Here is a 43,238-nt window from a genome sequence, read left to right as displayed (position 1 = left end):
CCCCCTGCTGTCCCCCCTCTCCCAGAGGGAGGAGACGCCGGTTGTCCCCGGGGGGACAGGTGCCGCTAAGGGGGGGAAGGGGGGATCAGCAGCAGCAGGAAAGACGAAGAAGCCGCTGTCGATGACGAAAGAAGCAGTGAGGAAGCGTCGACTGAGAGGGAATCAAGCGAAGAGAAAAGAAGCTGCTGCTGAAAGCGCGCGCGAGGTGTCCCCCCCGCAGCATGTCCCCCTGTCCCCCGGGGACATGTCCCCCTCGATTGTCCCCCCGGGGGGCACGTCAGCAGCCGCCGCGAAGCCGCCCGCTGTCCGCAAGGCGTCGTGGAAGGAGCCCACCACGCCCAGCCCCGACAAGGAGTTCCTCGGCTGGTACGAGGAGGAGCGGCGGCGCTTCCACCCAAGCGCGGTGGACCCGCTGCCCCCGAAGCTGATGCCGCGGTGGTCGGACTGGTTTGCCCGCGCGCTCGCCCATCCGCTCATCGGCGGCGACGTCGAGAAGCTCCGCGAGACGTGCCGGCGCTGGTTCGCGGACCCGTGGGCGATCAATCTCCGGACTCGGTGCCCGGCCAGCGCATTCATCGCCGACCACATCTGGTCCCAGCACATCCCAGGACAGCACGAGGGCTCTGCACCTGCTCAGGCCCGAACCCCCGCTGATGCTCGGCGCCGAGCCGACCTCAGCGTGGGCCGCGGCGAGGACGGCGGCCTCGAGGAGTTGCCGGACACGCCCGAGGGCCGGGCCCTGGGCCAGGTCCTGGATGCGATGCGAGGCAGGAAGCTCCACTACGCGGCCGGGAAGCTCCCCGGCATGGTGGTGCCGGTGCGGCTGGATGATGCCGGGCTGCACCTGCGCCTCCGCGACAGGTACGCACGGACCTGGATCGCGGAGCACTCGTGGGACGTCGAGCTGATGGAGCACGCCAGGGCGCTCGGCTTCCGCGTCCACTTCCACGAGCCGGACCAGCAGCCCGCGGGAGCTGCGGCTGGGGTGCTCCAGTGACACGCCAGTGCTCCACCGTCACCGTGGCGGACGACGGCGCCACGCTGCCATGCATGGAGAGCGCTATCGAGGACGCCGACTTCTGCCAGCTCTGCGCGGAGACGGCCGTCCAGGAGGGGGACGTCTTCAGCCTCCGTTGCCCATGGTGCGGCACGTTCGGCGACTTCACCCACCTGGCTGCGGAGGATGCGACGTCGCTGGTCGAGCGGGTCGGCGATCTGGGGCGCAAGGTGGAGTGCGGCTCCTGTGGCTGCGAGTCCCATGTCCTGGAGGCGCGACTGCATCTGCGCATCCAGCGGGTGCTCATGCCCGAGGAGGAGGAAGCCGCGACATGAGCCTCCCGCTCCACAGTGGCGTCCCGCGCCGCACTTTTTGAACCTTTTTTCAGACGCGCTACCGGTTGCAGTCATGAACTGCACTGCACCCGAGGCCACAGAAGTCGCTGCGTGTGAGGTGCGGCTGACGCTGCCGTACCCACCGAGCGCGAACACGTACTGGAAGCCCTCGAAGGGGCGGGGCCTGGTGCCCTCCGACGAAGCGGAGCGCTACAAGGCGGCAGTCGCTCACGTGGCGGCGCGCGCGAAGGTGCAGCCGCTCTTCGGCCCCGTGCGCCTCACCGTCACGGTGTACCGCCCGAAGCGGATGGGGGACCTGGACAACACGCTTAAGGTGTTGAACGACGCCCTCAATGGCGTGGCCTGGCTGGACGACGAGCAGGTTGTCCACATCGACGCAACCCGCGACGACGATAAGCCCTCGCCGCGGGCGGAGGTGCTGGCCACGGCCGCCCGATTCGCCACGCCGGAGGAGGCCGCCGCGCATCGACGAGCGAAGGCTGAGCGTGCCGCGAAGGCCCGGCGGACCCGGAACAAGAACCGGGCGGCGAAAGCTCGCCTGCGCCTGCCGAAGTCGCTGGCCGACCTCGCCTCCGCTGCCTCCTACAAGCGAGGTGACCGGTGACCTGCGCCCTTCCTCCCCTCAACGACGAGCAGCAGGCGCTTTGCCTCCAATGGCAGCCCATGGCTTACAAGATTGCCTGGGCCTTCCTTCGCAAGTCCGCGCACCTGCGCCGGTACGAGGACGACGTCCTCGCCGAGGCGATGGTGGGGCTCGTAGAGGGCTGTCGGCGCTGGGAGCCCGAGCGGGGCAGCATCGCGAGCTGTGTCTCATGGTGGGTGGTCGCGCAGCTTCAAGCCTTCAAGCGGCGGGGCTCGCGTGGCGTCGCCCAGGTCCGGCGTAAGTCACACCTGCGCCAGTCTCCGCCGCCTGTGTGTCTGAGCCTGGATGCGGAGCTCAGCGACGACGGCTGCACGCTGTACGACCTGCTTCCTGGCCCGTTTACGGACCCGGCCCTGCAGCTCGACTGCACAACCCTGGCGGCTGGCGCGCAAGCAGAGCTCGCTCGTCGCAAGATGCGACGCTCTCAGCGGGAAACCCCGGCAGACGTGACGAGGGCGCGGCGCGATGCTGCCGTGTTCATCCGCTACTCCTTCCACGGCGCGACGCTTGATGCCCTCGCCCGTGAGCTGGAGATGACGCGCGAGGGCGTCCGTCAGTGCGTCCTCAAGATGCAGCCGCTCTTCGACGCATGGGCCTCCTCGCTGCGCGCTGAGGCTGTGTCCGGCCCGCGTCGTTCTGTCGTCCAGCACGGAGGAGCCTCGCGATGACGACCTGTGCCGTTCCGCTGCCCCCGCCTTCCGCGCCCACCCGGGCGGACACTCTCACCGAGCCTCCCTCCGCCGAGGAGGAGATGGAGTTGCTGCTGCACCTGCTGCGCGAGCTGCCCACGGCCTGCCGGGAGGCGAGGCGCGCGGAGTCCCGTCTCGCGGAGCTCGTTCGGCCGCACCTGGTGCGCGTCGCGCACTCGGTGGCCCGCGAGTGGGACGTGTCCGCCCATGACCTGGTCCAGGAGGGGCTCCTCGCCGTCTTCCACCGGCAGCGGCGCCACCCCTTCATGCCTGGCCTGGCCGGCGCTGGCCGGTCGGCCTTCCCCGCCCACGCGATGCGCCTGGGGCGCCAGGCGATGGTCCTCGCGGCCACGCGGGAGCGCTCGCCCGTCTACGTCACGGACCACGCCCGCAAGACCCTGCGCCGCGCGAAGAAGGCCGCTCGGGAGGCCGAGGTGTCCGTGGCGGACGCGCTCGCCGCGGAGGGCCTCGAGGCCGCCACCGCGCACGCCCTGGGCGATGGCACCGTGCACTCGGCCATGCCCGTGGAGGAGCTGCTGGGACTCGCCGACAGCCCAGAGGGCCGGGACCGCGGAGTACTCCAGGCACGGGCGATGATTGCCCTCCACGGCCTGCCACGGCTCCAGCGCCTGGTGGTGTCGGCGACCGTGGGCGTGGGCCAGCCGGGCTCCCGGGCCATGGCGGAGCGGACGCTGGCCGCGGAGTGGCGGCTGCCCGTCGCGAGGGTACGCAAGCTTCGAGCAGCTGGGCTGCGCAAGCTGCGCCAACTGCTGGAGGCGCCGCTGCCGTGCCCATGATTGTCGCGGCCAAGGCCGGCACCTGCACGGCCGCCGGGTGCGGCGCGCGCATCCGCAAGGGCGAGATGTGCTGGTTCGAGTCCGCCACCGGGACACGCCACCTGGAGCGGGCCTGCCGTGAGGCGCAAGCCGGTGCGCGGCCGAATCGGCGGGCGGCGACCTGCGCCAGGTGCCGTCGCCGCGTCCCTCCAGGGCAGGGGAGCCTCACCGTGACGGAGATTCGGCGCCGCAAGTCGTACATAGTGACATGCGCTCCCTCCTGCACTGAATGACAAGTACCTGCTGAGGGCGGGCTTGACCCCGTTGCCCCGCCAGGACTCCCGGTGCTAGGCCTGTTGTCTCACTCCGGGGGTGCCCTTGGTCCGCCAACTCCTTGCCGCCGTTGCCGCTCTGTCGTTCCTCACTGCGTGTGAGCCCGGGAACCAGGAGACGGGCAATCGTTCCGACACTGGAGGCATGGAGGGTGCTGGCCTTGGGGACGTACTCGTTGGTGCCAAGGGGGATACCCAGGCGGCTCCAGGTCCCGTCGACGTCGTCATCGAAAACACCGGTTCGGTGCCACGGCTAGCGCGCGTGAATGTGACCATCCTCGGCCCGTGGACCGGCGACAACAGAGTGAGCCGGGTGATGGGGACGTGGGAGACGATTCAGACCATTGAGCCGCACACAACGCTGACGTTCCCTGCGGTGGTGAATGCCGCTGGGGGTGCGCGGGTCGTGACGAACGCCCACACCCTGCGCGAGGTGGGCGGGCTCATCGAGTCGGGCGGGGGCTATGACTTTACGCCCTTCTCACCTGGTACGAAGTGCATCGCGACTTTCTCTGATGCGCAGGCGCCCAATGGAGCCCGGATGCACTGCACTGCCGCAGAGTGACTATCTCGCGCGGAAAGAGATTCCGTTCAGGCTGACCCATGTGGGCGAGCCTGATGCGAGCACGACTGTGCCACTCGGTGAGACCGTCACGCGCCCATACCCCGTTGCCGTGGCGACCCCGAAGTCGCGCGTGTAGGGCGGGTAGCATCCAGGGTAAAGCGTCAGGGCATCGCTTCCGACGGTGCCCCCGGTGATTCTGCCCTCAAGATGAACTCTCCCGCTGCTGTCTTTGTAGTGGGTGGCGGGGCCTCTTCCGTCCGATGTGTCGCTCTCCCAGTTCCCATGAAAGATAAACGGGGACCGAGCCCCTTCCTGCACGAGCTCCGCGAGGTCGATCTGCACGGAATCTACTTGGATGGTCCTCCCTGTCGCGCCCAGGACCGACTGTAGTCGGGCCCGCACGAACCGCGCGCCCTCAGGTGATTGCCCAGCGTATGCATGTCGCCGCCAGGGCTCGTTGCTGAACGTTGCGTGGAAGTAGGTCGCCGAGAGTGGGGCACCTACTGCATCCAGCCACTCAAGCGCATAGATGAGGAGTGCGGCGGCGCTCCCTTTGGCAAATATGTCGAGAGAGTAGCGGAGCCCCGGACGTACCGAGAATGCCTGTGAGACGACAACAGCATCACTGCCTTGGAATTGGAGTGCCTTGCTTCCGCTCACTGCGTCCGAGGTCACTACGACATCCACCCCCCATACACCTTCCTCAATTATCCAGTTATCAGGGGGGGTGGCAGGAGACGCTTGGGCTTCAAAATCGTAATTCAGGGGGGCAACGGCAAAGTTGACCATCGGCGTGATGAGCCGTGGCTCAACGTACCGCGGCGCCAACTCCACCTGCGCAGAGGCGGGCCCGACGTTGCCGTGCGCGTCGCGTCCGCGCACCACCGCGTAGTGCTTCGTGCCGGGCACCAGGTCGGCTACCTCGAAGCGCGTTGCGGACGCTGCGGCCTTGAGGGTGGCGTTGCTGGGCGCGAAGCCCGCCGAGGTTGAGAGGTGAAGCTCGAAGGAGTCCCACGCCGGCCCGGCGGCGGGCGGCTTGAAGCTGAGCGCGAAGCCGTTGACGGTGGAGGTGGGCGCCAGCTCGGTGGGCGCGTCGGGGCCCAGCATCTTGGCCTGGGGCTGGATGCTGCGCACGGCCGCCGATGCGTTGGTGGAGGGGACAGCCTCCCTGGCCATCCATTCGACGCGGGAGGTAGCCGGGCGGCCGCACAGCTTCACCGTCGTCTTCGCGACGCCCTCCGCGAAGGAGCAGTCCAGCCCGACGATGGCCAGCTCCTGGGCCTCGCTGAGGGAGACGCCGTCCGGCAGGACGCGCAGGACGTCGTGGATTTCGAGGTGCCAGAGGTACGGCACCTCGACTTCCACCTCCAGGGCCGAGTCCGAGAGGTCGGCAATCGCCACGTCCGCCAGGCGCTGGGCCTCCACGGCGGTGTTGATGTTGCTGGTGCTCGCCTCCGCCACCTGCATGAAGCGTCGCCCAACAGTGGCGATGCTCGTGGGGTTGAGGCTTATCACCGTCTTGCGCTTGGGCATGCCGGTGGCGTCGAGGTCGTTGCGGTCCCAGTACACCACCTCCACCGCGTTGCGGATGTGCTCCAGCGAGCGCCGCACCTGGCCGAGTTCTCCGTACTCGTCCGGGCCCACGGTCCACACGACAGACGCGCCGATGCGCTCCGGGCTCTGGAGGTAGAGGTACCAGCCGTGCCCCTCGCGCCAGCGCAGGCGCACCTCCCAGCCCAACTGCGCGGCCAGGGCGTTCAGGGCCTCGCCCACCGACTGCCGTTGCTGCGTGAAGCGGCCCAACTGCCACATGGGGTCCACGGGGCAGTAGAAGCCGGGGCCGAATCCGTTGGGGACGTTGTCGCTGATGATGGACACCATCACGTCCTGCACGGCGACGCCCACTGTGGCGTTGCCGTAGTTGCGCTCCAACTCGATGAAGCTGTCTTGGAACGCGCTCGACAGGTCGCGCCCACTGAAGGTGAGCTCCTCGGCGGCGGCGTCCACCTCGTCGATGCGCCCGATGAAAGCCTCGCGCCAGCCGCCAGGCGTGGGGGGCGTGCCCGGCGTGCACTGCACGTCGAGACGGAAGATGCGCCCTTCCTGCAGGAGCGGCTCAAGGAGCCCCGTAGGCCCGCGGTTCGCCGGGCTGGAGCCCACCAGCGGCGACAGTGAGACGACGCCGCCGGGCCCGTTGCGCCGGACGGTGACGGTGGCTTGTGCGACGGGGGTGTCCACGCTCTGGCTCACCGTGGCCCCCATCATCCAGTCGCGACCCAGGAAGCTGGCGAGGTCCACGGTGCTCGCGTCCGTCCGGTGCACGCGGACGCGCAGGTGCGTGCCGTAGTTGCCCGCGAGAAGGGTGGCCTGCTCCTGCTGGGAAAGCTGCCTCATGGTGACTCCATCAGGGAGTAGGTGAAGTCCTCGCCGCTGACGCGCGCGGTGCCCATCCACCACTCCAGGGCCTCGCCGCTGCCCGCGTCGCCCAGCACCAGGACGGGCCGGTGCAGGCCGGACCCGGTGGCTCGGTGGTGTGGCAGGGGACCAAAAGGGGCGCCTGCGTCGCGCCAGGGCGCCAGCCATTCGTCGGGGACGCGGTAGGGCAGCGCCACCAGGTCGCTCACCAACAGGGAGTCGTTGGAGGGGTTGAGGAAGCCACCGGCCACCCCGTGCAGGTGGTGCACCGAGAGCGCGCCGTTGTCGTCCACCTCGGCCAGCCCCGTGGTTCCGGGCAGCCGAAACGGCGCGGTGGCCGCGAACCACGGCGCCACCCACGAGTCGGGCACCGTGTACGGCAAGACGACCAGGTCATCCACCAACAGCGGGGCTCCGCTCACGTTGGGAATGCCGGGCCCTGTTGTTCCACGGCGGTTCAGGAGGTAGACGGCGCCATCGGGCAACTGCGTGTAGTTGCCGTTGGTCGCGATGAGGGCGCCCGCCGTGGCCGCATGGCTGCCCACCACACCGTCGCGGCTGAGCGGCAATCCTGCCCGGTGGATGTAGAGGTGCCAGGTGCCGTCCGTGGAGAGCCGCGCCCAATACGCCACCGTCCACTGGGTGCCGAGCTGTGTGGGCCACGTTGCCGAGGTCCACTCGCCGAACGTCGCGCATTGGCCATACCGTCCGGGCTCGCCGACACTCGCATCGACGTCGCTCGGCTGCAGGCCCCAGTTGCTCTCGAAGCCGGCGTCGAAGGACCACGTGTGCCCCAGGGCAGGGCTTGGCGCCGTCGCGTCCACGTACACTGTCCCATCCGAGCGCTGGACGTAGTGGTGCCACTGCGCGCCAGACCCGCCCCAGACGCGGGCCCAGTACGCGACCGTCCAGTCCTCGCCCAGTTGCGTGGCCCAGCTGACGGCGTGGCCGGCGCTCAACGCCAGCGCATATCCCTGGTACCGCCCGAGGTCCGGCAGCGCCAACGGTGAGCCGACAGTGGAGGGCCACAGGCCGCGGCTCGACAGCATGTTCCCGGCGAAGGCCCAGGAGTTGCCCTCGCCGTCGATGAGCGCGCGCAACGCCGCGGCGTCGGCGAGGGGCAGGGGCCCCGTGCCGGCCTCGTAAGTCATGAGCTTGCGCCGCACGCTCGAGCGCGCCATTCCGCTGAAGGCCCTGCGCTTCTCACCCAGCAACGTGGGGGAGTACCGGAGGGGGCTCCTGGTGGAGACGGGGATAGGAATCCCACTGAGGGCGAGGAAAGGGGGCATGGTCAAAGTCCCTCGGTGCGCCCGCTCCGGCGGAACGCTCGGCGTCGTGCCTCTTGGCGGACGAGGCGCGCACCGGCTTCAACGGCCTCGTCGAGGTCGTACCCGACGATGGTGACGGAGTAGGGCGCCGCGTCGGCGGTGGCGTTGCTGCTCTTCGAGTACTGCCTGCTTGGGTCGTTCGGCTGCTTCCAATCCGGCAACGGTTCTCCAGCACGGTTGCGCAGAATCCCGTCGTCCCCGGTCGGCGGGGCGTTTGTTCCACCGCCGGAGGGTGGAGGCGTGGGCGTCGGCGTCGGCGTGGGCTCCGTGGACGGGCCGTCCTGCGCGTCCTGTGACTGGTAGCGCCGGAACGCCACCTTCCAGGCGTTGGGCACGTTGGTGAGGGCGTCCGTGGCCTTCTGGAGCGCGGCCGTGTTCCGCAGCACCTCCGCCGTCTCCTTCGCCTTGGCCTCGGCCGAGTCCCAGGTGAGGTCGCGCAGGGCGTTCAGCGACTCGCCCATCGCGTCCGTGTCCACCTTCATCCGGTCGAGCGAGTTGGCGAAGTTCTTGAGGCTGTCGATTCCGAGCCACTCCACCGCTTTGGAGATTCCCCGGATGACCGCCTGCACGCCGCCGACGATGGTGTTCCATGCCTTCCCCAGCGCCTGGGCGACGGTGAGGACGATTGTGGCGATGAACTTCAACACGCCGAAGAGCTCCCGGAGCACGGGCCCGGCGATGCTGTTGATGGGCGCAACGATGGCCAGGAAGGCCTGGGCCAGCGCGGAGAGCAGCGGAGCCAGCCCCTGGAGAAGCTGCCCCAGCAGCACCAGCGGCGGCACGAGCGGCTCCACGAGTTCGCCGAGGGTGGTGAAGACAGGCGTCAGCGTGGACACCACCGCGTCGATGATGAGGGAAATGGCGCCCACCAGCGGCTGCAGCGGGACCAGGATGGCCCCGAGGGCGTTCGCGACGCTGCCGATGACGACGGACACCATCTCCATCAGTGTCTTGAACGCCTCGGACTGGAGCAGCAGCTCGCTGACGACGGCGCCGATGGCCCCCATGGGCCCGCCCGCCTGAAATCCGGCCGCGGCGGCGTTCACGAGGGTGGTGATTTCGCCCATCGCGCCTGCCACGCGGTTGAGCAGCTCGCGTTTCGCGGCGGCGATCGCCGCGCGGGCCTCGTCCATCCACCTGCGCATGTCCGCGGAGAGAGCGCGGAAGGAGGCCCGGCCCGCTTCGTTGGCCTCCAGGACGGCCTCTTTGAGCTCTTCGCGGGACTCCCGCTCCATTTCGAGGTTGAGCGCGGCCTCGTCCTTGTACTTCTGCACCTCCTTCTCGAACTGCGCGAAGGCGGCGGCGGCGGAGGACCCCTCGTAGTAGTCCGCGCCGGCCATTTCTCGGCGCATGGCCTCGCTTTCCTCGCGCTGGAGCTGGGCGAGGCTCTTCTCACGCCCGGACGCGCTGCCGTCGTCCGGTGTGCGGGTGTTCGCCTGTCCCGACGCGAGGCCCGGAATCATCGCCATGAGCGAGTCCAGCAGGCCAGTCAGCCCCAGGTCGTCGAGCATCTTCCGCGTACCAGCCAGGGACTTGCCGAAGCCCTCGGCAACACCCTTGCCGACGTCGGTGGCGATGTCCGCGACGGACGCGCCGAGGGAGGACAGTGACTCAGCGATGGCTTGGGCGCCCTCGGTGGCCATCGCCTGGAGGTAGGCGGCGCCCTTCTGCAGGTCCTTGAGCAAGTCCTTGCCGGTGACCTTCTGCGCGTCGTCCAGCGCCTTGGTCAATCGCCCCATCTGGAGCGTCTTCGGGAGCGCCTTGACGAAGGGGTCGAGCTTCTTCGCTGCCTCGCGAATCAGCCAAGCCATGGTTTCAAGGGATTGGCCCGCGATGGCGGTGACTGTGTCCGCCAGTCCCTTGAACGTGGACGTCAGGAGTTGCCAGACGCGCGACGCGACAGTGGAGATGCTGGTGAGGATGCTCATCACCGAGTCGCGGAGCCCGGTGCTGGTGTCCGTCCATGCGCCGTAGACGCTGCCGGCCAGCAGGGTGAGCCCGGCAACCGCGGCGGCTATGGCCGCTGCCGGCGCCGCCACGGCCGCCAGCGTGGGGCCGATGCTGGCGAGGAGGGTGGACTTCTGGAGTCCCCCCATCACCTTGAGCACGACGCCCACGGAGCCTGCGAGGCCCTCGATGACGCCCGCCATCTTCCCGATGGCACCCACAGCGAGCCCGACGCCAGCCACCCATACGGCCACGTCCGCGCTGCTCTTCTTCATCTCGGGGGAGAGGCGTTGGAACGTGACGACCAGGCGCTCGAAGAAGTCCGCCAGCTTGCGCACCACCGGGAGGAAGAGGTCTCCGATGTCCGCCGCGAGCGTGTACGCCAGCTCCTTGAGGCGTCCGACCTCGTCCTTTAGCTTGTCATTGCTCTGCATGGCCGCGGCCACGGCGCCAGCCATGCCCGCGGCCACGATGGCGCCGATGTTGCCGATGGGCTCGGCGGCCTTCTTGATTTCCTTGGCCATGTCCTCCGTCGCCTTGGCGAGTTGCTGGAGGGACTTGAGGGCCTCGCCGATGCTGGCCGTCACGGCGATGTACAGGTCGCCGACCTTCAAGCCTCCGCCGGACATGCGCTACCCCTTCGGTGTGCTGGGCCTCGGGCCCACGCGGTAGATGACGGAGCGGGTCGCCTGCTGGGCGGTGGGCCGCACCTGCGAAGGGGACGGCAGTGCAGCGCCTGCCGTGGCCTCCTTCTCCTTCTCTTTGATGCTCTCGGCTTCAAGCTGTCCGTAGGCGACCAGCCCGTAGAGCTCGTCGTCGTCCCACTCGCGGACGTCGTTGGGTCGTTGGCCCAACGCTTTCGCGGCGGCGAAGACGAGCAACTCTCGGGGGTCGCTCAGGAGTTTCCCCGGGCCTCCTCAACGGACTCCTTGAGGCCACCCATGAAGGCCTTCTGGGCGTCGGCCGTGACGTCCTCCAGCCAGGGCGCGCCGTAGATGGCGTCGATGTCGCCCGGGTCGGCCGGGTCGTAGAGGCGGAGCTTCGACTCCGGGTCGTACAGCACGCACGCGACCATGCGAGAGATTCCGCGGAGGTTGCCCCCCGTTGCATTGGCCTGGCTGACCTCCGTCGATTCGGCGTTGTTGGGCATCTCGTTTGCGTCCTCGATGAGCTTGAGGACGGCGACCCGCTCCTTGTGAGTGGGGCGACGCAGGTCCACCTTGTCGCCATCCAACTCGACGGTCTTCACCAGCTTCCGGGTCTTCTGAGCGAGGCGCTGCTTGAGGGTGAGTCCTTCCATGGTGCTTCCTCCTGGGGGACGACGGGTGATGGCTCACAGCGCGCTGGGCGCGCCCTGGCCGGTGAGGGTGGCGGAGACGGTGACGACGTCCGTGGAGGTGCGGCCCTCCTCGTAGGAGGTCACCTTCACGGGGTAGCGGTGGCCCTGGCTGCCGGGGGCCGCGGACTCGTCCTCGACGATGAGCAGCCACACCGTCTCGTGGTTGATGAAGGCGTTGCGCAGCAGGATGTGCGTCGGGTCGTTGCGCATCAGGTGGCCCGAGATCGGAATCTGGAAGCTCTTGGCCGTCGTCATGCTGCGCTTCCAGCCGTTGTCCTGGCCGAGGTAGCTGGATTCCACCGTGTCCGCCGTCATGTTGACCGGCGCGTCTGAGATTCCGTCCATCTTGTTGCTCGCGGACGGCGCTTCGGACGCCGTCGCGGCAAGGTGGATGGCGTGGATGTAAGCGATAACCGGGTCTGCCATTGGGCGGTGCTCCTATCGACGGGGGAACTGCTTCTGGAGGTACGTGGCCAGCACCTGCGCGACGCCCTTTCGAGCGACGGAGCGCGACTTCCGGAAGGCCTTCTTCAAAAAGTGCGGCGGGGGCCGGATGATTTGGTCCCCCCAGTGAAATCCCTCGTGAATGGGGCCCGCCGAGGGGTGCTCATACCCAGCGCTCCACGAGACGGAGAGGCGCTGCATGTTGTACGCGGGCCCGCTGATGAACCCGGTGTCGGCGAGCGGTTTCTCCGGCACGCCGTTGGCGTTGCGCCGGTGCTCGTCGCGCTCCTCCTCCGAGCGACGCGGGACGAGGAAGGTGGACAGGTCCAGCGTCCGGCGCACCGCATCGCGCAGCGGGAGGTCGAGCGCGCGCAGGACCTGCTGCGGCTGCTGACGCAGGCGCACGAGGGCAGGGGCTTTGAAGGACACCTTGACGGCCATGCCCCTGAGAAGGGGCGGCGCCTACGCGGTGTAGCGCGCCGTGAGGTTGAACACGAAGCGGGGGGCGCCCTCGCCGTCAGTGCCCATGAAGGTGGGCCCCGCCCCCTCGCAGCGCACGTCGATGAAGTCCGGCACCCGCGCCAGGTCCAGCGCGGACCAGCACCGCACAGCGAAGTCTCGAGTGCCCGTGTAGCTGCCCTTCGGCCCGCGCGTGATGACCTGCACGTCGGCTGCCATCACCCCTCGCTGCGTGCCGAGATAGAGCCCCGACTGACCTCCCGTGTGGCGGACACAAACGAAGCGCTGCGGCGCGCTGACGGGGAATGGCCCGGGGTAGAGGGTTGGCGGGTTGCTGGTGGTGGAGAGGTCCAGCCCTGCCGCCTCCAGGTACGCGGCCAGCTCGAGCTCAACGTCCCGGGGCGTCACAGGTAGACCTCGTAGTGGTCCACCGCGCCCATGAGGTTGTACTGCGTAGCGATGTGGAGGGGCTGCTTGCCCGCGTCCTCGTCGTCCGGGATCGTGCCCGGGGGGAACACCCTGTCATCCGTCCTGACCTCGACAGAGCAGCGCATGAGCCCCTCCGACAGCCGCTCGTCGCCGTCGGCAGTGATGACGCGCTTCATCGTGCCCTCGTAGCGGCAGCGGTGCGGCTCTGGCTCGGAGTACTCGTGCTCGCCCCGGGCGGTGGTGCGCACCAGCCGCTGCAGGTGGAACACCTGCCGGAAGGCATGGCCCATGAGCGCCATCAGCGTCTCCCCTTGCGGTAGGGCCCCAGCATCTGGAGCGTCGTGGTGGGGATGGCCGTGCGCCCGCCGTCCGGGCCGGCGAAGTACGACATGCTGGTGCCGCCGATGGACTCGGACGCGACGTCGCCCGGCTTGCCATCGCGGGAGACGGCCGCGGTGATGGCTTCCACCGCGGCAAGCTGGATGGCGGCAGGCAGGTCCACCTCCAGGCTGGTGTTCAACGCGCGCTGGCCCGGCGTCACCCAGCCCGCGTCGTAGGTGACAACCACCTCGCCCGTGTCCTGGGCCTCCATCGGCGTGGAGGACACCCCCGGCGACCAGGTGCCAGTGAAGGGCCATCGGTGCCGACGCGCCACCAGACGGCCCATCAGGGCCGACTCGAGCGCGTAGGCATCCGGCTCCAGCTCCACGCCGCGCACCTCCACGCGCACCACCCGGCGCACGGCACCGCCGCGCAGCCAGAGGTGCGGCGCGCCCGTGCCCGCCACCGTCTCCACCACCCCCAGCCGCTGGTGCAGGGGATAGCCCACGTAGGCCGCGAGGGCATCGGAGACGGCGGTGATGAACAGCCCGAGCCGCGCCGGCTCAACCGCGGCGCGCGCGGTGAGCGGGAGTAGTTCGGACGTCACGAGGTCTTGAGGTGCGGGCACGGGCGTTCACCTCACAGGGGCAGGCGCTGGCCGCCGCCGAGGACGAGCGTCGCCCCGGCGATGACGTCCGGGCTGGTGCCCCCGGTGAAGGCCACCGTCTCCACGACGCGCAGGAAGCGGTGCGTCCTCGTGATGTACTGGAGCGTGAAGTCCAACTCGACGCACGTGTCACCGGTAGTGATGGCGTCGGTGGAGAACTGATTTCCGTTGAGGTCGGTCAGCGGCACCCAGCCGTCCGTGCCGTCCTCGCTCGTCTCCAGGGCGTATGTGATGGAGGTCGCCGTGGGGGCGGCGCCGACGGCGCCGATGTTCGCCACCAGCGTCCCGGAGCCGTAGGCGGTGATGTCGATGCCGTCGCCGTTCCGGGTGCCGGCGGACTGGATGGAGGGTGGCAGCGCCTGGGTGTCTGCCTTGTAGCGGTAGCCGATATCGGTTCTGTCGGGATGCATGCGTACTCCGGTGAGAGGGTGGGAGGGGGAGGGCGCGTACCGACGAGCGCGGTGCTGGCACGCGCCCAGGGCGCGCGTCAGTAGGGGATCCCGGTCCGCTCGGCGAACGCCTTCTTGTAGCGGAGCAGGAAGTCCACGAGGGTGATGCCGCGCATGGTGATCATGTCCGCGGAGAAGTCGGTGCCGTTCTCGCCCATGGCCACCTCCAGCGGCGTGGCGATACCGAGGATGAGCTGCGTCGCGAGGCCGAATCCGAGGATGTCGTCGCCGGCCAGCGTCTCGGAGTAGAAGTAGGGGCGCCCGTTGATGGTCGGGGTCTCCGAGTCGCGCAGCTCGGGGAAGACCCAGCCCGCGTTGTCGCGCGTCTGCTTGAGTGCGTGGAACGTCTCCGTGTCGGAGTAGTAAAAGCCGCGGCTGGCGCGCACTCCTCCAGGAATGTTGGCCTTGGCGACGTCGGCCAGCAGCCCATCCGTGTCGGTAATCTTGTTGGCCGTCGTGTTACCCGCCGCGGGCTTGCTGTTGCCGACATCCATCTGCCCACGCACACCCTTGGGCTTGGCCACGCCGTCACCCTTGAGCCCGACGGTGTCAATCTCCAGGGCGATGGCGGCGGCCATGTCCTCACCAACGACAGCGGCGGCGTCGATGGTGCCGAGGCGGAGCAGGTCGTTGGACAGACGCCCAGTCGCCGAGAGCTTGTGCGCCTGGAGGACGAGGCGGCCTCCCTTCACCGTCGCCACCGGAGCGGGCTCACCCTCGCCGACCCAGTGCACCTTCACGCCCTCGTCAATGGTGCCCATCGTCAACTGGGCGCCATAGTCGGAGACGGTCCGGACGCCGGCAGCCATGAGGATGCTGTTGGGGCGGCAGAGCTCGACCAACTCGGAGGACACCGTCTCCCGTGCGAACGCACCGCCCTGGTCGAAGATGGAGAGGAACTGGCCGGCGGCCTTCGTCCTTTCCAGGAACGCACCCAGGCGCTTGTACTTGTCCTCCTTCGCGAGCCCGAAGTTGCCGGCCATGCCGAGGTATGCGGACTTGAGCCGGAGGCCCAGGGCCGCATACAGGCGCTTCTGACGGGTGTCCTGGGAGAGGTCGAGCTGCAGGTCCGTGCCGGTGATGGGGGCGTGAGCGGCGGGACGGGGCGTTCTTGCTCTTCATCTTGGTCTTGCTCATGGGGTCTCCATCGGAAGGCGGTGGCCTTGCACTTGGGGAGAAGGGGCGGCGGTTACTTGGCGCCGTAGAGCGCCGTCAGACCGAGCAGGTCGGCGTGCGACAGCGCCTTCGCCTGGGCCTGGGTGAAGCCGTGTCGATTCACGAGACGAGCGCGCAGCGCCTTCGCCTTCGCGGGAGGCAACTCTTCCTCCTCGTCGTCTTCCTCGTCGAGGTTCGCCTCTTCGTCGTCGTCCTCGCCGAGCTCCTTCTCCTCGTCGTCTTCCTCGTCGAGGTTCGCTTCCTCGTCTTCGTCCTCGCCGAGCTCCTTCTCCTCGTCGTCGTCCTCGCCGAGGTTCGCTTCCTCGTCTTCGTCCTCGCCGAGCTCCTTCTCCTCGTCGTCGTCCTCGCCGAGGTTCGCTTCCTCGTCTTCGTCCTCGCCGAGCTCCTTCTCCTCGTCGTCGTCCTCGCCGAGGTTCGCTTCCTCGTCTTCGTCCTCGCCGAGCTCCTTCTCCTCGTCGTCGTCCTCGCCGAGGTTCGCTTCCTCGTCTTCGTCCTCGCCGAGCTCCTTCTCCTCGTCGTCGTCCTCGCCGAGGTTCGCCTCTTCGTCTTCGTCCTCGCCGAGCTCCTTCTCCTCGTCGTCGTCCTCGCCGAGGTTCGCCTCTTCGTCTTCGTCCTCGCCGAGCTCCTTCTCCTCGTCGTCTTCCTCGTCGAGGTTCGCTTCCTCGTCTTCGCCCAGCGCCTTGAGGAGTCGCTTCAACTGGGCCTGAAGGTGCTCAATCCGGCGTGCCATCTGCTTGAGGAGCCCCCCCGCGGCGCCGTCAGTAGCGCGCGGCCTCCCGCCCGACCTGGCGGACCGCAACCGCACGGCGTCTTGGTTCGCCCCCATGTTGACGATGGACACCTCCGGCACCTCAACCAGGGGGTAGTCGTAGCCACCCTCCGCGTTGGGAACCGGCTCCTCCAAGGGGACGAGACGGATGCTGCATTGTTCCAGCGTGCGCGCTTTCACCTTCGCGCCGACCATCCGCGACGTCTCACAGGCACCGTCGAAGCTGGGCGTCATCAGCCACTGGTCGCCCTGGCGGTAGCAGCGCGCAACGCCGATGGCTGGATTCCAGTCGTCGTGGTTCCAGAGCAATGGGACGCGGAACTCCTCGCCGTCGGCCTTGATGGCGAGCACCCTGTCCTTGTGGCGGTCCAGGTTGGGGGAAGTGATGCGGAAGACCGGGGGGCCATCACCCTCGGCTGGCTCCATCGACATCAGCTTGAGGAAGGTTTTCATGCCCAGGAAGAAGGGGCGGCGCTACACGCGGCCCTCCTCGCCGGACCTGTCCCGCGGAGGCTTCGGCGTGGCGTTTGCGGCTGCGCTCTCGGCGTTGTTGCCGCCCGCGCCCTGGCCCGGCAGCGGCGCGGGCCGCTTGCCGGCCAGCTCGGGCAGGGCCTCGTAGCCCGCGACCTGCCGCATTTCGTTCCACTCGAAGCCCTCGGTGATGGGCGTCGTCATGGCGCGGAAGATGCGCTCGAATTCCTGCGGGCGCGGGTCCTCGTAGTCGAGGATGACGTCCCGGTCGATGAGCGGCACCAGGCAGTGCTGGAACCAGGAGAGGAGGAACTCCAGGCGAGGCGCCACCGCGTACTCGGCCAGGTGGTACTTGGCCGCCTCAGAGGTGCTGCGGTTGGAGCTGCTGGTGTCCCCCACCAACTCCGGGGGCACGTTGAAGACCTGCCGCACGTAGGCGCGCATGGACTTGGCGAGCTCGTCGGCCTGCAACTCGCGGTAGTTGATGGCCACCTGGGCGATGGTGACTCCCGCCGGCGCGAACCACAGCTTGCCCGCACTCGCCGGGCTGTTGAACTCGGCCTTGTATCGCTTCTCCAGGTCCTCGGCGGCTTCCTCTCCCTCGAAGTCCTCCCGCTTGGAGTCGATGCCGACGATGGCTGTGGGCATCCCGCCCCGCTCGAAGGTCGCCTTGGTGGCCTGGTCGATGGCCTCCATCGTGTCGAGCTGGTCTCCGAGTGCGACGCCACGTCCTGCGCCGCGCCCGAGCGGGTTCTCGGGGTCCAGGTGCTTGGGCCAGACCATGTGCTCGGAGGGCACCATCCCGTGGAATTGGTTGTAGTTGAGGGCGAAGTAGGGGTGGCCCGGCTGCGGCGTCTGGTGGATGCAGTGGGGCGGCACCACCTCCCAGCCCACAGGGCGGCCGTCCTCGCCGAGGCGGAGCCAGAGGAACGTCTCCCCGGACAGGTCCAGGTGAATCTGCATCAGCTTGCGCACCTCCCGGCCGGGGAACTGGGGGTGTGGCGACTCCAGCACCCGGAGCACCTCGTGCTGGGGGAGATCGACCAGCTCCCCCGTCCGGGTTGCCTCCTTCAGCGCCTTGCGGCGCTCGTGCCGGTTGAGCGACTTCCAGCGCGGGTCGTCCCAGCGCTTGCCCCCATTCGCGGCCACGGGCTTGTATGCCTTCCACTGGGGCGTCGCGACAGCGTCAGCGACGGTGTCCACCACCGCGCGGAGCCAGCCGTTCTCCCGGTACGCGACGAGCACTTCCCGGGTGCCGCGACGGGGGCTGAACGAGAAGACGGGGATGGCGTGGACGAGGGGGCCGCTGGTCGGGAGGAGTCCTAGGGCTTTCGCGACGCGGCGGAGGAAAGAGGCCATGCCCTCCGAGAAGGGGCGGACGGCGCCGCATGGTTCTTTACTGCCCCCGTCGCGACGTTCAGAAACAAGAGAAGGTATGACAAGCAAGCTCGATGCTTTGACCGCAGTCCCGTCGGTTGTTCGCATTACCCCGGACCTGGAGTCCGCCGCTCGTGGAAGGGCCGCTGCCAGCGGGGTGCCCTTCGAGGACCACCATTGCGAGACGAACAGCTATTTCGCCCTCCTTGCCGCCCTCGACCTCGGACACCGCGACGTGTGCCTTGTTGCTGGATACCGGGTGGCCGACCTCGCCGATTGGTCGCGTGACCCGCACGTGTGGCTTTACATCGAGGGCCAGCACATTGAGACGTCCCCGGGCAACGCCCCCGTCGGCAAGCGGTACATGGAGGCGTGGCGTCTGGTGCCGGGCCCTGACCTCGACAGGACGATGCAGCGCCAGTATCAGACCATCGTGACGGACCTGGCCGGTTGGCCGTCGGAGCGCTAGTCCTCGTCCTCGTCGTCCGCCGGGGTGGCGCGCTCCGTGGCCGCCGCGGCCCGCTCCGCAGCTCCGGCGTTCTTCCGCTTCGGGACGACGTACTTGTAGATGGGCCATGCGAAGGCGTCGGCACGGTCGTCGCGACCGTGTCCGCCCTCCTGGCCGGTGAAGCGGGAGAGCTGCTTCTCCAGCTTGTCGTGCTTGCCCACCATGTGCACCAGCCCCGCCTCCGCGAGCGCGGACACCGGGGCTGCGCGCTCGGCCTTGGACTGCCGGGCGCGCTCCGTTTTCACCTTCACCTTGGCGACGGTGCGGATGGTCGCCTTGACCATGCTCCCGCCGGTGTTGGACTCGGCGAAGATCCACGCCTTCGGACGGCCGCGGCTGTCCTTCGCGGCGGCTGTCTCCCAGGCACGGAGCGCATCCACCGCTTTCTTCGCCCAGGCGCTGGGCTCGGGAGACTGGAGGGAGAGGTCGGCGAGCACGTAGACGTGGTCGAGCCCGTCTTTCTCGCGGCGCACGCCCACCACGACGATGCCGTGGAGGTCGCTGTTCTTCTTCTCGCCCGTCGCTGGGTCGACGGACACGACGATGTAGTCGTACTCCTTGGGGGCGTCCTTCCGGCTGACGCGCGTCGCGGCCCAGTTGACCCGACGGTAGAGGGCCGGGTCCATGGAGAAGGTGAGCTCGCCCAAAAACTCCCGGCGGCCCTCCGTCGTGTGCATCATCCGCCGCGCGTAGCGGACGTATGCCGGGTCGAGGTTGTCGCTGTTCTCCAGGGTGGACGACCGCGCGAGGACCAGGCCCTCGCGGTCGCTGAGCATCTCCACGAAGAGCGGCGTCGGCGCCGGCGTCGTGGTGATGAACATGCGGGCGCTGAGTCCTTCGCGCCGCATGCGCGAGGTGCGCAGGCGAAGGACTGCGCGGCACTCCTTGTAGACGGCGATGGCGTCGCCCTTCCACGCCACCGGCTCGTCGGCCCAGATGAAGGTGTACTGGTGCCCGCGGAACTTGTCGGCGTTCTTCGCAGGCAGCCACGTCGCCTGGGCGCCGTTGGGCCACACGAGACGGCGCTTTGCCTTCTCGTACTTCGGATAGAACCAGGGGGCGCTCAGCGAGAGGATGCCGGACGGGCCCTCCAACTGGTTCTTGACGATTTCGGAGTAGGTGGGCCCGACGATGAGGATGCGGGCCTCGGGGTCCGCACGCGCCTCCTCGATGACCGCGCTCGCTCCCCCATAGGTCTTGCCGGTGCCACGGCCCCCCATGAAGAAGAACGTCCGGTAGGTGCTGGGAGGCACCTGCACCGGGCGCAGGGAGTAGATGGGCTCGTAGTAGAGGGTGACGAGCTCCTGCGCCGTCAGGCCCAGGAGGTCCGCGAAGCCCGCGACGCTGCCCTGCACCTTGCGAGCGCGCAGGGCTATCCGCTGGAGCGTCGAGTGCCGGCCGTTCCGCTCAGAAGTGAGAACGGGGATGCCGTCGAGCAGCTTCTCGCCGGCCTCCAGGATGGAGGCGCTAGCTACCATCGCCGTCCTCGTCGTCTGCGTCTTCCTCCGCGTCCTTGCTCGGAGGTGGCTCGGCCGCGTCCGCCTCCTCCTTGTCGTGCTCCTCGAGGAACCGGGCCAGCTTCTCGTCGAGGCGCGTCCGGGCCTGCTCCGGCGTCACCAGCTCGAATAGCGGCCCCAGTCCGTTGCCCGCGGCAACCGGTGCCTCGCGCGGTACGGTGAAGTCCTTCGGGGACGCCACAGAGAGGCGCCACCGAATCACCTTGTCGTTCATCGTCTTGTCGCCGATGGCGGCCGTGGCCGCCTCGACGAGAGCCATCTGGTACTCGGCCTCGGCCCGCTCCACGTCCTGGACCAGCTCCGTGTAGCGAGAGCGCTTGCCCTGTTCGATGGCCTCACGCCCCCGGCGCAGCCACCCCTGCAGGCGGACCTCGGTGGTGCCTGCGAGCGCAGCGGCCATGCGCTTCGTCGCGCCGGAGCGGAGCCGCTCGCACACGTCCCGGTGAATCTCGAAGGTCAGCGTCGAGGCAGGCCCGTTCCACTTCGCCGGTCGGCCGCGCTTCTTCTTCGGCGGCCGGCCGGCAGGTGGGGACGTCGGGTCATAGCCGCGAGGGGAGGACACCCCTCGGAGAAGGGGTGCCGACTACTCGGCGCCGAGGGCGAGCTTTCGCGCCTTCTCCACGAGCGCCACCAGGTGCGTCGCGGCGGCCTCGTGGTCCGCCGCCGTGCCTCCCTCCGCGCAGATGGCGGACACTGCCCCCGAGACGACGGGGATGACGGAGAGCAGGACGCCGAGCTGTCCGGCCGTGGAATCGAGCTTCTCCTCCAGGTGAGTCACGGCCGCGCTCAACTCGTTGACGGCCGCGAGGGGTTGGCTCGTGTCGAGGGTGGCCTCGACGGTGACGTGAGCGATGGGGGCCTTGCGGTCGGAGGGGACAGAGGCATCCAAACCGAGTGCTCCCCGGGCCTTGCTCAACAACTCCGTGAGCCCGCCCTTCCGAAGCGCCGCGTTCACGAGCATCTCGGTCAGGTAGGCGCTGCGCGATGAGCCGGTGGCGAAGAGCGCGATGCCACTGCCCTGGGCCTGGGCGCTGAAGTCGAGGTGGCCGCTCAACAGGTGGGCGAAGGACTGGATCGTGGGGCGGTCCTCGGTGCGCGCCTCGGCCTCAACGAGCTTCGCCAACTCGGTCTTGCTCGGCTCCGGCGCCCCGATGAGTGCCCACATGGCGGCGTCTCGCAGGCCGGTACTGTGCGCCTGCTGGTGCCGGATGTCGCGCGCACGGCGGACATCGTCCTCCGTGAGGATGGCGACCCTTCCGAGCAGCGCCTTACGCCCGGTGAGGCGGAGTCCCTCGGGCACGGCCTGCGCGGTGATGAACTCCTGTCCGCGCAGGGACTGCTCGGCGCTCTGGAGGAGGGGGGAGACGGACTTGGGCTTGGACTCGGGGGTGGTGTTGGTCATGCCCCCTCAGAAGGGGTGCAGGGCGCCTCGTCGGTGGGGAGCGCGAGGCGACCAATGCTGAGCCCCGCCTCGCACAGCGCGGGCCGCTCGTGGTGGTACACCGGCAGGTCGGTGCCCATTCGCCACACGAGGTCTGCGCAGTCGGCGCGCGTCCTCATGGCCGCGAGGACTGCGCAGCGGCGAGCGAGTTGGACGGGCACCGCGTCCTTCGTCGTCGCGAGCATGCGCCACAACTCCTCCCACTCGGCTCGCCAGTCGCTGAAGACGAGCCGCTCGGCGAGGGCAACGAGCGCTCCCGGGCCTGAGGCACAGGCGTCTATCGCGCGCGCCATGTCGAGGCGCACGGTGCGTCCGGCGCCGTTGAGTTGGCGGATGAGCACCTCGCCCTCGCCTGGCTCGGCGGTGAGGTAGGGATGAGCGCTGAGCCGCTGGGCAACGTCGCTGGGAGTGAGTGGGGGCATGCCCCCTCAGAAGGGGCGCCAGCGGCCCGCCATGCGTCGCGAGCGCGCGCACGCCCAGGGCGCCGTCCGCCCTGCCAACGCGCGCCAGCGGGCCACCAGGAACGCCAGGGCCCCAGAAAAACGGGGGTCGTCTGACAGATTCCCCTCGGAAAAATCCCGAAGAATTCGCGCGTCCGGATTGTGGGCCGCCGAGCAATCACGTTTTGGGGCCGTCTCCCCGGTTTCCCACCCCGGGGCACCTGTGCCTACATCCAGGCGCACTGTAAAACCACCATGTCCCACATGTGCGCCATGTCGGCTTGGCATGGTGTTTGGGTGACATGAACCGTGCCAGCTCGGTGCGGTGTTACGGTGCGCGCATGAGCGACTCGGCCAACGTCTTTCAGCGCATCCACGCGGCCTTTGAGCAGGCCGAGCCGAAGCTGGTGGAGGTCCGCGAGCGGCAGGCGGCGCGCATGGAGCCCGCGGTCACTGCTCTGGCTCAACTCGGCGCCTCCGTGGCCACGCATATGTCCGACACGCTCACGGCGATTGCCGAGCGGCAGGCGCAGGCGCGGGCAGACCTTGTGGCCTGCCTTGAACGCGTCGCACGCCTACCGCCAGCCCTCACGCGTCACGAGAACCCGCCGGACGTGGGCGCGTAGTTCGTCCGCGGGGATTCGCTCCAGGGCGCGGCGGAACAGGCGGCCCTTGGATGCTGACCGGATGCCCTTCGCCTCCCTGGCAGCGTCGAGCAGCGCGAGCAGCTCCGGTCGCCAGAGCAGGTGCAGGGTGGCGTGGGCGGTGGGCTCGGGGTTCTCCTGGTCCTCGCGCTCCGGCTCCAACACGAGCGCGCCATCCACCTGCCGTGCGCGGACGATGCCCCACCATGGCGGCAGGAGCGGCGCGGCCTTGTGCAGGTGGCGCTCGCCCACCGCCAGCGTGCACCGGTCCAGCGCCTCGCTGTACAGCCGCACCTGCTCGGGGAGGCGGCGCAGGTCGTCAGCGTCCCCCTTGATTTCGTAGCCATGCAGGCAGTTGGGGCTGAGCGCCGCCACGTCTACCCGGACGTGGCCATACATCAGGCCCAGCTCATCCATCACCCGTGCGTCCGGGTACCTGGCCCTGACGGCACGCACCAGCAGCGGGCGGATATCGGCATCGCGCATGGCCCGAAGAAGCGGTGCAGCGGGCGAGGGCGCCCCTTCTCCGGGAGCATGACCAATCAGCTCCTCGACGCCGTCATGGCCGCCCTCGTCGCCGCCCCCCTCCTTGCCGTTTTCGAACTGGTGCGGGAGCGGCACCGCCGACACGAATCGCGGCGGCTGGCCAGGGCGGTGGTGGAGGCACAGGGATATGCGAGGCAGGTCCAGTCAGAAGCAGCCATTGAGCGCGCCAACGTGGAGCACGCCATCCGCATCCTGTGGCGACGCATCGAGGTCGTGACGCCAGCGGATGGGGCGGCCGTGGCTGTGCTCCGCGCTGCCTTCCCGACACTGCCTGCGCCCCCGGGCCCGCGCATCCCGGCGCACGTGAGCGCTGCGGTGGATGCCCTCAACGTAGCGCTGTGGGCGGACCCCTCGGCCATCGCGAAGCTCCTCGCGGTGCGTGTCCCATGCAACGAGGCGCTCGCGCACCACCCGTCCATTCAGGTGCGCCGCGATGACGATGTGGCGAGCGTCGGCGTGCTGGGGCTCCTCAACGGCTGCCTCGGGGCCATTCCCAGCGGGCCGCGCATGGGGTGGGGCTGGGTGTCACTGCTGGTCGACGGCCCCAACCCAGTGCGCTTCGAGGTGACGGAGACCGGGGACGCGCCCGTCGGGGAGGACTCCGCGAAACGGCGGGCGGGGCTCCCTCTTGAGGGGTGCTCGACGTGCGGCACCCTGACCTGTCCGGGCCAGTGCGACGCCCAGGAGCGGGGCTCCGGAGGGGCTGAGCGATGACCGTCTACGTCGACGCGCTGGTGAACTACGGGCTGAGGGGGAAGTCCGCGCAGGTGCGCCGCGTGTTCGCCAAGGGCTCGTGCCACCTGTTCACGGACAGCCTGGACCTGACGGAGCTTCACGCTGTGGCCGCGCGTATCGGCATGCGGCGCGCATGGTTCCAGACCGATGGAGACCTTCCGCACTACGACCTGAACGGCGAGCGGCGAGCGGCGGCTGTCGCGGCTGGCGCTGTCGAGGTGGACAAGTACAAGACCGTCGAGTGCATCAGGTTGCACCGCGCGGCGAAGCGGAGGGCGCCATGAAGGCATGCGGTCACGGCCTTGCGGAGTATGGCTGCAAGCCATGCGAGGAGTCTGCCCGGAGGCGCATGCCGCTCTTCCCGCTCATGGCGGAGCGCAAGGCGAAGCCCGGCCCACTGCGCATCCCCTGGCCTGTGGCCGAGCGGGCGTGGTCCGCCTACGTGCAGCGGTGCGGCACCAGCCAGAGCCTGGAGTGCATCGCCGAGCGCGGCGGCTTCGGCTGGGTGGAGATGGACACTCTGCTCCCGGAGTGGCGGGAACTGACGGACGAGTGGAAGGCGCTGGCCACGGAGAACGCTGAGCTCAAGGCCGAGGTGGAGCGGCTCAAGGCGCCGTCGGTGACGGCACCCCAGCCCCCGTCCGCGGAGGGCAAGGCCCGGCCGACGTGGGAGCGCGTGCCGGACGAGAACGCCAGCGCACCTGGCTCCCGCTTCGTGGCGTGCTTCGCTCCGGCCGACGTGTGGCGGGTGCTGCTACAGGAGCTGCCCGCCCGCCGCGACCACGCCACCGAGGCCGTCTACCGCCACGTCTGGGACCTCATGATTGCTGACGTCGCCGAGCGCGCCGCCCGTGAGAGCGAGGGCCGCGACTGCCCCCGGAGCCGGGAGGACGGTGCGTGGGCTGCGTACCAAGACGCGCTGACGGCCGCCATGCGCTGGCGCCTTGAGCACCAGGCCCAGCGCATGTGGGACACCTGGGACCTCCATGGCTCTTCGCTCGGACTGGCGTGGCGGTGTCGCCTACACCTGTACCGTAGGGACGGGCGCTGATGGCGGCCCGGTACGGGCGTCCGCCCCGGTGCCGCCTGTGCGGCCGTCCTCTGGGCTGTGGGTGCCCGCGGCTGCCGTTTCGGGGCGCCCCTTCTGTGCGTCATGCCCCCCGAGCCGCGCCGCAGCACCACCCGTGAGGAACTCGCCCGACTGCTCGCGCAGGTCGAGGCCTCGAAGGAAGCCAACACCCGCATGACTGTTGGCGTGCACCAACTCCTGGAGAACGTCCGGGAGGACCTGCGTGGCGTCAGCGAGCGCATGGCCACGTCCGAGCAGTTCCGCCGGCTGGAGGACCGCGTGATGGAGGTGGACCGGCGGCTGTCCGAGCACGCTCCCATCGTGGGCGTCGTGCCGGGATTGGCGGCGAAGGTGGACGCGCTGGAGAAGACGGCCGTCAGGACCGATGCCCAGGAGAAGCTGCTCGCCCGAGTCGACGCGCTGGAGAAGGCGTCCGCGACGCATGCCCTGTCGGTGGACGTCATCCCGCGGCTGGAACAGAGGCAGGACCAGCAGGAGCACAGGAACTCCCGGATGGGGGGCGCCCTCTGGGTGGTGGGCGCTGTCGTGGGCCTGCTCGGGCTCGCGGGCCTGCGCGAGTGCGGGCGCTGGTTCGTCCAGACACTGCCGCCCCCTTCCCAGTACGCGCCGCAGCTCCAGGCCGCGCCGCCCCCGGTCACCCACCGTCCGCAGTGAGTCCATCCGCGTTCCGGGCCGGGCCGGAACGCGGTGGCGCATCCCCTTTCACTCGCAGCACCCATGGAGAAGGCAGCACATGAGCAATCCCCTCGACATGAAGCGCAGCGGCTACCTCGGATTCGTCACCTACAACGCGGTGCCCGGCCCGCACGGCCCCTGGAAGACGTTCGACGGCAGGGACGTGCCCGGCTGGGATGCCGTGGGCCCGCTCACGCAGCAGCGCTGGGTGGCCGCCGGCAACGCGGAGCGCGACGAGGCCATCCTGCTCGCGAGCCGCGCGGCGGTGCAGGCCCTGGAGAAGGAGGGCATCACCGGGGACGAGGTCCTGAACCGGGTGCAGGCGGCCATCCTCCGCCACCAGTCCACCAGCGATGTGGCTCCGGACCCGCTGCCCTGAGTTGAGCGCCACTTCTCCCGGGGGCAACCCTTCGCCCTCGGGAGTCATCATGCCGGTCCCTCCTCGCATTGAACGCTGGCGCTCCGTAGTTGAGCCCCTCGCCTTGCTGTACCGCCTCGACCCGCTGCTTGTGTTCGCCCTGATGGACCGCGAGTCCCTGGGCGGCGACGCGCTCACCCCGAAGGGCCCCGCGGGCACGGGGGACCACGGGCACGGGCGAGGCTTGATGCAGATTGATGACCGCGCCCACAAGGGTTTCATCGGCGCCGTGGACGACCTGGGCCGCCCGCTGTGGCGGGACCCGGCGGTCAACGTGCACTACGGGTGCCGTCACCTGCGCCGCAACCTGGACTCCCTGGACGGGTACGTGGCCGGGGCACTCGCGGCCTACAACGCGGGCCTGGGCAAGGTGCGCTCCGTGCTGGCGCGCCTCCCCGCCGATGCCACGGATGCGCAGCGCCAGGCCGCCGTGGACAGCGTCACCACCGGGCGGGACTACGCTACCGACGTGCTGCGGCGGCACGCGGAGTTCGCGGCCTGAGCACCTCTTCTCCTGGGGGCTGTCCACCTCGCAGTCCCCAGGAGCACCCATGAAGCACCGCAAGACCCTCATCCTCTCCGCCGCCCTCGGCGTCCTCCTCACGTCCCCTGTAGCGCTGGCCCAGGCAACCGGGGCCGCGGCGAGCGGCATCCTCGACACCATCCTCGCGTCCGTGTTCACGCCCTCCGGCATCGCCACCGTGTTCGGCGTCGTCGGCACTGGCGTCGCCCTCTTCGCCGGCGGGAGCTGGCTCAACGAGCGGCGCAAGCGGCGCATCGCCCTGGCCGCCTTCCACGCCTTCAACATCGTGGAGGACATCGCTGCGGAGAACCCGGAGGACAACGGCTGGGACAAGGCCGCCCGCGGGCTCCAGGTGGCGGACGAGTGGTTCCGCGCCAACGGCTGGCGTCCGCTCAAGCCGCATGAGCAGACGGTGGTGCAGTTGAGCTTCAAGGCCCTCCATGGTGAGCAGAAGGCCGCGCAGAAGGCGACGCGGGCAACGGACGAGGCCGCCCTCGCCGCCGCGCATGCCGTCACCAGCGCTGGCCTGGCCCCGGTGCTGCCGCACCCTTAGACGCCCCGCGGGCGGAGGTGTCCGCGGGGCTCTCCCGTGTCCTCTCCGATGTGCCGGTGAGGAGCGGCTACCTGGAGGCCCAGGCCGGCGTGTCCTCGCTCTCCGGCGCCTACGCGCGCTTGGAGGCGGGGGCTCGGCTCCGGTCCAACCTTGGGCTATTCGCCTTCGGTGAGGCCAACGCACGAGAGCGGATGGCCGGCGTCGGAGCCCGGTTCACGTTCGGTTGGTGATGTGAGACGACCCGCTCTGGGAATCCCGGAGCGGGTTGTCTCATGACGCTATTGATTCGGTGTGTTGCAGTAGCCGTTGTAGCAAGTGCCCAAGTGCAGTGGGAACGGAGGCATTGCCATGTGGTGTTTGTGGCATGGCGACCCGTTGGCGAGGCGCGCGGTGCCCAGTTTCTGCCCGGAGCTGTTTCCCGATTTGCACGTGACGGTGCACACTTCTTGGTCCAGCGAGTTGGGGTCAACGAAGGGAGTGTCGCCTCTACAGGCTAGCTGCGCAGCAACGCGCCACTCCTTCCGGATGGGGGGGCCTTGTGCGGGGGCGGGCGAGGCGACGGCTAGGACAAGACTGGCGAAGATAAGTCGGCGCTTGAGCATGAGATTGAGACTATTCCTCGGGCTGGCCACCACATAGGACCCTCCGCGTCAGGTTGCTCACGCTGCGTTCCATCATGAGGACGCGGCACATGCCGGCACTGGCTGTGCAGAACAGAGGGCGCCGCGCCGGAAAGGACGTCTTGAAGCCCTACTACTCGACTCGCACCGTGACGCTGTACCACGCGGACTGCCGCGACCAGCTGGTGGACCTACCGTCCGCATCCGTGGACCTGCTCCTGACGGACCCACCCTATGGGATGGCCTATGAGGGGAAGGGGAAGACGTCCGCCGCCATCCGGGCCGACGGCTCGCGCCAGGGGATGAGGGTGCTGCGCCAGGCCCTGTCCGCGGCGAGCCATGCACTGGCGCCGGATGCGCACGCCTACGTGTTCTGCCACTGGGAGTCGTGGCCCGACTTCTACGACGCGACCTCGGCGCACATGCGGATCAAGGGCGCTCTCGTGTGGTGGAAGAACCGCGGAGGCATGGGGGACTGCGCGGCCTCCTACGCCCCGGACTACGAGGTGGTGCTGCACGCGGCCGGCCCGAAGCGTCGGCCGCTGGTGGGCAAGCGCATGGGGGCCGTCCTCGCGGGCCACGCGCCGGTGCCCCCACAGCAGCGGACGCACCCCACTGAGAAGCCGGTCTCCCTGCTGAGCCTGCTGATGGCGCGCTCGTGCCCGGAAGGCGGCCTGGTGCTGGACCCGTTCGCAGGGAGCGGCGCCACCCTCGTCGCCGCGCAGCAGCTCGGGCGCCGCGCGGTGGGCGTGGAGCTCGAGGAGCGCTATTGCGAGGCTGCGGCCCGCCGGCTGGAGCAGGCGCTGCGCGAGGGCCACGGCGAGGCTGCGTGACGCAACCGGCAGGGCGGCTACTTCCGGCCGCCCTGCCGTGACAGCGTGTCCATGAGGCGCCGGAGCAGGCGCCTCAACTCCTCGGCATCCATGGCCAGCAGGTCCAGCCGCTCCCACCAGGGGGAGTAGTCGCCGAACGCGTCCCAGGCCTCCATGTGGTGGTCCGGGCCGTCCTTGACGACGCGGTACTGCTCGGCCTCCCAGCGCACGTCCACGGGCGGGTCCTGCTGCGGGTCCTGTTGCGGGGGCTGCTCAGTGCTCATGGCGGCCTCGCGGCGGAGAAAGGCCCCCGGGCGGAATGCCCGAGGGTGTGGTGGTTGGGCAGGCGAGAAAGCCGCGCCGAAGGCCCGCCGCCACCACGACAGGTCAACGGTGGCGCGGGCGGAGCCCGCCTTCGTCTGGAGCGGAGAGAGGGCCGGCCCAGCCGCGGCGCACCTGGTGCTCGTGGTGCATGGCGAGAGTGGCCTGCTGCTTGGCGCGGGCGAAGTCGTCACGCACGCGCTTGGCGCGGAGCTGCTCGGCGGTCTGGGCTGGGGGGATGTCTCTGCGCACGTTGCCTCCGTGCGCAGAAGAAGGGGCGTCAGCTTGCGTGCGTCGACGGGGCAGGAGCCCTGGCTCGCGGCGGGCGCGGGCCTGGACGGCGCCGACTCACGTGTAGGGCCTGCACCGCGCACGCCTCTTCCGTCTGCAGCTCACGGAGCGACGCCACAGAGGCGCCCTTGCGCACGCAGCAAGTGCCGTAACCACTCGAATCCGCCGGGGGATTTTTCCGACCCAACAATGCACTATTTTCTTTCGCGTAAATGGTTGACATTTTCGGAAACCTATTTGCTGAGCCCCCGGAAAGGGGCTACAGGTTGCGACGTTCGGGGAGCCCGCGAGGGGCACCCTCTCCGAGCGTGGAGGAGCAGATGATTGCAGTTACGAAGCAGGCTCTCGCCGCTGTCGAAAGGCTCACCTTGCGGGACCTGCTCGCCTGCCATGCAATGGTGAGCGGCCGGTCCCCTGGAGCACGCAAAGTGTGAAGCCGCGCCGACGGCCTGCCACCACCGCGGCAGGTTGCCCGTGCGACGTAGCCAAGCTAGTTGCTGATTGGCTGGCCTCCGCCGCTCACTGTGAGTGCGTTGACTTGGAAATCTCGACGCACCCCTGCGGTGTGCCAATAGTCCGTGGTCAGGGGGCAGAAACGCAAAAGACGCCCACGGGCATGTGGGCGTCTTTTGCGCGCGGAAGTGCAGTAGCACCAACGCGACTCGCAAGACAGAAGCTACCTACATCTCGTTCGAACGCAACTCCACGACCGCTTGAACGCTGATGCCCATTCACGGCGCAGCTTGGATGTGGGTTTCTTGCGCACAGTGTGTGGGTTGATAGAACTGCCTGGGTCAACGAGGCAGGTAGAAAATCGCTGGAGAAGTGCAGTGGCGCCAACGCGACTCGCAATCCGTGTGCCGGTGCACCAGCTCCAGAGAAAGGGAAAGGTGACCGCCATTGGATAACAACACGTGGAAGGTCATCGTCCACTGGGGGCTTGGCGGCGCTGCCGCTCTTGTCCCGTTCGTGTGGGCGGTGTACCGGCTGTACGTGAGCAAGCCGTAGCAGCGTCGCGAGAGGCGCAAGGGCAAGAGCTGTGGGGCTACCCTTGCGCCTTGTCGCGCACAGTCCACGGAGCAGGTGGTGGGGCGTCAGCGGGCGTGTGCCGACGGGGCCCTGGCTCGCGCCGGGCGCGGTCCTGGGCGGCGCCGGCTCACGTGCAGCGCCTGCACCGCGCACGCTTCCGCCGCTTGGTGCTCGGCGAGCGCTCTCGCGTACCGCGTCCTCGCCGCTGGACTCTCGTCTAGCGCTGCAACCGCCGCCTGCAGCTCCCTCTCCGCCGCCCCAAGGCGCTGCGCGAGCGCCACCCTCTGCATTCTGGTCATGCCCGCCGTGCAGAGCAGGAGGCGTACCAGCGGGCGCGTCACACCAGCCCGTGGGTGGTGCCGGTCGGCGCGGCGGCATCGTCCGGTCCGCGCCAGTAGGGCTGAATCCACATCAGCTTGCGCTCGGCGCGCCCCTGGCCGTGCACCTGCCGCTTCCAATGCCCGGACACCCTCGTGCGCACCACCAGCGGCCGGCCCGTGGTGCCCGGCGGTGGAGTCTCCAGCGGGACAACGCCGGGCCCGAGGACGACGCGCCGCTGCACGTCCATGGCCTTGAGCTCCGCGCGGAGCTTGTCCCGCTTCGGCCCCTTGGGCAGCTTCATCATCCGGTCGCGGAGCTGGCGGGCCTCGCGGTTGCGCCACACCTCCTCGCGCACCCCTCCGCTGGTGGCGTAGAGGACGACGTTCATGGCCCAGGCCCAGATGGCGCGCCAGTGCTCGTTGGCGTGCTGAGCTTTGCTCTCGTGGGAGTCGAGTGCGGTGTCCAGGTCCTGCCCTGCCGGCAGTGACACGGAGATTAGATTGAGCGTGCGCTGCCCGTCGGGCCGCGAGGCCTCCACGCAGAGGCGCCAGCAACGGCCAGGCGCGGGCTCCTCTGCGAGGAGAAGCCCCGTCACCGGCAGGTCGGGCCCGGCCGTATCGGGCAGGGCGATGCCGGCCTCGATGGGGACCCTCAGCTGGATGCACGGGTGCGGCAGGTGCAGGTCATCGCACGACAGGCCGCGCAGCTCGGTGTGTCGCAGGCGCTGCGCCAGGCCGGGCGACACTTCGTAGTCGTGGCGCCCATGGGCCTCGTAGACGAGGCCGAACCAGCGCTCCATACAGAGGAGCTTGTAGGTCCCGTGGTGGTCGGGGCCCCCTGTGACGCGAGCCAGGGCCCGCTGGACTTGAGGGTCGGTGAGGGCGTCGTTCACGCGCGTGGGGCCGTGGCGCTTCACCGCGTCCTCAAGCGCGAGGAAGGGGAAGGCGCCGAACACCAGGTCCGCCAGGGACTTGGGGATGCGGCCGGCGGCCTCGTCCTCCTCAAGGGCAGCCAGCGCCGCGTCCACGCCGCCGCGCCGCCAGTAGCCGCGGGCGGCGTCGGGCGGGCCGGGCCAGTCGAGGGCCTGCATCAGGAGCCCTCCTCGGGAGGCTTCCAGCCGCGTGCCTTCGCCGCTTCCTGGAGCCCGAGCCTGGCGACCCCGCTCTTGTTGGCGGGGTACCCCTTCTCCGGGTGCGCCTTCAGGCGCTCAATGAGGAAGGCGAGGGCGCTGGCCGAGGCTTCATCGAGGCCTATCTCATGCGTCGCGAGCCGCGTGCCCTTCGCGGCACGCTGTGACTCGGGCGGTGTCTTGGCTGGGTCGTGTCGTGGCATGGGTGGGGCTCACAGATAAGGACGCCAAACGCGGTGCGGATCCATCGGGGCGTTCTACGGGGACTTCCAGCCCTCGATGTAGGCGTCGATCTCGGCGTCGGCGACTGGCGTCGTCGACGCCCTGTCCGAGAGGATGGCGCGCTCTGCATCGGACCGGGTGATGGTGGGGCCGTACATGCCAACCTCCTTCATGGCTTCGGCCTGGGCAGCGCCCAGCTCCCGCGCAGACGCCACGCGCACCGCGCGCACCTTGCGCTCAAATGCGAGGTCAACCGGGGCGTCCTCGTCCCACGTGTCGAGGACGGAGGTGGACGCCAGCACCTCGACAGGGACGTAAGTGTCTGTCGTGTCCCCGCGGCGCTGCACCCAGGTCGCCTCGTCCGGGGATTGCTGAAACGGCCGCGTGGTCGCCAGGGCCTCGTGGAAGGTGAGCACCTTCCGAGGCCCTGTTCCCCAGCGCAAGTCGCCGTCCGTCTCGTACTCGGCACCTGTCAGTACCTCCCGGACCCGCTTCATGGGCGGCCTCCCTGTTGGAGTTTGCTGACTCCCGCCCGGAGCGCAGGTTCGAGTTCGCTGAGCAGCGCCCGCGCGTCGCCGCGGTGGTCTGTCCACCAACTGGCGGCCGTCAGTCGCTGGGCGGCGTCCCGCACGCAGGTTAGTGCGAGCTCCTTCTCCGCCGGGTGCGCGGCGAGGTGCTTGAGTCCTGGGCGCGCGGCGAGGCGTTCGAGCACGCTCAGGATGAGTGCGCGGCGCTCGCGGACTGCCCACTCCACCTGCTTCGGCGAGCCAGTCAACTCGGGCAACTCCAGCTCCAGCGTCAGCGCACCGTCTGCGACCGATAGCGTGTCCACGGCAACCCCCGAACCCGACGCAGCCTGAGTGCCGCAGCCGGCGACATGTTCATAAGGCCGGCCCTATGGGCATGTCAATAGAGCCGGCTCTATTCTTGCGCGGGTGCGCTGGGTGGTGAGCGAAACTACAGGGCCGGGCCCCGTGAGAGGCCCGGCCCAGCGCCTTGCGGCATCACTGCAAAGGGAGGCGGCTACAACCTCGACCCCACCTGGGCTGACACCAAATGCTCAACGCCCGGGGGCGTCACGGCGAGTCCAGGGGCGCCCGTACTGGGCACGACACGAACGCTACCGGTGGAGCACGGGGGCGTCCAGCCCTCCCGGGAGGTATTGACGGCTGCCACACAACCGGGCCGGGCCGATTGTTACCGCCTCCGTGGCGAGTGGCGCATCATCAAGGGGCAGGCCCGGAGGCCTCGCGGGAGGGCACGTGACGCCACGCCAGCCGACGAAAGCAGCGCGCCACCGTCCTCGCCCGCGTTCCCTCATCCGCGGCGATGCTCCGTGCTGCACCAGCGCCGAGGCGGTGGCTTGCGACTGCGGCGCCGCGTGGGCGTGCGAGCGCCACGGCGAGACGCACCAGCGGAGGCAGTGCGGCACACTCTGAGCGCGGGCCTGCCGGCGGCTCGCGCCACCAGGTGGCCCGTGGCAGTCTGCGCCGCCGTGACACGTGAGCAGCTCAAGCAGCACCTGGAGGCGTTGGGCCGCGAGGCAGCAGCCCGCGGACCGGCGCTCAAGGGCGTCACCGACCTGTTTCGCCTGTACTGGCTGGCGCTCCAGCACAACCTAGTGGTGGAGGGCCCGGAGCACACGCTGGACCTCAAGGTCAACGCGGCATGGGTGGAGGAGTGGCTCAAGATGCTGCGCCTCCCGCCGCACGAGCACACCCTGCCGGTGCGCACCATGGCGGAGGGTTGTGGGACGTGCTCGCCCTACGAGGCGCGCATCACCACAGTGGTGGCCGTGCCAGGACTCACCAGGCGCGAGTGCATGAAGTGCCGCGGGGACTGGCTGGTGCTGGAGGGGTAGCGTCACCGGTTGCCTGGGGACGTGAGCCCCGGGAACAGCGGCCCCACGCCCACCTCGGGCGTGCGCTCCAGGCGCTCCAGCGCCAGCGTCAGCAGGCCCACCGTCTCCAGCCGCGTCAGCCCGCCGACGTCTTCCCATGCCTTGAGCCCGAGTCCTCCGGCGGAGCGCGGGCCCTCGCAGTGGGAGACGGCCTTGCGGGCCTCCACCCAGTTCACCAGCGCGCGGGTGGCCACCTGGCCCTCGCGCCCGGCGAAGGGGGACGCCAGCTGGTCTCGCTCCACCTCGAAGCGCGTGGCGTCGAGCAGCTTGTCCAACTCGACGCGGGCCCGGTCGCGCAGTCGCACGAAGCGCAGCGCGGCGGGGATACTGGGGGACCCAGCGGCCACCAGGCGGCGCAGGTCCTCGAGGGCATTTGTCAGGGTGTGGCGGAGCACGAGGCGTCCTCCGCGAGCGTGAACCACGCATAGCCGTCGCCCTTACAGGTGCCGGTGGTGCGCACCCTCCAGGGGAGTAGCGGGCCGTGCACGGCGAGCGCCTCCGTCACCCGATAGGCGAGGCTACCCCGTGCCGGGTCGAGGGTGGCCGCCGCCCACACCTCGCGCCATTCGTGCGGTTTCCCGTCCGCGAGCAGCGCCCGGACGCGCCGCGCGCCCTCCATCAGCACTGCCGGCGGTGTGCGGCAGGGCGGCTGCAACTGGTGCAGGGTGTCCAGCCCCTCCAGGTGGGTGGCTGACTCGGGCACGGCTTCCATCGGCGTGGGCGCCGCGACGAGCGGCGCGCTGGCGGTGTCCGCCGTGGGGCGGGGCGCCTCGCCGAAGAGGCCGAGCTGCTCGGGCTCGGCAAGCATGGGCGGTACCGGCCTGTCGTCGACGACGGCCCGCGGCGGCGGTGGGGGCGGCGGAGGAGCCGGTGCCGGCGCAGGTGTCTCCGCGCGCGCTGGCGGGGGGAACGGGAGGGAGGCCGGTACCGCGTACACCTCCGGACGCCACAGCTTGTCCCGAGCCAAGCGCATCCGCTCGCGCAGCTCCGGCACCAGTCCCGGGTCCACCGGCGCCAGGCGCTGCGCGTGCGCGGCCGGGAGCGGCTCCAGCGGCTGAATCTCCTCCAGCCACCAGGCAATGGTTCCGCGGCAGGAGGCGCCACGCGGTGCCCACCAGGGGTCGCGGCCGAAGGCTCGGCAGTCATTGCCCGCCGTGGACACTTCGGCCAGGCGAGCCACGGCCACGTAGGCCCCGTGGGGCAGCACGTCGCCGGCAGGAGCCTCCAAACCGTGCGCGGCGCGCAGCCAGCGGACGGCTTCGGCGTCGTAGTCCTTCGTCGCGTAGATGGCCAACCACTGGCCCATCAACTCCGGGGGCGGGTGGAGCGGATGCCGCCGGCCCGGACGTCCGTCCCGTGGCGGTTCTTGGTCCGTCACGAACACGGACCACATGCCGTGGTGGGTGAGCGCCCAGGTCCACGGCCTCGCGAGCGGGAAGTGGAACACCCCGCGCCCCTCTCGCCTGTAGCGGTACGGGCCTCCGAGGGGGGCGGTCACAGGGCACCTCCTGCCAGAGGCTGCGCGCGGAACTCGCCCCGCGCCACCCAGTCGTTGCGCTCCCAGGATTCGGGGCCGTAGATGGACGACCAGAGGCGGCGGAATGCGACGCGCGGGCTGACGTCCCAGTCCGTCCATGGCCAGCCGGTGTCATCGGTCCCGGGCCACCCATCGCGGTCAGGGATGCCGTACTTCCAGGTGCGGCCCCCATCCTTGGAGAGGCACGTCAGTCCCTCCGCCTTGGCGTCCTCATCGGTGATGTCGTGGAGGCGCTCGAAGCGCACGGACACCATCTCCAGCGTGAGCCGCGAGGCCCAGCGGGGCATGTGGATGGAGACGCGAGTCTTCCCGGCCTGGCCCCAGTCGGCCTCGTTCCAGTTCACCCTGGCGCCGTCAGCCTCGTACTGGAGCGGCGCCCAGGGGGACCGGTAGCCCAAATCAGTGCATGCCTTGGCGATGGCCGTCGGAGACTGCCCGTCGAGCTTGGCGGCGGTGCGCCACGTCTCCTTGCACCAGAGCCGGTCCCCGGGCTGGCCGAAGGGGCTGGGGATGACCCGTTGCGGGTCGTCATTGGCGAGCGTGTAGTAATCGCCGTACTCGTCCGCGTAGCCCCAGCAGGACGGGTCGTCCTCCTCGCCGCGGCCCCCGACGAAGCCGATGCCAGCCCGCTTGCCGCGCCAGCCCAGCGGCACCACCCGCCGCGTGACCGTCTTCCGCCCGGCCAGGATGGCGCTCACCATCGGCCCGGAGAACAGGATGGGCTTCTCAGCCACGGCGCACCGCCTTCCCGAGCAGGGGCAGGGCGCGGAGGTTGTCCGCGACGAAGCTGGGCGTCAGCGCTCCGAGGCACGGGACCCCGAGAATCCACTGCGCCGCCTGCTCACGCATCTCCTCGGCGGCCTTGCGGGCGAACTCCATCCGGTTGGCGCGCTCGCGGCGCAGGGCTGCCTGAAGGGAGCCAGCGCAGCCCCACGCCAGTGAAGCGTTGGCCCTGTCGGCCGGGTGCATGTCAGCAGTCGTCTTGAGGTCGCCTTCCGCTGCGGCCTTGAGCGTCTCCACCTCCCGCTTCGCCTCGGCCAGCGCGCGGGCGAGTTGGATTGCTACCTGCCCAATAGCTGGCTGGTCATCCGCCACCTCGCGGACCCAGCCTCCATCAACGCCGCCATGCAGCCACACCTTGCAGTACAGCCCTCCATCCGGAGATACCTTCCAGCCACCATTTCTCCCCCACTGCCACACCACGTCAGTTTGAGGGGAGCTTGAGGCGGGGGCCGAATCCGGCGCGGGGCTCAAACTCGGGGCGTCCGGCGCGGGCGGGATGGCCGAGTGCTTCCTCCACGCCGCGTCAATGAGCGCCGCATCGTCAGGGGACAGGGGCTCCCCATCATCGGGCGCCGGGGCGATGCGGGCGCGCCGACCGAACGGACACTCAGCGAAATGCCCTTCCGTCAAAGAGCACCCCACGCATCGCACCAACTCGGATTCAACCCCACCTCCCGGCCCGGTCGGGGGCGTGGCGAGGGCGGCGATGACTGGCGCCATCTCGGCGGCCGTGGCCGGAAACGCGAGCATGCCCCGCCCGTTGCGCTCGATGCATTCCCGCCAGAGAGGCACGAGCGGCGCTGCCGCTGCCACCGCCGCGCGGTACTTCGCGGCGTCCTCAGCGTCGGGGCTGGCCTCCAGCGTCGCACTCTTCGTCCGCTCGTCCTCGTAGGCAGCGCACATGGTGCAGCGCGTGTGCATCTCCGTGGCCGGGGCCATCTGCTTGCACCCCGGACAGAGCACCGTGTCCCCGCCCGTGGCGTCGTAGGCGGCGAGAGCAGCGTTGCGCGTGTCATCGAGACCACACGTGCAGGCACCGTCCGACGTTGAGCCAGCCGGGTTGCAGGTGGGCGCGTGTCGCGTGTAGTTCGCCAGCCTTCGCAAGAGGGATTTGTCCGGCCCCACCGCCTCGCGCAGCCCCGGGGGCGCGGTGGGGGAGGTCGTCCCGGTGCCCTTGCAGATAGAGCACTCGTTGTGAGTGCCCCACTGGACGCCGCGCCCCTTGCAGGGCTCGCACACCACCTGCGCCGGGGCGGGCGGGGGCTGGGCGGCGCGCCTGTGCTGGTCGTCGGCCGCAGCAAGTGCCTCGTCGGCATCCTCCAGCCGCGCCGACAACTTCGCCGCGTGCTCCTCAACGGCGCGCTTCTCGCGCTCAGTCGCCAGGACCTGAGCTTCCAACGCCTTCACGCGGGCCTCCAACTCAGCCACGCGTTCGCCAGCGGCGCCGCATACCGCTTCCCCGGAGCGGATGGTGTCCTCCAGCGTGGCCACGCGCTCGCGGAGGGCCGCCACTGTTGCGACGATGGTCGTCGTGGAGTCCAGCCCCAGGGCCTTGCGCACGGGTTCCACGATGTCGCGCACCCACGCGTCGCGCTCGTTGGCCGCGAGGCGCATTGCTCCGCGCGCTTCGTCACGCTCGGACACGACGGCGTTGAACATCTCCTCCTTCGTGGCGGACGTCTTGGCGAAGAGGTCTCTTTCCTCCTCCAGCCCCGGCACCCGAGCGGCCTGGGCGGCGAGGCGGGAGAGGGCGGCCTCGCCATCGTCGCGCTCCTGCCCGTGCCACGAGGTGAGCAGAGCCTTTACCTTGCGCTCGTCCCGCTCCACTTCCTCGGGCGTGGCCGTGGGCTGCTGGACAACGAGCGCGCGCAGCTTCCCGCGCTCCTCGTCGCTCAGCCCGGCCACCGCGCGGAGCAGGCGGTCGTTGTCCGTCTGGAGCGTGTAACGGATGTGCTGGCCCAGGTGGTAGGCCGCATTGCAGTTGGCGCAGTACTCCGACGTCAGGCTGTCGTGGCCACAGGGAAACTTCGTAGTCATGGACGGCACCTCGGACACAGCGAGAGGACAGCAGGGGCTGGGCGCGGCGAGGCACCCAGCCTTGGGGCGAGTCAGGGGAAGGACGGCGGGCCGGAGTCGTAGACGTCGAGTACCCGAGCGGTGAGGCTGGCGCCGCACAGGTGTCTGACTCGGTCCTGCATCTCCAGCGCCGCGTCCGGGTTGCGCGACTGCTCGCCCGCGCAGTCGGCCATCCACAAGTCCTGGAGGCACTGAGTCTCACTGGACGGCCAGGTCGACGCCTCCGCGTTCGCGGCCACCTTCTTCGCGGCAGCCGCGGAGCAACCCTTCGTCACCAGCAACACACGGTCGGAGTCGGGGGCCTGCTGCGAGCCCGCGCACCCGGCCATCACAACCAGCATCAACAGCATCCAGCGCATCAGCGTCACTCCAGGACTACGGGTTGGGGGAGACAGCGCGGGCGGCCTGGGCAGCACCGCCCGCGCTCACGTCACCTGCGAGGGGGAGGGCTCAGGGCGCGGACAGGTCCAGCACGTCCGTGTTCCACCGCACGGCGCCGTCAATCACCGTGAGAACCGAGCCGGTCTGCGGGAGCTTGTCCGGCGTCACGGTGAAGACGTCCTGGGAGAGGACCGCGAAGTTGGCTCGCTTCCCGGCAGCCAGCACGCCGACGTCCGCGCGGAGCCGCGCCTCCGCGGTGCCACGGGTGTATGCCCGCACCACCTGCTCCATCGTCAGGGCTTCGGCGGGGTTGAACGGCGCCGTCACCAGGAACATCGCGTCCAGCCACGGGGACGGTGCATGGGGTCCGAATGCGTCCGAGCCGAGAGCGAGTGTCAGTGGCTCCAGCACCGTCACCCCATCGTCGTCCAGCTCCGGCGTCAGTAGGGAGCGGAGCTTCAGCGCGTGCGTGTGCAGGTGGCCGGGGTGCTGCTCGTGCATCATGCTGGGGATGAGGAACTGGTGGGTGCCCATGCCGCTGATGGCCACCTTGAGCCGCTTCGCGCGCTTCACGTGGTTTTCACCCGTGACGTTGAAGTGCTCGATGCTGATGCGGCCCTTCCAGTTCACGCCTGGCCGCGCCTCCAGCCGCGAGAGGATGTGCTCGATGCCGGCATCGCCAATGGCGTGCACGGAGAGCATGCCGCCGCGCTGGAGGGTGTCGTCGATGGCCCAGTCCATCTGGGCGTCGGTCAGGTTCTTGATGCCGTAGCCTGCGTTCACATCGAAGCCGGTGGGGCACCACTCGGGGCGCAGGTAGGGCGCGGAGACGTAGGCGCTGCACGCCACCTGCGTCCCATCGGCGAACACCTTCCGCCTGATGATGCCGTCCGGCCCCGGGGCGCACTCCTTGCCCGAGCGCGTGATGATGCAGTGCGGGACGATGGCATCCGGCCGCGGGAGCTGCTGGATGACCGGCGCGAAGCGCTCGTCCTCGTCGACGAAGACGTAGTCGTGCGTCTCGCCCACGCCGACCGACTCCCCGCCAGCGACCCAGCCGCCATATTGCGAGACGTAGTGCGCATCCGGGACCATCCGGCTTAGGTACCGGACCAGCGGCAGAAGGGCGTACTCCTGGAGGACACCCGTCAACCGCCCGGTGTCATCGCGCCCGCTCCATCCGCCAAACGGGTCGGGCTGGTAGTCGCGGATGTCCGCGGCTTCGAGGGCTGCGGAGTTGGACGCGCTCGCATGGCCGCTCCACTCCAGCAGGACAACGGGGTGGCGCGTGGTGATGCCATCCAGGAGGTCGCGGGCCGTGACGCCCATGGCGTTCAGGTCCTCGTAGAGCTGGCGGCCGTAGTACCCGACGATGGGCGTTCCGTCAGGCACCTGTGCCGCGCGCTCGGAAATCCACGTCACCCACTGCTGGACCGTGGGGCCGCCGTCGGGCGCCCAGGTGGAGGGGTGCAGACCGACAATGAACCGCTCGTCCGTGAGCTGCGCCACGTGGGCGTGCGAGTCACTCAAGGTGGGGACGACCGTCATCCCCTTCAGGTCCACCCGGCGCGCGTGGGGGAACAGCAGTCTGAGGTCGCCCGTGCTGCCCGTGGCGGCGATGCGGCCGTTGCGGACGACAAACGCCTCAACGAAGGGCCGGTCGTCTCGGGCGGTGAAGACCTTGCCGCCCTCGTACAACGTGGACTGCTGGGCCAACGCGGGGGCGCTGACGAGGAGTGCTGCGACGACTGCAACGATTCGATGGAACATCGTGTGGGGTGCTCCTGGGGCTGCGAGGGGACTGCTGCGTCGGCGTGAGCCGAGTCCGCGGGCCGGAGGTGCGCCGGCAGGTCGAGGGGAGTGCGCTGCTGCTCCGCGGCGGGGCTGGGGGCGATGCGCTCCAGCGGGCTACTGGCGGAAGGCGGCGCTCCAGAGCGGCGAGCACCTGGCGTGCAGTCGCTCGTAGGTGTCGTTCAACCGCTGCGCGAGACGGCCAGCGTCAACGCACACGTTGAGCTTCTTCTCTCGGGCGTCGTCGTAGAACGCTCGCGTGTCCCAGCCTCGCCCCCAGCGCCTCGCGACCTCCGGCGACATCTCCGCGGCGCCGTTGGCCTGCCCACCGCACGCGGTGAGCAGGTTCCAGCGCAAGCACTCGTAGTCGTCATCAGCGAGCCACTGCGTGTCCTCTTCCTCGCGGATGCACTGCTGGGCGTCCTTCCAGCACTCCTTCCATGCGGCGTCGGGGATGCCGTCGGGTGTCCTCGTCACAGCCCGCGTGGCTCGGCCAGGCGTCACCTGCACTTTCGCGCGCCGGGCCGGGTCGCCGTCCGATGCCCAGATGCCGGGCCGGGCGGACGGCGGCAGGACGCGCCGATTGCGCCCACGTGGCACGTTCGGGTGGTACACGTCTGCCGGCTGGCCCAACTCGGGCGCACCAACGCCGGGCCTCGCGGCCGGAGGCGGAGGGCGCGTGAGGACACCTCGCTCGTATTCCGTGCTGGCGGCGCACGCGCACACGAGTAGCGACAGCGCCAGGGCTGGCATCAAAGACAAACGCATTTCGACTCCTGATGGGGACGACGTGGGGGACTACGGGAGAAGGTGCGGGCCCAGCCGGGTAGGGGGGAAACCCCAGCCGGGTAGGGGGGAAACCCCAGCCGGGCCCGCGTGGCGTCTACGTCACGCCGTGATGACTGCACCGCCGCGCCCTATGCGCGGCGGGTGTGGTGGAGGGAGGGGTACCCGTCACCACGAGAAGACTCCGCTCGTGCCGACACGGAGCGCCGCCTGATGGGAGGCGGCTGCGCGGGGTGGCACAGGGGCCGCGGTGCCGTCGCGCATTCAGCTATCCGTCATGCAAGCCCAGGCCGCAGATGCGCCGGTTGCCCACGTCCAACCATTTACTGCCGCAGTGGCAGCGCTCCTCCGGGGGAATGACCTGCGGTGGAGTCGGCTCCGGCGCCGTGCCCTGGAGCTCGGCCAGCTCCCGGAGGAACTCCGCGCGCACGGCGCGGTGGCGCTCCAGCTCGGGCGTCACCTTGGGCGTGCGCTTGATGCCTCGCGTCGCGTAGCTCATTCGTCCCACCATTCCCCGGCGGCCTGCTCAGCCCGCCGCAACAGTTCTCTCAGCTCTGCTTCGGCTTCCTGCTCAGCAGAAGGGGCGTCGTCCCATTCAAAGTCGCGCCACCTGTGCAGCCCTGCGTGGCCGTCCTCGCGCTCGCAGAGGACGAAGCTGCGGTCTGGGTGCTCGGCATATCCGTGACAGAGGTACTGGTAGCCAGTTGGCAACGATTGGCCCTCCAAGGTGGAATGCCTTTCGCTGTACCTCTGATGTCTGACTTTACTTCGGACGCTCCCGCTGGTTCGCGGACGCGACGCCCAGCTCCCAGTGGCGTATCCGCGCGTGCCACAGCTCCACGCTGAGCAGCAGCCACAGCGAGCGCTCTTCGGCGGCCAGCTTCGCCAGCACCACCCCGCAGCGCACCGTCTCGCCGAACGCTTCGCGCCACTGCGCATGGTTGCTGGGCGTGGCGTCCGGGGTGACACGCGCCAACTCGGCCTCTGCCGTCCGCAATGCCTCTTGGGCCGCCTGCTGACGCTCAGGCAGCGAGGCAGCCTCCTCCAGGCACTTGCGGATGTTGGCGCTCTGCCCTTCGCGCCACACCTCCTCAAGGCCCTTGATGCGCCGGCACACGTCGTCCAGGGTGCTCATCGCGAACCTACCTGCATGCGGTACAGCTCGCCCACGTAGCCCGGCAGCGGATGCGCCACCTTCGGCAGCACCTGGTGGTGGCCCGCCACCTGCCAGAAGTGCCGCCACCAGTGCTCGTCGGCGTGCCGCGGCGACATCGGGCCCTCAGCCGGACACACCACGTGGCCCCGGTCCCACACCACCCAGTGCCCGGCGCCCGTCAGCTCGTGCCGCAGCAGCACGAGGGCGCGAACCGTGGGCGCGGGAAGCCCGGGGTGCAGGTCCTGCTCCAGGTCCAGCCCGGCCGACTGGAGCGCGATGGCCATGCCCAACTCGCCGCACTCCGCGTTGCGCCCCATCACCTCGCACACCTCGGCCACCTGCTGCCCTGTCAGCATCGCTACGCACGTCTGGCCGCACTGCCGAGGCAACTGGGGCACCCACCGCACACGGCCGAGGGGGCGGCGCGCCCGGTACCAACGTCGCCAGTGCGGGTACACCTGGCGCCAGGCGAAGCCCACCGCGGCCACCCAGCCGAAGGTGAACGCGAGGAGCACCAGCGCCATCCATGGGCCACGCCCCCGGAGCTGCGCGGCGCGCGGCGAGCACTCCACCGTCACGGGCTGCCGGCCCTCGGCCTCCGCCTTCTCGCGCTCGCGGGTGGCAATGGAGTCCAGCTCGGCGCCGTCCACCAGGGACAGCAGCGAGACGGCGAGCACCACCACGGAGACGATGGCGGCGACCTCCTCGGAGACGCCCAGGGCCGCCAGCAGGCCACTGGCGGGCACCGACGGCGTGCCCAGGGTGTCGTGGTGCTGCGCCCAGACGGCGCCCAGCAGCGCGGCCACGAACACGGTCCGCTCGAGCGTCCAGGTCTGGATGCCGGCGCGCTCCATCCGCGCCTCGGCGGCGAGCAGCGAGCGCCGCAGTGTGGACCGCACCTCGTACATCGCCCGGTCCGCCCAGTCAGAGGGGTCGGCCCGGTTCTCGACAACTTGCCAAAGCTCCGCCAGCAACGTCGCCATGACGCCTCCTGCAAACCGAAAAGGGTGGGGCCGGATGCGCTCCGGCGGGCGGGGGCTACGG

51 protein-coding genes are annotated in these 43,238 nt (G+C 69.7%); 16 read left to right on the top strand and 35 right to left on the bottom strand.

Features of this window, described 5'->3' with window-relative positions; genetic code table 11:
* Positions 1-244: 244 nt before the first annotated feature.
* The 5 genes from F8M74_RS29115 to F8M74_RS29095 all read left to right on the top strand — a co-directional run bounded on the left by F8M74_RS29115 (position 245) and on the right by F8M74_RS29095 (position 3,482).
* Positions 245-997: a hypothetical protein gene (locus tag F8M74_RS29115; RefSeq protein ID WP_141258625.1), complete on the top strand. Its 753-nt coding sequence runs from the start codon at positions 245-247 to the stop codon at positions 995-997.
* Positions 994-1,332, top strand: coding sequence for a cyclohexanecarboxylate-CoA ligase (locus F8M74_RS29110; protein WP_162295131.1), 339 nt, complete (start codon positions 994-996; stop codon positions 1,330-1,332). Before F8M74_RS29115 ends, F8M74_RS29110 begins: the two co-directional genes overlap by 4 nt.
* 73 nt (positions 1,333-1,405) lie before the next feature.
* On the top strand, positions 1,406-1,957 hold the full coding sequence (locus F8M74_RS29105; RefSeq protein ID WP_162295130.1) for a RusA family crossover junction endodeoxyribonuclease: 552 nt from the start codon (positions 1,406-1,408) through the stop codon (positions 1,955-1,957).
* 59 nt (positions 1,958-2,016) lie between these two features.
* Complete coding sequence (locus F8M74_RS29100; protein WP_141258623.1) at positions 2,017-2,664, top strand: hypothetical protein; 648 nt, start codon at positions 2,017-2,019, stop codon at positions 2,662-2,664.
* A complete protein-coding gene (locus F8M74_RS29095; protein ID WP_141258622.1) occupies positions 2,661-3,482 on the top strand; it encodes a hypothetical protein in 822 nt (273 codons plus the stop codon). The genes F8M74_RS29100 and F8M74_RS29095 overlap by 4 nt, the downstream gene beginning before the upstream one ends.
* A gap of 876 nt (positions 3,483-4,358) precedes the next feature.
* On the opposite strand, the gene F8M74_RS29090 is transcribed toward F8M74_RS29095, so the two are convergent.
* From F8M74_RS29090 to F8M74_RS29025, 14 genes are all read right to left on the bottom strand, one after another.
* Positions 4,359-6,752 carry a hypothetical protein gene (locus tag F8M74_RS29090; RefSeq protein ID WP_141258619.1) on the bottom strand — a complete coding sequence of 798 codons (2,394 nt, stop codon included), beginning with the start codon at positions 6,750-6,752 and terminating at the stop codon, positions 4,359-4,361.
* Positions 6,749-7,924 (bottom strand): hypothetical protein, encoded by a 1,176-nt coding sequence (locus F8M74_RS29085; protein WP_228560841.1) that lies wholly within the window; start codon positions 7,922-7,924, stop codon positions 6,749-6,751. The genes F8M74_RS29090 and F8M74_RS29085 overlap by 4 nt, the downstream gene beginning before the upstream one ends.
* Positions 7,925-8,064: 140 nt before the next feature.
* Complete coding sequence (locus F8M74_RS29080) at positions 8,065-10,677, bottom strand: hypothetical protein (RefSeq protein ID WP_141258617.1); 2,613 nt, start codon at positions 10,675-10,677, stop codon at positions 8,065-8,067.
* Positions 10,678-10,680: 3 nt separating this feature from the next.
* A complete protein-coding gene (locus F8M74_RS29075; RefSeq protein ID WP_141258616.1) occupies positions 10,681-10,929 on the bottom strand; it encodes a hypothetical protein in 249 nt (82 codons plus the stop codon).
* A gap of 14 nt (positions 10,930-10,943) precedes the next feature.
* Positions 10,944-11,348 (bottom strand): phage tail assembly chaperone, encoded by a 405-nt coding sequence (locus tag F8M74_RS29070; RefSeq protein ID WP_141258615.1) that lies wholly within the window; start codon positions 11,346-11,348, stop codon positions 10,944-10,946.
* A gap of 33 nt (positions 11,349-11,381) precedes the next feature.
* Positions 11,382-11,813, bottom strand: coding sequence for a phage tail tube protein (locus F8M74_RS29065; RefSeq protein WP_141258614.1), 432 nt, complete (start codon positions 11,811-11,813; stop codon positions 11,382-11,384).
* Positions 11,814-11,825: 12 nt separating this feature from the next.
* A complete protein-coding gene (locus tag F8M74_RS29060) occupies positions 11,826-12,260 on the bottom strand; it encodes a hypothetical protein (RefSeq protein WP_228560840.1) in 435 nt (144 codons plus the stop codon).
* Positions 12,261-12,293: 33 nt separating this feature from the next.
* Entirely contained in the window at positions 12,294-12,698 is a 405-nt protein-coding gene (locus F8M74_RS29055) for a hypothetical protein (RefSeq protein WP_141258612.1), read from the bottom strand.
* Positions 12,695-13,018, bottom strand: coding sequence for a hypothetical protein (locus F8M74_RS29050; RefSeq protein WP_141258611.1), 324 nt, complete (start codon positions 13,016-13,018; stop codon positions 12,695-12,697). The genes F8M74_RS29055 and F8M74_RS29050 overlap by 4 nt, the downstream gene beginning before the upstream one ends.
* The gene (locus F8M74_RS29045; RefSeq protein ID WP_141258610.1) at positions 13,018-13,668 is read right to left on the bottom strand and encodes a hypothetical protein; all 651 of its coding nucleotides are present in this window, start codon (positions 13,666-13,668) and stop codon (positions 13,018-13,020) included. Before F8M74_RS29045 ends, F8M74_RS29050 begins: the two co-directional genes overlap by 1 nt.
* A gap of 11 nt (positions 13,669-13,679) precedes the next feature.
* Complete coding sequence (locus tag F8M74_RS29040) at positions 13,680-14,117, bottom strand: hypothetical protein (RefSeq protein ID WP_141258609.1); 438 nt, start codon at positions 14,115-14,117, stop codon at positions 13,680-13,682.
* 77 nt (positions 14,118-14,194) lie between these two features.
* A complete protein-coding gene (locus tag F8M74_RS29035) occupies positions 14,195-15,139 on the bottom strand; it encodes a phage major capsid protein (protein WP_163884609.1) in 945 nt (314 codons plus the stop codon).
* A gap of 206 nt (positions 15,140-15,345) precedes the next feature.
* Entirely contained in the window at positions 15,346-16,554 is a 1,209-nt protein-coding gene (locus F8M74_RS29030) for a hypothetical protein (protein ID WP_163884606.1), read from the bottom strand.
* A gap of 21 nt (positions 16,555-16,575) precedes the next feature.
* A complete protein-coding gene (locus F8M74_RS29025) occupies positions 16,576-17,931 on the bottom strand; it encodes a phage portal protein (protein WP_141257509.1) in 1,356 nt (451 codons plus the stop codon).
* A 76-nt stretch (positions 17,932-18,007) separates the two neighbouring features.
* Between F8M74_RS29025 and F8M74_RS29020 the strand changes: the two genes are divergently transcribed.
* The gene (locus F8M74_RS29020; RefSeq protein ID WP_141257508.1) at positions 18,008-18,418 is read left to right on the top strand and encodes a hypothetical protein; all 411 of its coding nucleotides are present in this window, start codon (positions 18,008-18,010) and stop codon (positions 18,416-18,418) included.
* Here the strand turns inward: F8M74_RS29020 and F8M74_RS29015 are convergent.
* Genes F8M74_RS29015 through F8M74_RS29000 form a run of 4 tightly spaced genes read right to left on the bottom strand, consistent with a single transcriptional unit; the run spans position 18,415 to position 21,837 of the window.
* A complete protein-coding gene (locus tag F8M74_RS29015; protein ID WP_141257507.1) occupies positions 18,415-19,935 on the bottom strand; it encodes a terminase family protein in 1,521 nt (506 codons plus the stop codon). The genes F8M74_RS29020 and F8M74_RS29015 overlap by 4 nt on opposite strands.
* Positions 19,925-20,536, bottom strand: coding sequence for a hypothetical protein (locus tag F8M74_RS29010; RefSeq protein ID WP_141257506.1), 612 nt, complete (start codon positions 20,534-20,536; stop codon positions 19,925-19,927). The genes F8M74_RS29015 and F8M74_RS29010 overlap by 11 nt, the downstream gene beginning before the upstream one ends.
* Before the next feature lie 21 nt (positions 20,537-20,557).
* Positions 20,558-21,376 (bottom strand): hypothetical protein, encoded by an 819-nt coding sequence (locus F8M74_RS29005; RefSeq protein WP_141257505.1) that lies wholly within the window; start codon positions 21,374-21,376, stop codon positions 20,558-20,560.
* Entirely contained in the window at positions 21,373-21,837 is a 465-nt protein-coding gene (locus F8M74_RS29000) for a hypothetical protein (protein WP_141257504.1), read from the bottom strand. The genes F8M74_RS29005 and F8M74_RS29000 overlap by 4 nt, the downstream gene beginning before the upstream one ends.
* A 320-nt stretch (positions 21,838-22,157) precedes the next feature.
* Between F8M74_RS29000 and F8M74_RS28995 the strand changes: the two genes are divergently transcribed.
* Entirely contained in the window at positions 22,158-22,481 is a 324-nt protein-coding gene (locus F8M74_RS28995) for a hypothetical protein (protein ID WP_141257503.1), read from the top strand.
* Here F8M74_RS28995 and F8M74_RS28990 read toward each other — a convergent pair.
* Positions 22,431-22,985 carry a sce7726 family protein gene (locus F8M74_RS28990; RefSeq protein WP_141257502.1) on the bottom strand — a complete coding sequence of 185 codons (555 nt, stop codon included), beginning with the start codon at positions 22,983-22,985 and terminating at the stop codon, positions 22,431-22,433. The two genes, F8M74_RS28995 and F8M74_RS28990, sit on opposite strands and share 51 nt — an antisense overlap.
* A 48-nt stretch (positions 22,986-23,033) precedes the next feature.
* On the opposite strand from F8M74_RS28990, the gene F8M74_RS28985 reads away from it, so the two are divergent.
* The 8 genes from F8M74_RS28985 (at position 23,034) to F8M74_RS28950 (ending at position 28,492) form a co-directional block, all read left to right on the top strand.
* Positions 23,034-23,759, top strand: a complete 726-nt coding sequence (locus F8M74_RS28985) for a hypothetical protein (RefSeq protein ID WP_141257501.1) — start codon at positions 23,034-23,036, stop codon at positions 23,757-23,759.
* Positions 23,756-24,064 (top strand): DUF4031 domain-containing protein, encoded by a 309-nt coding sequence (locus F8M74_RS28980; protein ID WP_141257500.1) that lies wholly within the window; start codon positions 23,756-23,758, stop codon positions 24,062-24,064. Before F8M74_RS28985 ends, F8M74_RS28980 begins: the two co-directional genes overlap by 4 nt.
* Before the next feature lie 65 nt (positions 24,065-24,129).
* A complete protein-coding gene (locus F8M74_RS28975) occupies positions 24,130-24,831 on the top strand; it encodes a hypothetical protein (RefSeq protein ID WP_141257499.1) in 702 nt (233 codons plus the stop codon).
* 102 nt (positions 24,832-24,933) lie between these two features.
* On the top strand, positions 24,934-25,524 hold the full coding sequence (locus F8M74_RS28970) for a hypothetical protein (RefSeq protein ID WP_153881056.1): 591 nt from the start codon (positions 24,934-24,936) through the stop codon (positions 25,522-25,524).
* 79 nt (positions 25,525-25,603) lie between these two features.
* Positions 25,604-25,924, top strand: a complete 321-nt coding sequence (locus F8M74_RS28965) for a hypothetical protein (RefSeq protein WP_141257497.1) — start codon at positions 25,604-25,606, stop codon at positions 25,922-25,924.
* Positions 25,925-25,973: 49 nt separating this feature from the next.
* Positions 25,974-26,465, top strand: a complete 492-nt coding sequence (locus F8M74_RS28960; protein WP_203330832.1) for a transglycosylase SLT domain-containing protein — start codon at positions 25,974-25,976, stop codon at positions 26,463-26,465.
* 49 nt (positions 26,466-26,514) lie between these two features.
* Positions 26,515-27,039, top strand: a complete 525-nt coding sequence (locus F8M74_RS28955; protein WP_141257495.1) for a hypothetical protein — start codon at positions 26,515-26,517, stop codon at positions 27,037-27,039.
* Between the two features lie 691 nt (positions 27,040-27,730).
* Positions 27,731-28,492, top strand: a complete 762-nt coding sequence (locus tag F8M74_RS28950; RefSeq protein ID WP_228560713.1) for a DNA methyltransferase — start codon at positions 27,731-27,733, stop codon at positions 28,490-28,492.
* Positions 28,493-28,509: 17 nt separating this feature from the next.
* Here F8M74_RS28950 and F8M74_RS28945 read toward each other — a convergent pair whose 3' ends face one another.
* From F8M74_RS28945 to F8M74_RS28920, 6 genes are all read right to left on the bottom strand, one after another.
* Positions 28,510-28,755 carry a hypothetical protein gene (locus F8M74_RS28945; protein ID WP_141257493.1) on the bottom strand — a complete coding sequence of 82 codons (246 nt, stop codon included), beginning with the start codon at positions 28,753-28,755 and terminating at the stop codon, positions 28,510-28,512.
* 103 nt (positions 28,756-28,858) lie between these two features.
* Complete coding sequence (locus F8M74_RS28940) at positions 28,859-29,044, bottom strand: hypothetical protein (protein ID WP_141257492.1); 186 nt, start codon at positions 29,042-29,044, stop codon at positions 28,859-28,861.
* Between the two features lie 1,405 nt (positions 29,045-30,449).
* The gene (locus F8M74_RS37545; protein WP_203330833.1) at positions 30,450-31,523 is read right to left on the bottom strand and encodes a hypothetical protein; all 1,074 of its coding nucleotides are present in this window, start codon (positions 31,521-31,523) and stop codon (positions 30,450-30,452) included.
* Positions 31,523-31,765, bottom strand: coding sequence for a hypothetical protein (locus F8M74_RS28930; RefSeq protein ID WP_141257491.1), 243 nt, complete (start codon positions 31,763-31,765; stop codon positions 31,523-31,525). Before F8M74_RS28930 ends, F8M74_RS37545 begins: the two co-directional genes overlap by 1 nt.
* A gap of 54 nt (positions 31,766-31,819) precedes the next feature.
* Complete coding sequence (locus F8M74_RS28925; protein ID WP_141257490.1) at positions 31,820-32,281, bottom strand: hypothetical protein; 462 nt, start codon at positions 32,279-32,281, stop codon at positions 31,820-31,822.
* Positions 32,278-32,616, bottom strand: coding sequence for a hypothetical protein (locus F8M74_RS28920; protein ID WP_141257489.1), 339 nt, complete (start codon positions 32,614-32,616; stop codon positions 32,278-32,280). Before F8M74_RS28920 ends, F8M74_RS28925 begins: the two co-directional genes overlap by 4 nt.
* Before the next feature lie 645 nt (positions 32,617-33,261).
* Here F8M74_RS28920 and F8M74_RS28915 point away from each other — a divergent pair.
* On the top strand, positions 33,262-33,645 hold the full coding sequence (locus F8M74_RS28915; RefSeq protein ID WP_141279899.1) for a hypothetical protein: 384 nt from the start codon (positions 33,262-33,264) through the stop codon (positions 33,643-33,645).
* A 2-nt stretch (positions 33,646-33,647) separates the two neighbouring features.
* Here the strand turns inward: F8M74_RS28915 and F8M74_RS28910 are convergent, their stop codons facing one another.
* The 10 genes from F8M74_RS28910 to F8M74_RS28865 form a co-directional block, all read right to left on the bottom strand.
* Positions 33,648-34,079, bottom strand: coding sequence for a hypothetical protein (locus F8M74_RS28910; protein ID WP_141257487.1), 432 nt, complete (start codon positions 34,077-34,079; stop codon positions 33,648-33,650).
* A complete protein-coding gene (locus F8M74_RS38165; RefSeq protein WP_228560711.1) occupies positions 34,061-35,182 on the bottom strand; it encodes a hypothetical protein in 1,122 nt (373 codons plus the stop codon). Before F8M74_RS38165 ends, F8M74_RS28910 begins: the two co-directional genes overlap by 19 nt.
* On the bottom strand, positions 35,179-35,955 hold the full coding sequence (locus F8M74_RS28900; RefSeq protein WP_203330844.1) for a hypothetical protein: 777 nt from the start codon (positions 35,953-35,955) through the stop codon (positions 35,179-35,181). Before F8M74_RS28900 ends, F8M74_RS38165 begins: the two co-directional genes overlap by 4 nt.
* Positions 35,948-38,041: a zinc finger-like domain-containing protein gene (locus F8M74_RS28895; protein WP_141257486.1), complete on the bottom strand. Its 2,094-nt coding sequence runs from the start codon at positions 38,039-38,041 to the stop codon at positions 35,948-35,950. Before F8M74_RS28895 ends, F8M74_RS28900 begins: the two co-directional genes overlap by 8 nt.
* 71 nt (positions 38,042-38,112) lie before the next feature.
* Positions 38,113-38,439, bottom strand: a complete 327-nt coding sequence (locus F8M74_RS28890) for a hypothetical protein (protein WP_141257485.1) — start codon at positions 38,437-38,439, stop codon at positions 38,113-38,115.
* Between the two features lie 91 nt (positions 38,440-38,530).
* A complete protein-coding gene (locus F8M74_RS28885) occupies positions 38,531-40,231 on the bottom strand; it encodes an amidohydrolase (RefSeq protein ID WP_141257484.1) in 1,701 nt (566 codons plus the stop codon).
* 138 nt (positions 40,232-40,369) lie between these two features.
* The gene (locus F8M74_RS28880; protein ID WP_141257483.1) at positions 40,370-41,020 is read right to left on the bottom strand and encodes a hypothetical protein; all 651 of its coding nucleotides are present in this window, start codon (positions 41,018-41,020) and stop codon (positions 40,370-40,372) included.
* A 286-nt stretch (positions 41,021-41,306) separates the two neighbouring features.
* Positions 41,307-41,537, bottom strand: coding sequence for a hypothetical protein (locus F8M74_RS28875; RefSeq protein ID WP_141257482.1), 231 nt, complete (start codon positions 41,535-41,537; stop codon positions 41,307-41,309).
* A 264-nt stretch (positions 41,538-41,801) separates the two neighbouring features.
* Complete coding sequence (locus F8M74_RS28870; RefSeq protein WP_141257481.1) at positions 41,802-42,173, bottom strand: hypothetical protein; 372 nt, start codon at positions 42,171-42,173, stop codon at positions 41,802-41,804.
* Complete coding sequence (locus F8M74_RS28865; RefSeq protein ID WP_141257480.1) at positions 42,170-43,177, bottom strand: hypothetical protein; 1,008 nt, start codon at positions 43,175-43,177, stop codon at positions 42,170-42,172. The genes F8M74_RS28870 and F8M74_RS28865 overlap by 4 nt, the downstream gene beginning before the upstream one ends.
* Between the last annotated feature and the right edge of the window lie 61 nt (positions 43,178-43,238).

This window comes from Myxococcus sp. CA023, assembly GCF_010998615.1.
GTDB lineage: Bacteria > Myxococcota > Myxococcia > Myxococcales > Myxococcaceae > Myxococcus.
Note: the sequence above shows the minus strand (reverse complement) of the source record. Positions and strands in the feature narration are given on the sequence as shown.

Excerpts from the sequence above, each read along its gene's own strand:
- F8M74_RS29040 (WP_141258609.1), bottom strand. The coding sequence starts at position 14,117 with ATGCATCCCGACAGAACCGATATCGGCTACCGCTACAAGGCAGACACC.
- F8M74_RS28960 (WP_203330832.1), top strand. The coding sequence starts at position 25,974 with ATGCCGGTCCCTCCTCGCATTGAACGCTGGCGCTCCGTAGTTGAGCCC.
- F8M74_RS29015 (WP_141257507.1), bottom strand. The coding sequence starts at position 19,935 with ATGGTAGCTAGCGCCTCCATCCTGGAGGCCGGCGAGAAGCTGCTCGAC.
- F8M74_RS28955 (WP_141257495.1), top strand. The coding sequence starts at position 26,515 with ATGAAGCACCGCAAGACCCTCATCCTCTCCGCCGCCCTCGGCGTCCTC.
- F8M74_RS28885 (WP_141257484.1), bottom strand. The coding sequence starts at position 40,231 with ATGTTCCATCGAATCGTTGCAGTCGTCGCAGCACTCCTCGTCAGCGCC.
- F8M74_RS28870 (WP_141257481.1), bottom strand. The coding sequence starts at position 42,173 with ATGAGCACCCTGGACGACGTGTGCCGGCGCATCAAGGGCCTTGAGGAG.
- F8M74_RS28985 (WP_141257501.1), top strand. The coding sequence starts at position 23,034 with ATGACCAATCAGCTCCTCGACGCCGTCATGGCCGCCCTCGTCGCCGCC.
- F8M74_RS29070 (WP_141258615.1), bottom strand. The coding sequence starts at position 11,348 with ATGGAAGGACTCACCCTCAAGCAGCGCCTCGCTCAGAAGACCCGGAAG.
- F8M74_RS29100 (WP_141258623.1), top strand. The coding sequence starts at position 2,017 with ATGGCTTACAAGATTGCCTGGGCCTTCCTTCGCAAGTCCGCGCACCTG.
- F8M74_RS28925 (WP_141257490.1), bottom strand. The coding sequence starts at position 32,281 with ATGAAGCGGGTCCGGGAGGTACTGACAGGTGCCGAGTACGAGACGGAC.
- F8M74_RS29000 (WP_141257504.1), bottom strand. The coding sequence starts at position 21,837 with ATGCCCCCACTCACTCCCAGCGACGTTGCCCAGCGGCTCAGCGCTCAT.
- F8M74_RS29005 (WP_141257505.1), bottom strand. The coding sequence starts at position 21,376 with ATGACCAACACCACCCCCGAGTCCAAGCCCAAGTCCGTCTCCCCCCTC.
- F8M74_RS29080 (WP_141258617.1), bottom strand. The coding sequence starts at position 10,677 with ATGTCCGGCGGAGGCTTGAAGGTCGGCGACCTGTACATCGCCGTGACG.
- F8M74_RS29025 (WP_141257509.1), bottom strand. The coding sequence starts at position 17,931 with ATGGCCTCTTTCCTCCGCCGCGTCGCGAAAGCCCTAGGACTCCTCCCG.
- F8M74_RS29090 (WP_141258619.1), bottom strand. The coding sequence starts at position 6,752 with ATGAGGCAGCTTTCCCAGCAGGAGCAGGCCACCCTTCTCGCGGGCAAC.
- F8M74_RS28975 (WP_141257499.1), top strand. The coding sequence starts at position 24,130 with ATGCCGCTCTTCCCGCTCATGGCGGAGCGCAAGGCGAAGCCCGGCCCA.
- F8M74_RS37545 (WP_203330833.1), bottom strand. The coding sequence starts at position 31,523 with ATGCAGGCCCTCGACTGGCCCGGCCCGCCCGACGCCGCCCGCGGCTAC.
- F8M74_RS28875 (WP_141257482.1), bottom strand. The coding sequence starts at position 41,537 with ATGAGCTACGCGACGCGAGGCATCAAGCGCACGCCCAAGGTGACGCCC.
- F8M74_RS29020 (WP_141257508.1), top strand. The coding sequence starts at position 18,008 with ATGACAAGCAAGCTCGATGCTTTGACCGCAGTCCCGTCGGTTGTTCGC.
- F8M74_RS28895 (WP_141257486.1), bottom strand. The coding sequence starts at position 38,041 with ATGACTACGAAGTTTCCCTGTGGCCACGACAGCCTGACGTCGGAGTAC.
- F8M74_RS29085 (WP_228560841.1), bottom strand. The coding sequence starts at position 7,924 with ATGACTTACGAGGCCGGCACGGGGCCCCTGCCCCTCGCCGACGCCGCG.
- F8M74_RS28930 (WP_141257491.1), bottom strand. The coding sequence starts at position 31,765 with ATGCCACGACACGACCCAGCCAAGACACCGCCCGAGTCACAGCGTGCC.
- F8M74_RS29035 (WP_163884609.1), bottom strand. The coding sequence starts at position 15,139 with ATGGCCGGCAACTTCGGGCTCGCGAAGGAGGACAAGTACAAGCGCCTG.
- F8M74_RS28990 (WP_141257502.1), bottom strand. The coding sequence starts at position 22,985 with ATGCGCGATGCCGATATCCGCCCGCTGCTGGTGCGTGCCGTCAGGGCC.
- F8M74_RS28995 (WP_141257503.1), top strand. The coding sequence starts at position 22,158 with ATGAACCGTGCCAGCTCGGTGCGGTGTTACGGTGCGCGCATGAGCGAC.
- F8M74_RS29105 (WP_162295130.1), top strand. The coding sequence starts at position 1,406 with ATGAACTGCACTGCACCCGAGGCCACAGAAGTCGCTGCGTGTGAGGTG.
- F8M74_RS28880 (WP_141257483.1), bottom strand. The coding sequence starts at position 41,020 with ATGCGTTTGTCTTTGATGCCAGCCCTGGCGCTGTCGCTACTCGTGTGC.
- F8M74_RS29115 (WP_141258625.1), top strand. The coding sequence starts at position 245 with ATGTCCCCCTCGATTGTCCCCCCGGGGGGCACGTCAGCAGCCGCCGCG.
- F8M74_RS29030 (WP_163884606.1), bottom strand. The coding sequence starts at position 16,554 with ATGAAAACCTTCCTCAAGCTGATGTCGATGGAGCCAGCCGAGGGTGAT.
- F8M74_RS29095 (WP_141258622.1), top strand. The coding sequence starts at position 2,661 with ATGACGACCTGTGCCGTTCCGCTGCCCCCGCCTTCCGCGCCCACCCGG.
- F8M74_RS28980 (WP_141257500.1), top strand. The coding sequence starts at position 23,756 with ATGACCGTCTACGTCGACGCGCTGGTGAACTACGGGCTGAGGGGGAAG.
- F8M74_RS28945 (WP_141257493.1), bottom strand. The coding sequence starts at position 28,755 with ATGAGCACTGAGCAGCCCCCGCAACAGGACCCGCAGCAGGACCCGCCC.
- F8M74_RS28965 (WP_141257497.1), top strand. The coding sequence starts at position 25,604 with ATGAGCAATCCCCTCGACATGAAGCGCAGCGGCTACCTCGGATTCGTC.
- F8M74_RS29050 (WP_141258611.1), bottom strand. The coding sequence starts at position 13,018 with ATGGCGCTCATGGGCCATGCCTTCCGGCAGGTGTTCCACCTGCAGCGG.
- F8M74_RS28865 (WP_141257480.1), bottom strand. The coding sequence starts at position 43,177 with ATGGCGACGTTGCTGGCGGAGCTTTGGCAAGTTGTCGAGAACCGGGCC.
- F8M74_RS29065 (WP_141258614.1), bottom strand. The coding sequence starts at position 11,813 with ATGGCAGACCCGGTTATCGCTTACATCCACGCCATCCACCTTGCCGCG.
- F8M74_RS28950 (WP_228560713.1), top strand. The coding sequence starts at position 27,731 with ATGCCGGCACTGGCTGTGCAGAACAGAGGGCGCCGCGCCGGAAAGGAC.
- F8M74_RS28890 (WP_141257485.1), bottom strand. The coding sequence starts at position 38,439 with ATGCGCTGGATGCTGTTGATGCTGGTTGTGATGGCCGGGTGCGCGGGC.
- F8M74_RS28970 (WP_153881056.1), top strand. The coding sequence starts at position 24,934 with ATGCCCCCCGAGCCGCGCCGCAGCACCACCCGTGAGGAACTCGCCCGA.